This is a genomic window from Streptomyces sp. CB01881 (assembly GCF_002953255.1).
Classification (GTDB): Bacteria; Actinomycetota; Actinomycetes; order Streptomycetales; family Streptomycetaceae; genus Kitasatospora.
On the sequence record NZ_CP026498.1, the window covers coordinates 8,982,361 to 9,038,344 of the forward strand.

At 73.9% G+C, this 55,984-nt stretch carries 51 protein-coding genes (2 of these 51 running past the window's edge); 20 read left to right on the forward strand and 31 right to left on the reverse strand.

Going from position 1 to position 55,984, the window contains the following annotated elements; genetic code table 11:
• Positions 1-50, reverse strand: partial view of a tyrosine-protein phosphatase gene (locus C2142_RS29325; RefSeq protein ID WP_148645724.1) — the 5' end (the start) only. It extends 688 nt beyond the left edge of the window; 50 of the gene's 738 nt are visible here — the first part of the coding sequence; it begins with the start codon at positions 48-50; its stop codon lies beyond the left edge, outside the window.
• A 253-nt stretch (positions 51-303) separates the two neighbouring features.
• Between C2142_RS29325 and C2142_RS29330 the strand changes: the two genes are divergently transcribed.
• On the forward strand, positions 304-1,155 hold the full coding sequence (locus C2142_RS29330) for an LLM class flavin-dependent oxidoreductase (protein WP_148645725.1): 852 nt from the start codon (positions 304-306) through the stop codon (positions 1,153-1,155).
• 88 nt (positions 1,156-1,243) lie between these two features.
• Positions 1,244-1,882, forward strand: a complete 639-nt coding sequence (locus C2142_RS29335) for a tetratricopeptide repeat protein (RefSeq protein WP_148645726.1) — start codon at positions 1,244-1,246, stop codon at positions 1,880-1,882.
• A gap of 85 nt (positions 1,883-1,967) precedes the next feature.
• Here C2142_RS29335 and C2142_RS29340 read toward each other — a convergent pair whose 3' ends face one another.
• Positions 1,968-2,876 (reverse strand): aminoglycoside phosphotransferase family protein, encoded by a 909-nt coding sequence (locus C2142_RS29340; RefSeq protein ID WP_148645727.1) that lies wholly within the window; start codon positions 2,874-2,876, stop codon positions 1,968-1,970.
• Positions 2,877-2,942: 66 nt separating this feature from the next.
• Between C2142_RS29340 and C2142_RS29345 the strand changes: the two genes are divergently transcribed.
• Positions 2,943-3,521: a hypothetical protein gene (locus C2142_RS29345; RefSeq protein WP_148645728.1), complete on the forward strand. Its 579-nt coding sequence runs from the start codon at positions 2,943-2,945 to the stop codon at positions 3,519-3,521.
• A 66-nt stretch (positions 3,522-3,587) separates the two neighbouring features.
• Positions 3,588-6,113, forward strand: a complete 2,526-nt coding sequence (locus tag C2142_RS29350; RefSeq protein WP_148645729.1) for a Tex family protein — start codon at positions 3,588-3,590, stop codon at positions 6,111-6,113.
• 80 nt (positions 6,114-6,193) lie between these two features.
• Here C2142_RS29350 and C2142_RS29355 read toward each other — a convergent pair whose 3' ends face one another.
• From C2142_RS29355 to C2142_RS29375, 5 genes are all read right to left on the reverse strand, one after another.
• Positions 6,194-6,643, reverse strand: coding sequence for an SHOCT domain-containing protein (locus tag C2142_RS29355; RefSeq protein WP_148645730.1), 450 nt, complete (start codon positions 6,641-6,643; stop codon positions 6,194-6,196).
• A gap of 311 nt (positions 6,644-6,954) precedes the next feature.
• Positions 6,955-7,530, reverse strand: coding sequence for an NUDIX domain-containing protein (locus tag C2142_RS29360; RefSeq protein ID WP_148645731.1), 576 nt, complete (start codon positions 7,528-7,530; stop codon positions 6,955-6,957).
• Positions 7,531-7,636: 106 nt separating this feature from the next.
• A complete protein-coding gene (locus C2142_RS29365) occupies positions 7,637-8,770 on the reverse strand; it encodes a type III polyketide synthase (RefSeq protein ID WP_148645732.1) in 1,134 nt (377 codons plus the stop codon).
• 99 nt (positions 8,771-8,869) lie between these two features.
• Entirely contained in the window at positions 8,870-10,078 is a 1,209-nt protein-coding gene (locus C2142_RS29370) for a cytochrome P450 (RefSeq protein ID WP_241002844.1), read from the reverse strand.
• A gap of 342 nt (positions 10,079-10,420) precedes the next feature.
• Positions 10,421-11,437 carry a winged helix-turn-helix domain-containing protein gene (locus C2142_RS29375; RefSeq protein ID WP_148645734.1) on the reverse strand — a complete coding sequence of 339 codons (1,017 nt, stop codon included), beginning with the start codon at positions 11,435-11,437 and terminating at the stop codon, positions 10,421-10,423.
• Between the two features lie 327 nt (positions 11,438-11,764).
• On the opposite strand from C2142_RS29375, the gene C2142_RS29380 reads away from it, so the two are divergent.
• The 3 genes from C2142_RS29380 to C2142_RS29390 all read left to right on the forward strand — a co-directional run bounded on the left by C2142_RS29380 (position 11,765) and on the right by C2142_RS29390 (position 14,369).
• Positions 11,765-12,316: a VanZ family protein gene (locus tag C2142_RS29380; protein ID WP_162002567.1), complete on the forward strand. Its 552-nt coding sequence runs from the start codon at positions 11,765-11,767 to the stop codon at positions 12,314-12,316.
• A 171-nt stretch (positions 12,317-12,487) separates the two neighbouring features.
• Complete coding sequence (locus C2142_RS29385; protein ID WP_148645736.1) at positions 12,488-13,828, forward strand: PQQ-binding-like beta-propeller repeat protein; 1,341 nt, start codon at positions 12,488-12,490, stop codon at positions 13,826-13,828.
• A gap of 28 nt (positions 13,829-13,856) precedes the next feature.
• Positions 13,857-14,369 (forward strand): hypothetical protein, encoded by a 513-nt coding sequence (locus C2142_RS29390; RefSeq protein ID WP_148645737.1) that lies wholly within the window; start codon positions 13,857-13,859, stop codon positions 14,367-14,369.
• A 219-nt stretch (positions 14,370-14,588) separates the two neighbouring features.
• On the opposite strand, the gene C2142_RS29395 is transcribed toward C2142_RS29390, so the two are convergent.
• From C2142_RS29395 to C2142_RS29410, 4 genes are all read right to left on the reverse strand, one after another.
• Entirely contained in the window at positions 14,589-15,242 is a 654-nt protein-coding gene (locus tag C2142_RS29395; protein WP_153882829.1) for a hypothetical protein, read from the reverse strand.
• A gap of 137 nt (positions 15,243-15,379) precedes the next feature.
• The gene (locus C2142_RS29400) at positions 15,380-16,117 is read right to left on the reverse strand and encodes an MBL fold metallo-hydrolase (RefSeq protein WP_148645738.1); all 738 of its coding nucleotides are present in this window, start codon (positions 16,115-16,117) and stop codon (positions 15,380-15,382) included.
• Positions 16,118-16,156: 39 nt separating this feature from the next.
• Positions 16,157-17,071, reverse strand: coding sequence for a phosphatidylinositol-specific phospholipase C (locus C2142_RS29405; RefSeq protein WP_241002845.1), 915 nt, complete (start codon positions 17,069-17,071; stop codon positions 16,157-16,159).
• Between the two features lie 124 nt (positions 17,072-17,195).
• Positions 17,196-18,605: an SDR family NAD(P)-dependent oxidoreductase gene (locus C2142_RS29410; protein ID WP_148645739.1), complete on the reverse strand. Its 1,410-nt coding sequence runs from the start codon at positions 18,603-18,605 to the stop codon at positions 17,196-17,198.
• Positions 18,606-18,837: 232 nt separating this feature from the next.
• Between C2142_RS29410 and C2142_RS29415 the strand changes: the two genes are divergently transcribed.
• Positions 18,838-19,488 (forward strand): LysE family translocator, encoded by a 651-nt coding sequence (locus C2142_RS29415; RefSeq protein WP_148646002.1) that lies wholly within the window; start codon positions 18,838-18,840, stop codon positions 19,486-19,488.
• Positions 19,489-19,522: 34 nt separating this feature from the next.
• On the opposite strand, the gene C2142_RS29420 is transcribed toward C2142_RS29415, so the two are convergent.
• Positions 19,523-21,067 carry a carbohydrate binding domain-containing protein gene (locus C2142_RS29420; protein ID WP_148645740.1) on the reverse strand — a complete coding sequence of 515 codons (1,545 nt, stop codon included), beginning with the start codon at positions 21,065-21,067 and terminating at the stop codon, positions 19,523-19,525.
• Between the two features lie 366 nt (positions 21,068-21,433).
• On the opposite strand from C2142_RS29420, the gene C2142_RS29425 reads away from it, so the two are divergent.
• Entirely contained in the window at positions 21,434-22,675 is a 1,242-nt protein-coding gene (locus C2142_RS29425; RefSeq protein ID WP_148645741.1) for a GNAT family N-acetyltransferase, read from the forward strand.
• Positions 22,676-22,820: 145 nt separating this feature from the next.
• Here the strand turns inward: C2142_RS29425 and C2142_RS29430 are convergent, their stop codons facing one another.
• Positions 22,821-23,282 (reverse strand): choice-of-anchor C family protein, encoded by a 462-nt coding sequence (locus C2142_RS29430; protein ID WP_148645742.1) that lies wholly within the window; start codon positions 23,280-23,282, stop codon positions 22,821-22,823.
• A 626-nt stretch (positions 23,283-23,908) separates the two neighbouring features.
• Between C2142_RS29430 and C2142_RS29435 the strand changes: the two genes are divergently transcribed.
• The gene (locus tag C2142_RS29435; protein ID WP_148645743.1) at positions 23,909-24,535 is read left to right on the forward strand and encodes a GDSL-type esterase/lipase family protein; all 627 of its coding nucleotides are present in this window, start codon (positions 23,909-23,911) and stop codon (positions 24,533-24,535) included.
• A 64-nt stretch (positions 24,536-24,599) separates the two neighbouring features.
• The gene (locus C2142_RS29440; RefSeq protein WP_148645744.1) at positions 24,600-25,556 is read left to right on the forward strand and encodes an aldo/keto reductase; all 957 of its coding nucleotides are present in this window, start codon (positions 24,600-24,602) and stop codon (positions 25,554-25,556) included.
• 62 nt (positions 25,557-25,618) lie between these two features.
• Here C2142_RS29440 and C2142_RS29445 read toward each other — a convergent pair whose 3' ends face one another.
• The 4 genes from C2142_RS29445 to C2142_RS29460 all read right to left on the reverse strand — a co-directional run bounded on the left by C2142_RS29445 (position 25,619) and on the right by C2142_RS29460 (position 30,104).
• On the reverse strand, positions 25,619-26,200 hold the full coding sequence (locus C2142_RS29445) for a GNAT family N-acetyltransferase (protein ID WP_162002568.1): 582 nt from the start codon (positions 26,198-26,200) through the stop codon (positions 25,619-25,621).
• Between the two features lie 75 nt (positions 26,201-26,275).
• Positions 26,276-26,962, reverse strand: a complete 687-nt coding sequence (locus tag C2142_RS29450; RefSeq protein ID WP_148645746.1) for a nitroreductase family protein — start codon at positions 26,960-26,962, stop codon at positions 26,276-26,278.
• Between the two features lie 155 nt (positions 26,963-27,117).
• Positions 27,118-28,755 (reverse strand): ABC-F family ATP-binding cassette domain-containing protein, encoded by a 1,638-nt coding sequence (locus tag C2142_RS29455; RefSeq protein ID WP_148645747.1) that lies wholly within the window; start codon positions 28,753-28,755, stop codon positions 27,118-27,120.
• A 155-nt stretch (positions 28,756-28,910) separates the two neighbouring features.
• The gene (locus C2142_RS29460) at positions 28,911-30,104 is read right to left on the reverse strand and encodes a hypothetical protein (RefSeq protein WP_162002569.1); all 1,194 of its coding nucleotides are present in this window, start codon (positions 30,102-30,104) and stop codon (positions 28,911-28,913) included.
• A 513-nt stretch (positions 30,105-30,617) separates the two neighbouring features.
• On the opposite strand from C2142_RS29460, the gene C2142_RS29465 reads away from it, so the two are divergent.
• Complete coding sequence (locus C2142_RS29465; RefSeq protein WP_148645749.1) at positions 30,618-32,225, forward strand: ABC-F family ATP-binding cassette domain-containing protein; 1,608 nt, start codon at positions 30,618-30,620, stop codon at positions 32,223-32,225.
• A gap of 51 nt (positions 32,226-32,276) precedes the next feature.
• Here the strand turns inward: C2142_RS29465 and C2142_RS29470 are convergent, their stop codons facing one another.
• Complete coding sequence (locus C2142_RS29470; protein ID WP_148645750.1) at positions 32,277-33,203, reverse strand: S41 family peptidase; 927 nt, start codon at positions 33,201-33,203, stop codon at positions 32,277-32,279.
• 153 nt (positions 33,204-33,356) lie between these two features.
• Here C2142_RS29470 and C2142_RS29475 point away from each other — a divergent pair, with 153 nt between their 5' ends.
• Positions 33,357-33,569 carry a hypothetical protein gene (locus C2142_RS29475; protein WP_148645751.1) on the forward strand — a complete coding sequence of 71 codons (213 nt, stop codon included), beginning with the start codon at positions 33,357-33,359 and terminating at the stop codon, positions 33,567-33,569.
• Positions 33,570-33,606: 37 nt separating this feature from the next.
• A complete protein-coding gene (locus C2142_RS29480; RefSeq protein WP_148645752.1) occupies positions 33,607-33,978 on the forward strand; it encodes a toxin Doc in 372 nt (123 codons plus the stop codon).
• A 22-nt stretch (positions 33,979-34,000) separates the two neighbouring features.
• Here the strand turns inward: C2142_RS29480 and C2142_RS29485 are convergent, their stop codons facing one another.
• From C2142_RS29485 to C2142_RS29515, 7 genes are all read right to left on the reverse strand, one after another.
• A complete protein-coding gene (locus C2142_RS29485; protein WP_174315767.1) occupies positions 34,001-34,696 on the reverse strand; it encodes a Pr6Pr family membrane protein in 696 nt (231 codons plus the stop codon).
• Positions 34,697-34,911: 215 nt separating this feature from the next.
• The gene (locus tag C2142_RS29490) at positions 34,912-35,616 is read right to left on the reverse strand and encodes a response regulator transcription factor (protein WP_241002846.1); all 705 of its coding nucleotides are present in this window, start codon (positions 35,614-35,616) and stop codon (positions 34,912-34,914) included.
• A 5-nt stretch (positions 35,617-35,621) separates the two neighbouring features.
• Positions 35,622-36,911: a histidine kinase gene (locus tag C2142_RS29495; protein WP_241002847.1), complete on the reverse strand. Its 1,290-nt coding sequence runs from the start codon at positions 36,909-36,911 to the stop codon at positions 35,622-35,624.
• The gene (locus tag C2142_RS29500) at positions 36,908-38,014 is read right to left on the reverse strand and encodes a hypothetical protein (RefSeq protein ID WP_148645754.1); all 1,107 of its coding nucleotides are present in this window, start codon (positions 38,012-38,014) and stop codon (positions 36,908-36,910) included. The genes C2142_RS29495 and C2142_RS29500 overlap by 4 nt, the downstream gene beginning before the upstream one ends.
• A gap of 199 nt (positions 38,015-38,213) precedes the next feature.
• A complete protein-coding gene (locus C2142_RS29505) occupies positions 38,214-39,329 on the reverse strand; it encodes a hypothetical protein (RefSeq protein WP_148645755.1) in 1,116 nt (371 codons plus the stop codon).
• A 5-nt stretch (positions 39,330-39,334) separates the two neighbouring features.
• On the reverse strand, positions 39,335-39,652 hold the full coding sequence (locus tag C2142_RS29510; RefSeq protein WP_148645756.1) for a hypothetical protein: 318 nt from the start codon (positions 39,650-39,652) through the stop codon (positions 39,335-39,337).
• Between the two features lie 19 nt (positions 39,653-39,671).
• Complete coding sequence (locus C2142_RS29515) at positions 39,672-40,139, reverse strand: hypothetical protein (RefSeq protein WP_153882830.1); 468 nt, start codon at positions 40,137-40,139, stop codon at positions 39,672-39,674.
• 339 nt (positions 40,140-40,478) lie between these two features.
• Here C2142_RS29515 and C2142_RS29520 point away from each other — a divergent pair, with 339 nt between their 5' ends.
• From C2142_RS29520 to C2142_RS29535, 4 genes are read left to right on the forward strand one after another with little or no spacing between them, the layout of a single operon-like run.
• Complete coding sequence (locus C2142_RS29520) at positions 40,479-41,630, forward strand: CaiB/BaiF CoA-transferase family protein (RefSeq protein ID WP_194235818.1); 1,152 nt, start codon at positions 40,479-40,481, stop codon at positions 41,628-41,630.
• Between the two features lie 10 nt (positions 41,631-41,640).
• Positions 41,641-42,783, forward strand: coding sequence for an acyl-CoA dehydrogenase family protein (locus C2142_RS29525; RefSeq protein ID WP_148645757.1), 1,143 nt, complete (start codon positions 41,641-41,643; stop codon positions 42,781-42,783).
• Between the two features lie 41 nt (positions 42,784-42,824).
• Complete coding sequence (locus C2142_RS29530) at positions 42,825-44,039, forward strand: acetyl-CoA C-acetyltransferase (RefSeq protein WP_148645758.1); 1,215 nt, start codon at positions 42,825-42,827, stop codon at positions 44,037-44,039.
• 42 nt (positions 44,040-44,081) lie between these two features.
• Positions 44,082-46,253, forward strand: coding sequence for a 3-hydroxyacyl-CoA dehydrogenase NAD-binding domain-containing protein (locus C2142_RS29535; RefSeq protein WP_148645759.1), 2,172 nt, complete (start codon positions 44,082-44,084; stop codon positions 46,251-46,253).
• A gap of 187 nt (positions 46,254-46,440) precedes the next feature.
• Here C2142_RS29535 and C2142_RS29540 read toward each other — a convergent pair whose 3' ends face one another.
• From C2142_RS29540 to C2142_RS29555, 4 genes are all read right to left on the reverse strand, one after another.
• A complete protein-coding gene (locus C2142_RS29540) occupies positions 46,441-47,187 on the reverse strand; it encodes a MerR family transcriptional regulator (protein ID WP_148645760.1) in 747 nt (248 codons plus the stop codon).
• 293 nt (positions 47,188-47,480) lie between these two features.
• Positions 47,481-48,638, reverse strand: a complete 1,158-nt coding sequence (locus C2142_RS29545) for a 2-oxoglutarate and iron-dependent oxygenase domain-containing protein (protein ID WP_148645761.1) — start codon at positions 48,636-48,638, stop codon at positions 47,481-47,483.
• A gap of 306 nt (positions 48,639-48,944) precedes the next feature.
• Positions 48,945-49,679: a response regulator transcription factor gene (locus C2142_RS29550; protein ID WP_148645762.1), complete on the reverse strand. Its 735-nt coding sequence runs from the start codon at positions 49,677-49,679 to the stop codon at positions 48,945-48,947.
• Positions 49,631-51,097: a histidine kinase gene (locus C2142_RS29555; RefSeq protein ID WP_241002848.1), complete on the reverse strand. Its 1,467-nt coding sequence runs from the start codon at positions 51,095-51,097 to the stop codon at positions 49,631-49,633. Before C2142_RS29555 ends, C2142_RS29550 begins: the two co-directional genes overlap by 49 nt.
• A gap of 399 nt (positions 51,098-51,496) precedes the next feature.
• On the opposite strand from C2142_RS29555, the gene C2142_RS29560 reads away from it, so the two are divergent.
• Together C2142_RS29560 and C2142_RS29565 are read left to right on the forward strand one after the other, a co-directional pair.
• The gene (locus C2142_RS29560) at positions 51,497-52,201 is read left to right on the forward strand and encodes an ABC transporter ATP-binding protein (protein ID WP_241002849.1); all 705 of its coding nucleotides are present in this window, start codon (positions 51,497-51,499) and stop codon (positions 52,199-52,201) included.
• Complete coding sequence (locus C2142_RS29565; RefSeq protein ID WP_148645764.1) at positions 52,198-54,564, forward strand: ABC transporter permease; 2,367 nt, start codon at positions 52,198-52,200, stop codon at positions 54,562-54,564. Before C2142_RS29560 ends, C2142_RS29565 begins: the two co-directional genes overlap by 4 nt.
• A 212-nt stretch (positions 54,565-54,776) precedes the next feature.
• Here the strand turns inward: C2142_RS29565 and C2142_RS29570 are convergent, their stop codons facing one another.
• Positions 54,777-55,538 (reverse strand): MerR family transcriptional regulator, encoded by a 762-nt coding sequence (locus tag C2142_RS29570; RefSeq protein WP_148645765.1) that lies wholly within the window; start codon positions 55,536-55,538, stop codon positions 54,777-54,779.
• Positions 55,539-55,726: 188 nt separating this feature from the next.
• Positions 55,727-55,984: the end of a DUF2332 domain-containing protein gene (locus tag C2142_RS29575; RefSeq protein WP_148645766.1), read on the reverse strand. 735 nt of this gene lie beyond the right edge of the window; the window shows 258 of its 993 coding nt (coding positions 736-993); its start codon lies off the right edge, out of view; the stop codon is at positions 55,727-55,729.

The window sequence follows — 55,984 nt, forward strand, 5'->3', positions numbered from 1 at the left end:
CCCAGGTCACGGAAGTTGCAGAGAGCGTCGAAGGCGATGTGGCGTGTCATGCCCGCACCCTATCGAGCACACCCGGCGGCGGCCCCCGGCATGGTCGTCGGACCCGCGCAGGCGTCACGCCGGCTCCCCGCTCCGGAAAAGGCGTTGCCCGGCGCCGGCCAACATGCGTACGGTGGAAGCACTCTGACGAGACGAACGCTCTCTGGAACGAAAGCCGCAGAACGGGAGCGGGCCCGCGCACAGTGCGCGGTGCCACGGAGGGGCGGCACGCGAATTCGGCATGCCCTCCGGAGGTTTCACCCCATGAAGATCGGCCTTGGCCTTCCCGTCGACGACCCCGCCCAGCTCCTGACCTGGGCCCGGCGGGCCGACGCGGGCCCGTTCAGTACGGTCGGCCTGCTCGACCGGCTAGTGTACGACAACCCCGAGCCGCTGGTCGCGCTCGCCACGCTGGCCGGAGCGACGTCCCGCATCCGGGTCCAGACGGAGGTGTTGATCGCGCCGCACCACAACACCGCCCTGCTCGCCAAGCAGACCGCGACCCTCGACCGGCTCTCCGGCGGGCGGTTCACGCTCGGCATCGGCATCGGCGGACGCGAGGACGACTGCCTGGCCGCCGGCATCGACCTCAGCCGCCGCGGCCGCAGGCTCGACGAGCAGATGGAGCTGCTGCGCCGGGCCTGGTCCGGAGCGCCGTACGGCGAGGGGGTCGGCCCGATCGGACCCGCTCCCGCGACGCCGGGCGGCCCCGAGGTGCTGTTCGGCGGGTTCGCGCCGGCGGCGATCGAGCGGGTCGGCCGGTTCGGGGACGGCTTCCTCGGTGCGGCGCTGCCGCCGCAGACCATGGACGGCCTGTACCGGCAGGTCGAGGCGGCCTGGGAGCGGCACGAACGTCCCGGCCGGCCGCGGCTGGTCGCCCAGGCGTCGGTGGCGCTCGGCCCGGAGGCCACCGTCGGGAGCGCCCGCCGCAACCTCCTCGACTACTACGCCTTCACCGGCCGCGCCGCCTACATGGCGAACGGTCTGCTCACCACGCCGGAGGCGGTCCGGGCTGTGGTGGAGGGCTACCGCGGGATCGGGGCCGACGAGGTGGTGCTGTACTGCTGGGCCTCGGACGCGGCCCAGGTGGACCGGCTCGCCGACGCACTGTTCTGACGGTCGGCGCCACCCGGGCGGTGCGCTCCCTGCGCGCCGCCCGGGTGGCGCGGCCCGCCGTCGTGCTCGGCGGCGTAGGCTCAGGGCCATGGACGAGCGAATCGAACGGGCCCAACTGCTCTGCGACCGTGCCACCTTCGGCGGCGAGACGGAGGCCCTTCCGGCCGCCGGGCGTGAGTTGGACGCCGCCGAGGCGGACCTTTCGCTCGCCCGGGGCCGTGTTCTCCACGCCCGCTACCTCCAGGAAGGCGCCGCCGACACGGACGAGTTGGTGTTCTTCGAGCGGGCCGCCCGGCTCTACCACGCCCTCGGTGACCAACCGGGCGAGGCCGAGGCCGAGTTCTGGACCGGCGTCTACCACCAGGTGGTCCAGGGCGACCACGGATCCGCCCTCCCCGCCCTCCGCCGTTCGCGCGAGCTCGCGACCGCGACGGGCGAGAGCCGCACGCTCTCCTACGCCCTGCGCCACCTCGGCATCGCCGCCCACATGGCCGGCGAACTGGCCGACGCCCGAGCCCTGTTGGAGGAGTCCACCCGGCTGCGGCGCGAACTCGGCTTCGCCGCGGGCGTCGCCGCCAACCTGGTCGGGCTCGCGTACCTCACCGCCGCCGAGGGACGTCCCGGTGACGCGCTCGCGCTGCTGGACGAGGCGGCCGCCCTCGCCGCAGGAGCCGGTGCGAAGGCCGCCCTGCGGTCGGTGGACGAGGCGCGCGCGGCCGTGGGGTGAGGGGCGGTCGCCGGTCAGGCGGCCAGGACGCGGTCCAGTGCCTCCCGCCCCGCCTGTCCCCGGTGCGGCTGCCCGCCGGCGACCCTCAGACGCTGCGGTCGGCCAGCACCTCGCGGATGACGTGGCGGGAGTTGGCGGCCAGGGAAGGGTTGGTGCTGCGGTAGTAGGGGAGCTGGATCAGGGCGATGGAGAGCGCCCAGGCGCGGCCGCGCTCCCAGGTGGCGTCGTCGACGGCGAGCGCGGAGCGGAAGACGGGTCGGCCACTGGCGGGGAGGAGGTTCCAGGCGACGATGAGGTCCACGGTCGGGTCGCCGACACCCATCAGGCCGAAGTCGATGACGGAGACGAGGTGTTGGTCGGCCAGCAGGACGTTGCCGGGGGAGAGGTCGCCGTGCATCCAGGCGGGCCGGGCGGTGGGTTCGGGGAGCTGAAGGGCCTTGTCCCAGAGGGTGGTTGCCGCTCTGGTGTCGATCGTCCCGGTCAGCCGGCCGATCGCGGCCCGGGTGGCGGCGTCCCGGGTGGCGAGCGGGACGCCGCGGGAGGACGACGGGGCGCCGGCCGGGTCGGCCGCACGCAGCGCGCTGACGAACGCCGCGAGGTCCTGGGCGAGTCGCAGGGGTGCGGTGACCGAGCCGACGACCGGGTTGGCGCCGCCGCGCCAGCGCAGCACCGACCACTCCCAGGGGTAGCCGGAGGACGGCCGGCCGTGGGCGATCGGTTCGGGGATCGGCTGCGGCAGGTGTGGGGCCAGCCTCGGCAGCCACTGTTGTTCACGGGCGACGCTGTCGGCGGCCCAGCTCACCCGGGGTAGCCGGACGGCGAGTTCGGGCCCGAGGCGGAACATGGCGTTGTCCGTCCCGGAGGAGGACACCCGTTCGAGCGTCAGCCCCCTCCACTGCGGGAACTGGGCGGCGAGCAGCCGCCGGACCAGGGCGGCGTCGATGTCCGGTTCGTCGTCGTACGGGCGGTTGTGCATCCGAGCGGCAGCGCACATGCCCGGCACTGTACCCCCGGGTGGAGCGGCGAGTTGGGTGAATTTCGAACATGATTGAGTGGTGACATGACGATCGGATGGGACCGTTGGGTCATGTGGGGGGCGCTCGGGGGGTCGGCCGCGCTGGCCGGTGCCGCCGTGGCGGGCCGGGTGAACGCACGCTCGGGCGGGCTGCTGGTCCTGCGCGAGTGGCTCGACGATCCCCTGCTGTTCGGCACGTCGGCACTGGTGCTGCTCTTCGTGGCGCTGGTCCTCGGGCGTTCGCACGGCTGGTTCCGCAGTGCGCTCGGTGCCGTGGTGCTCACGCTGATCGTGGGGAGCGTGCCGCTCTGGCTCCTCGCCGGCGTCTTCTCGGACGACCCCAGGACGACCCGCACCGAGGCGGCGCCGGGCCGGCCGGACCGCCGTCTGGTGGTCAAGGAGGGGACGGCCGGGTTCGGACCGGACCCGTACTCCTACGTTTACGTCGACGACGGCTCGGGCCTCGGCGTCCGCCGCTGGCAGGTCGCGGACATCGACCGCCACGGCATCAAGGAGCTCGCCTGGGACGGGCCGGACCAACTGCGCCTGGTGACCGGCCTCGGCCGGACCCACCTGATCCGGATCGCCGCCGACGGCCGCCCGTCACCGACCGTCGACGAGTGAACGGCGGCCCGCGCCACGCCCGGCGGGCACGGGCGCGGCCGGGAGCCGTCACCGGGCAGTGCCAGAATGCAGGGACGTACGGGGACAGCAACTCTGGAGAAGGTGACCGGCTCAGTGACCACGCCAGTCGAACAGGCGGCCAAGCAGGCCCAGCAGGCGATCGAGCGGAAGATCGCCGAGGAGCTGGGCGTTCGCGACGGGCAGGTGAAGGCGGCGGTCGAGCTGCTGGACGGCGGGGCGACCGTGCCGTTCGTGGCCCGGTACCGCAAGGAGGTCACCGGCTCGCTCGACGACACGCAGCTGCGCACGCTGGAGGAGCGGCTGCGCTACCTGCGCGAGTTGGAGGAGCGCCGCACCGCCGTCCTGGAGTCGATCGAGTCGCAGGGCAAGCTGGACGACGCGCTGCGCACGCAGATCCTGGCCGCCGACTCGAAGGCGCGGCTGGAGGACATCTACCTGCCGTACAAGCCGAAGCGGCGCACCAAGGCGCAGATCGCCCGTGAGGCCGGCTTGGAGCCACTGGCCGACACGCTCCTCGCCGACCCGGCGCAGGACCCGGCCGCGCTCGCCGCGACGTACCTGAACGAGTCGGTGGCGGACGCGGCCGCCGCGCTGGAGGGGGCCCGGTCGATCCTGGTCGAGCGGTTCGGCGAGGACGCCGACCTGGTGGGCTCGCTGCGCGAGCGGATGTGGACGCGGGGCCGGCTGGTCGCCACCGTCCGGGACGGCAAGGAGCAGGACGGTGCCAAGTTCGCCGACTACTTCGACTTCGCCGAGCCCTACACCAGGCTCCCCTCGCACCGGATCCTGGCGATGCTGCGCGGCGAGAAGGAGGAGGTGCTGGACCTCGACCTCTCCCCGTACGACGGTGAGGAGGCCGGTGACCTCCCGGGCGGGAGCGACTACGAGCAGCGGATCGCGGCGCGCTTCGGCGTCGCCGACCACGGCCGCCCGGCCGACAAGTGGCTCGGCGACACCGTGCGCTGGGCGTGGCGGACACGGATCCTGGTCCGGCTCGGCATCGACCTGCGCGGCCGGCTGCGCCAGGAGGCCGAGGACGAGGCGGTGCGCGTCTTCGCAGCCAACCTGCGCGACCTGCTGCTGGCCGCCCCGGCCGGCACCCGGGCCACGATGGGCCTGGACCCGGGCTTCCGGACGGGCGTGAAGGTCGCGATCGTGGACGCCACCGGCAAGGTCGTCGCGTACGACACGATCTACCCGCACCAGCCGGCCAACAAGTGGGACGCCTCGATCGCCACCCTGGCGGCGCTGGCGAAGAAGCACGCCGTCGACCTGGTGGCGATCGGCAACGGCACCGCCTCCCGGGAGACCGACAAGCTCGCCGAGGACCTCATCAAGCGCCACCCGGAGCTGAAGCTGACCAAGGCGATGGTCAGCGAGGCCGGCGCCTCGGTCTACTCGGCCTCCGCGTTCGCCTCGCAGGAGCTGCCGGAGCTGGACGTGTCGATCCGCGGTGCGGTCTCGATCGCCCGCCGCCTCCAGGACCCGCTGGCCGAGCTGGTCAAGATCGACCCCAAGTCGATCGGGGTCGGCCAGTACCAGCACGACCTGAGCGAGGTGAAGCTCTCCCGCTCGCTGGACGCCGTGGTCGAGGACTGCGTGAACGCGGTCGGGGTGGACGTCAACACCGCCTCCGCGCCGCTGCTGACCCGGGTCTCCGGCATCACCGGGACGCTCGCCGACAACATCGTCTCGCACCGGGACGCCAACGGCCCGTTCCGCACCCGCAGGGCGCTCAAGGACGTCGCCCGACTCGGCCCGAAGGCCTTCGAGCAGTGCGCGGGCTTCCTGCGCATCCCGGACGGCGACGACCCGCTGGACGCGTCCAGCGTGCACCCGGAGGCGTACCCGGTGGTGCGGCGGATCCTGGCCGCGACCGGCGGGGAGCTGCGCGGGCTGATCGGCAACGGCGCCGCGCTGCGGGCGCTGCGGCCGGGTGACTTCGCCGACGACACCTTCGGCATCCCGACCGTCACCGACATCCTCGGCGAGCTGGACAAGCCGGGCCGCGACCCGCGCCCGGCGTTCCGCACCGCGACCTTCAAGGAGGGCGTCGACAAGATCGGCGACCTGGAGGTGGGCATGGTGCTGGAGGGTGTGGTCACCAACGTCGCGGCCTTCGGCGCCTTCGTGGACGTGGGCGTCCACCAGGACGGGCTGGTGCACGTCTCGGCGCTGTCGAGGAACTTCGTCAAGGACCCGCGTGAGGTGGTCAAGCCCGGCGACATCGTCACGGTCCGGGTGACCACGGTGGACGTGCCGCGCAAGCGGATCGGGCTGACCCTGCGGCTGGACGACGAGGTCGGGCGCGAGCGGGGCGGCGACCGCGGCGGACCGCGGGGGAACGACCGGGGCGACCGCGGGAACGACCGCGGCGGCGACCGGGGTGCCCGGCAGGGGCGCCCGCCGCGCCAGGACCGCCGCGGGCAGGGCGGAGGCTCGGGCGGCGGCTCCGCCGCGGGCGGCCAGGCCGCGCCGGCCAACAGCGCCATGGCCGACGCGCTGCGCCGGGCCGGGCTGACCGGCGGCGGCTCCGGCTCCGAGGGCGGCCGCCGCTCCGGGCGGCGCTGAGCCCGCGGACGTACGGACGGCGGCGGGCCGGTGGACTGCACGTCCACCGGCCCGCCGCCGTCCGTCACGCCCGGAACGCGTCAGACCAGGAGTTTCTCCTTGGCCTTCTGGTACTCCTCCTCGCTGATGGCGCCGCTGGCCTTGAGGTCGGCCAGCTTGGCCAGGTCGTCCACGTGGCTGCGGCCGCCGCCCCCCGCGCCGCCGGCTCCGGTGCCGCCGGCTCCGGTGCCGCCGGCCCCCGGCGTGTCGGTGGCGGCGTCACGGATGTACGCCTTGAACGCGGCCTCGCTCTTCTGTGCCTGGGCGAAGTCCCGCTCGCCCATCGACCTGCCGCGTGCGATCACGTAGACGAGCACGCCGAGGAACGGCAGGAGGATCACCAGGATCAGCCAGCCGGCCTTGCCCCAGCCGCCGAGGTCCTCGCTGCGGAAGATGTCGGTGATGATCTTGAACAGCAGGAAGAACCAGAGGATCCAGAGGAACAGTTCCAGCATCGTCCAGAAGATGTTGAGAAGCGGATAGTTGTCCATGACGCTCCCGTCGGTGCAGACCCGAGTTCAAAAGAGTCATATCACCGCATATCGGACAATGCTCCGCGCTGTTCGGCCATCCCGGTGATCTTCGGCCCCTACGGGTGTGCCCTCGGCCCTGAGAAGTCGCCCTGAGGGGCGTGGTGCCGTGAGGGGTGCGCCGCCGTGAGGGGTGCGCCGCCTTGAGGGGTGCGCCGCCTTGAGGGGCGTGCGCCGTGAGTGGTGCGCGTCTTCGGCCGGTGGCGGCCGGGCTCGTGCGTGGCCCGTGGCGGCGGGGCGCACGCGCGGCTCGTGGCGGCCGGGGTGCGGGCTCAGCCCGCGGCGGCCCGCCCCCGCAGCTCGACCGCGAGGCCGACCAGCTCGCCCCACCAGGCCTCGTGGCTGCGGACCAGCAGCCGTTGTGCCTCGGCCGGCTCGACCGCCCGCACCTCGACCACCTGCTCGCCGTCGTCCGGATTGGTCGGCACGGAGTCCACCGCGACCTCGGCCCAGCCCCAGAGCCAGGCCTTCTCGGGGTGCGGCTGCCACGGCCGGTACGGCTCGGGGCTGTCGGTCACGCAGCGGTGCGCGCCCAGCCAGACCGGGTCGCCGAGCAGGCGGGCGCCTGCCTCCTCCTTCAGTTCCCGGACGAGGCAGGACGCGATCGACTCGCCGCTCTCCCGGGTGCCGCCGGGCAGGAACCAGTGGTCGCGGTCGTCCCGGCAGAGCACGATGCGTCCGGCGGTGAACCCCACCAGGTGGATGTTGGTGACGAGCTCGTCCGGCGGCAGCGCGGTGGAGAACCGGGCGTCGAACCGCCCCCAGGCCCAGTACTGCGGCGCGTGCAACTTCGGGAACCGGGCGGGCAGGTCGGTCAGTCCGCCGGCTCTTTCGGTGGTGTCCGTCATCTGCCGATCATAGTCCGCCCGGGCCTCGCCGGCCCGTCCCGAAGACCGTTCCGCAGGCCCGTTCCGCAGGCCCGGCGACCGGTTCGCCGACCGGTCCGGCGGGTCGTCAGGTCACGGCCGGGACACCGAACTTCGGCTGCCGGTCGACGGTGTCGAGGACCCGCGGGCGGTGCGGGATGGCCGCCTCGATCGGGGCGCCGGCCCAACTGCCCAGCGAGATCTCGGCGGTGATGCCCGGGCCGAAGCCGGCGATCAGACCGTGGGTGCCGTCGGCGACGTTCCCCTCCGCGAAGAGGCGGGCGAGCGCGTCGAAGACCACCGCGCTGGCGATGTTGCCGCGTTCGGTCAGCGTGGCCCGGCTGAACCGGAACGCGGCGGGCTCCAGGTCCAGGAAGTGGCAGAGGTCGTCCAGGATGCGCGGGCCGCCGGCGTGCACGATGTAGAACCCGAGCCCGGAGACGTCCCAGTCGTGCTCGGTGGCGAGCGTGCGCAGGGCCGGGGCCAGCATCTCCATGGTGCCGGGGACGCGCTTGTCGAGCTGGAAGTGGAAGCCGGTGTCCTTCACGCCGTAGGAGATCCAGTCCTCGGTGTGCGGGACGAGGTGCGAGCCGTTGCGCTCGACGTGCACGCCGGTGCCGCCGCGGCCGCGCATCACCGCGGCGGCGATCGCGTCCCCGAAGAGGCCGTTGGAGAGCAGCGAGCCGACGCCGAGGTCGGTCGGCTGGTAGCAGAGCGAGCAGAACTCGCAGGCCACGATCAGGACGTTGGCGCCGGGGTAGGCGCGGCAGAAGTCGTGCGCGCGGTTGACCGCGGCGCCGCCGGCCGCGCAGCCGAGCTGGGCGATCGGCACCTGGCGGGTGTCGGAGCGGAAGCCCATGGTGTTGATCAGCCAGGCGGTCAGCGAGGGCATCATGAAGCCGGTGCAGGACACGTAGACGATCAGGTCGATGTCCCGGGCGGACAACTCGGCGTGGCCGAGGGCGCGTTCGACCACCTCGGGGACGCGGTGCTTGGCCTCGCGCTCGTAGACCGCGTTGCGGGTGGTGAAGCCGGGGTGCCGCAGGGTCTCGTCGATCGGCTGGACCAGGTGCCGGGTCCGCACCCCGGTGTTCTCGATCAGCCGGAGCGCGAGGGGGAGTTGAGGGTGGCCGGCGTGCAGGGAGCGGGCCAGGTCGAGGGTCTGGTCGAGGGTGATGACGTGTTCGGGTACGGCGATGGCGGGACGGCAGAGTGTTGCCATGGGTGTGAGGTCTCCCCTGGTGACCCGCGTGGCCGGCGGCCGCGCGGGCAGTGGCCTACGGGTGCGGTGGACGGGCGCCGGTGCGGTGCGGCGGGGAGGTCACCAGGCGACCGGCAGGGTGTGCGGGTAGCGCCAGATCGAGCCCGTTCGCCAGTCCAGCTCCGCGGCCGGGACGGCCAGCCGCAGCCCGGGGAAGCGGCGCAGCAGCGTGCCGATGGCGACCTGGAGCTCCATCCGGGCCAGGTGGGCGCCCGCGCAGTGGTGGGTGCCGTAGCCGAAGGTCATGTGGTTCGCCGTGCCGCGGTCGAGGTCCAGCTCGTCGGGCCGCTCGAACACCGCCGGGTCGCGGTTGGCCGCCAGGTAGGAGACGTGCACGGCCTCGCCGGCCCTGATCAGGACGCCGCCCAGCTCGACGTCCTCGGTGGCGACCCGGGCGATGCCGACGCCCTGGCGGAACGGGATGAAGCGCAGCAGCTCCTCCAGGGCGCGCGGCAGCGTCTCCGGCTGGGCGCGGAGCTTGGCGAGCTGCTCGGGGCGGGTGAGCAGCGTGTAGGTGATGTTGCTGAGCTGGTAGGTGCTGGTGTCGTGGCCGGTGACCAGCAGGACCATGGCCATCACGGCGAGCTCCTGGTCGTCCAGGAGCTCCTCGTCGTCGCGCGCGGTGGCGAGCGCGCTGATCAGGTCCTCGCCCGGGTCGCGGCGGCGGGCGGCGGTCAGCTCGGAGAAGTAGGCGCGCAGCGCCGCCTTGGCGCGCTCCTGGCCGTCGCCGCTGCCGGGGCCCATGGTCATCATCGCGACGGCGTGCCCGCGCAGCCCGGCGCGGTCCTGCTCGGGGATGTCGAGCATCTCGCAGATGGTGGTCATGGGGAGCCGGCCGGAGAGGTGGCGGACCAGGTCGGCGGGGGAGCCGTGCTCCTCCATGTCGTCCAGGTACCCGTCGACGATCCGCTGCGTCTTCGGGCGCATCCGCTCGACCTGGCGGTTGGTGAAGCCCTTGGCGACGAGCCGGCGCAGCCGGTTGTGGGCGGGCGGGTCCATCAGGTTGATCGCCTCGGCCTGGGCGATCGGGGCGGGGGTCATCCGGGGGAGGTCCCGGCCGATTCCGGCCGCGCGGCTGAACCGCCGGTCGGTGGTGACGACGCGGACGTCCTCGTACCGGGTGGCCAGCCAGGCCTCGCCCTCACCGTGCGGCAGCCGGATTCTGGCGATCCGCTCCTCGGCGAGCAGCAGTTGCTTGAGGAGGGGGTCGAACTCCAGGCCTTCGGTGTGGTTGAAGGGGCAGTCCCACACGGGGGCGGAGGTAGTCACGGGCTGATCCAAGTGGCCGGATTCGGTACCGCCCGGACGTTGGTTCGTTCGGGCGCGGACGTGCTGATGTTCCCCCATCCGGTGGCGGAAATTCGGATGCACCACATTGTTCGCTCGATCGAGCGAGATAGCCGATTGTCATGCGATATGTGCTGTGGGGAAAGAGAGTTGGGACGGGGGAAAGGGAGTTGTCCCCCGGGCCCGGCCCCGGGGGCGGGCAGGCCCGGGAGCCGGCCGGCCGGCGGGGGCGCGGCCGAACCGCGGGGTGGGGGCACCGGGCACGCTGCCGGTACGGGAGGCCGTGGCGCCTCGCCGGGCGGCGCGCCTCCCCGGCGGAGCCCGCTACACCGGGGCGGCCCGCTCCGGAGCGCGGGCGGTGGTGGTGCGGTTGAGCAGATCGATGCCGAGCGGAGTGATGGTGTGCAGGACGGCGCCGCCGCGGCGTTGGGTGGTGATGAGGTTCGCGTTGCGCAGCACGGTGGCGTGCTGGCTGGCGGAGGCGGGCGAGACGTTGAGCCGCAGGGCCAGCTCGGTGGTGGTGCAGCCCGCCGAGACCGCGTCCAGGGCGGCGGCCCTGGTCCGGCCGAGCAGGGCGTTGAGCGAGTGGCGTCCGGAGCCGTTCCCCTCCTCGCTCCACAGGGCGGCGGCGGTCAGGACGTCGCGGACGGCCGGGACGGCGAGGGTGGGCGGCGCCTGCGGGTCCTGGCCGTCGGTGAGCAGCACGGGAGGGTCGGGGAGGAAGACCACCGGGGCCAGGACCAGCCCCCGGCCTTCGAGGTGGACCTCGGTGTCCCTGGGGTAGTCGACCTCCAGGACCGGGGCCCGCCAGCGGATGCGCTGCGGGTGGGCGGTGGCCAGCAGCTGCTCGACGCCGCCGTCCACCAGGGTGCGCCCGTACTCGGCCCGGACCGCGTCCAGCCGGGCGCGCAGCCGGCCCCAGTGCGGGCCGACGGTGAGGTCGTGGCAGGCCGCCAGCGAGTCCGCCAGCAGGCGGCGGGCGGGCAGGTCGCCCTGCTGGAGGGCGGTGTGCCAGCGGGGATCGGTGCGGGCGGTGGCGATGTGGGCGACCTCCAGCCGGAACGTCCGGTCGGGGGTGCCGAGCAGGTGGTCGAGCCCGCCCTCGACGGTGGTGTCCCGCTTGGTGAGCGTGCCGATGTCCAGATGGGGGCTGAGCAAGGTCAGTGGCCGGAGCCCGTCGCCGAGCGTCCGGGAGAACAGCCGGCGCCAGGGCCGGAACTGCGGGCAGCCACTCCGGCCGGTGAGCTGGTGCAGGCCGAGGAAGGCCTCGGCCAGGGGGCCGAGGGTCGGAGCGACCCGGACCCGGGCGAGATCGTCGGCGGTGAAGTGGATACGGAGCAACGGCCCTCCCCAGCAGTTCCGTTGAGTCTCCCGCAGGGTGCGCACGGCGTCCAGCAGGGGGTTTAGGCGAGGGCCGAAACCCTTGGCCGGGGGCCCGGTCCGGCGGCCAGGATGGGTCCGACGCCGGTGCCCGGTACGGGGGTCCGGGCACCGGCCCGGAACGGTCGGCGCGGCCGGCGGGCGGTGGCGGGGATTGCGGCCGGCGTCGAGGCGGCGGGGCGTACGGCCGACGGGTGGTGGCGGGGCGTGTTGCCGGCGTCGAGGCGGCCCCGCGTCCTTTCCGCCGGGACGGAGAACCGGGCGGGTGTCCGACGCGTCCGTTCTGGCGTGATCACAGCTGTCCTCGGCACGATGCCGATGTTCTGGCCCGGGCTGCTCTGCTCGCTGGTGCCGGCCGCCCTGCTGAACCGGCCGGTGGGGCGGCTGCTGCGGGCCCACTGGGCGGTGGCGTTCGTGCTGCTGCTCGCACTGGGCGGGGTGGTGACGTTCTCGCTGCTCCCCGACACGCAGGGACCGTTCTGGGAGTACTCCCGGTTCGCCGTCCGGCACTGCACCCTGACCGGCGCGCGGCTGCGCCCGCCGGGCGAGTGGATGACGTCGCGCCAGGCCGACCTGAACATCCTGGTGTTCCTGCCGATCGGCCTCGCCGCCGCCCTCGCCGGCACCAAGCCCCGGGTGGCGGCCGTCCTGGCGGTCGCGGTCGTGCTGCCGTTCGCGGTGGAGTTCGCCCAGTACGCGGTGCCCGCCATCGGCCGGGCCTGCGACATGCAGGACGTCGCGGACAACCTGCTCGGCCTCGCCCTCGGCGCGGCGCTCGGCCTGCTGGCCGGCCCGTTCGCCCGGGCGGGCGCGCGTTCGCTGCGCGCGGGCGGGGCGTAGCGGGGGCGGGGCGTAACGGGGGCGGGGCGCCGAGGGGGCATCCGCCTGTCGGCTCGGGTTCTGGGGGCCGGGGGCGACGGCCGGCGAAGCCGCGGCCCGGGAACGGAAACCCCTTCACGGCAGGCACTGTTGCGGCCGTAGCATGACGACCGCCGAGCATCAGGGAGGACCATGCCGTCGGACCGCATCGCGGACACCAGGAGCACCGCACGTACCGCGGACACCGGGGACGCCGGGGACAGCGCCGCGCCCGGGGCGGACACCCGGGCGGAGTTCCGGACGGAGACCGGGGCCGCCCGCGCCGGCGACGCGGTCCGCGCGCTTCGCCGGCGGCGGTTCCGTCGGTCGAAGCCGGCCTGGGAGGCACCGGGACGGCCCGGTAAGCGGCGTGACGCGCTGGGCAGTTGGTGCGTACACGGTCTGGTGGTCCGGGGCACCCTGGAGGGGCTGCACACCTTCGAGGCCGAGACCGGGCGGCCCGGTTGGAGCTGGACGGTCCCGCGCCGGGGCGTGTTGGCGGCGATGAGCGAGCGCGTGGTGGACGGTGTCGGGCTCGTGGTCCACGCGGACGAGGACGACGGCCGGCTGACCGGTATCACGGTCACCGCCTTCGAGGTCCGCAGCGGTGACGCCCTGTGGTCGTTCACGCCGCAGTTCGACGACCAGCAGTACTACTCCGAGCACTCCGGACCGATGGCCGGCCTGGTCGCCGTGGTACCGGGCCGGGCAGCAGTCCTGAGCGGCCGGTACCTGGTGGCCCGCGACCTGCGCAGCGGGCAGCCGGTCTGGGCGCCGGCCCCGGCCCCCGAGGGCACGGTCGGCCGACTGGCCACCGACGGGTCCGACTTCGTCCAGGTCGTGACCGCCGGCGGCCGGGCCACCGTGCGCCGCATCGGCGCCGCCACGGGCAGCACCGGCCGGGCCGTCGGCGTTCCCTTCGACGGCCCGGCCGCCGAGGTGCACGTGGCCCACCAGGATCCGCTGGTCCTCCTGGTCGAGGGCAAGGGTCCGCGCGCTCCGGAGGCGACGCTGCTGGTCCTCGACGGCGGAGGAGAGGTCACCGCCCGGATCCCCGCCGTCGGCGGGCACGGCGAGCTGGTGCTCGGCCGGACCGGAATCGGGGCGGACCGGCTCGTCGTGGCGACGGAGGAGGTCGTCGTCGTCCCGACCCGTCCCGGCCCCGGGGCGTACGACCACCTGACGGCGTTCGCCCGGTCCGGCGGCGGTGTGCGCTGGACCTGGCGGTCCAAGGAGAGGATCACCGGCCTGTTCCGCGTCGAGGGCTCCGTCCTCGTCCTGAGCAAGTGGGTCGCCCCGTCCGGCGAGGCGGACGGCACCGTGCACCTCCACGTCCTGGACGGAGCCACCGGGCGGGTGTCGGCCGTGCGCAGGCTGACCACCTTCCAGGTCGGCACCGAGGGCCGGTTCCACCTGGACGGCGACCGCCTGCTGCGGGTGTCGGACTGGGGGCACGACACCTGGGCGCCCGTCCAGATGTTCCGGCTGCGCTGACGCGGGCCGGGGAGGAGAGGAAGACCGGATGACCCGCCACGCCGCCATGGAGGCCGAGGCCGCAACCGAGGCGGCAGACGCAGCCGAGGCCGGTTGCTCCGCCGATGAGCACGTTCGCTACGCGTACTACCTCCGGGCCTTCCGGAGCGTCCCGGCCGACGGGGAGCTCGACCTGGTCGCCACCGTCCTGCGCGACGAGGACCAGGTGATGGCGCAGGCCGCCGTCGTGCACCACGTGAACCTGCGGGCCGCGGCCCTGGGGCACGGCCCGGACTTCACCGGCTGGGTCACGGCGATGACGGAAGCCGTCGAGGGGCGTCCCTTCATCCTTCAGCGCATCCGGGAGTGGTCGCTCTCCGCGGCGATCACGCACGGCGGCCCGTGGGACGCCGACGCACTGACGTCGGCCTCGTACTGGTTGCAACGCCGCGTCGCCGAGACCACCACCTCGCCCCGCGCGCTGGCCGTCCTCTCCCAGGACGGAGGCACCCGCCGGATCCGCAACCTCGCCAAGGCCGGTCGGCTGAAGAACCGGTGCTAACGCGGGCCGGGGAGGCGCCGGCGCCGGGCGACCGCAGGCACCACGTCCGGGCCCGGCGCGCGCGGCGACACGGCATCTTTTCAGAAGCCTCACCGCGAGGTGTGGAATCCCCACAGGCGGGCTGCCTAGGCTCCGCATGCGCACGACGACGTGCGCGGAGCCGGCCGACGACCACCGGCGTGTGCCGGCCACCCCGGCAGCACGGGAAGATCACATGGACTACTGCGCACCCTGCCGCCGCCACCTGAACGGCGCCCTCGCCTGCCCCGGTTGCGGCGCCCCCGCGGGCGCCGGGGGCACAGCGACCGGCGTCACGGACACCCCGGCCGCACCGCGTCCGGCGCTCGCCGAGCCGTCGCCCCCGTTGTCCGGGCGGCCGGCCGGACGGTCCGCCCAGCGGCGCACCGCGCGCCGGTCCGGCCGGCGTCCGGGCGTGCTCGTGCTGTCGGTCGTGGGCCTGGCCGTCGCGGGCCTCGGCGTGGCGGCCCTGGCCGCGAACGGCGAGGAGACCCCGCCGCCGGCCCCGGGCGCGGGCCGGCCGGCCACGGCGGAGCCGCAGAGCGGCGCGACCCAGGCCCCCACCACGCCCCCGGCCGCACCGGCCGCGACCAGCACCCGGGCCGTGCCGACCGCCCCACGCACCAGCTCCCGCCCGGCCGGCCCCACCGCGACCACGGCCTCCGCACCGGCGGCCTCCGCCCCCGCCAAGACCGGCGCGCCGCCGGCCCCGGCGACCACCGGCGCCGCGGAACCGGCGCCCGCCCCGCCGGCCCAGCCGGTGCCGAGCACGGCCCCGACGACCACCCCGCGGCCCTCGGCCACCAGCACACCGAAGCCCACGCCGACCTGCACGCCGTTCCTGTTCTGGTGCACGTAGAAGTCCGGCGTACGTGGGGGCCTGGTGCGCGTGGGGTCCGGCGTACGTGGGGGCCCGGCGTACGTGGGGTTCGCCGAAACGCCCCTCGCGGGCCGGTTGCCACCCCGCCGGGAGTACGTCGGGGAGGACCCGCCTAGAGGGTGATCAGCAGCCCTTCGTCGGCGGTGACGATCTCGCCGGTGAAGGTGCCCCCGGCCTCGGCGGCTGAGCGCGCGCGGTCGCTGCCGGGCCAGAAGTGCGTGAGCAGCAGCCGCCGGGCGCCGGCCCGGGCCGCCCAGGTGCCGGCCGTCGCGGCGCTCATCAGACAGGGGTCGTCGCTCCCGGGCCCGGTGCCCTGGAGGGTGGCGCCGGCGATGAACAGGTCCGCGTCCGCCGCCAGCCGGGCGAGCGCCTCGTCCGGGCCGGCGTCGCCGCTGTAGGCGAGCGTCAGGCCGGGGGCGGCCAACCGCACGCCGGCGTGCGGGACGTGGTGCGGCAGCAGGGCCGCTTCGAGGGCGAACGGGCCCACGCGGTGGTTCCCCGGGAGCTCGTGCACGTCGAAGACCTCGTGCAGGTCCTCGGTCGGCTCCATCGCCTGGACCCGCCCGACGACCCCGGGCGGGCAGTACAACGGCACGCGGGGGCCGCGCGGCTGCGCGAAGTAGCGGGCGCGGCAGAGGGCGCTGAGGTCGGCGCAGTGGTCGGGGTGTTCATGGGTGATGACCACCGCGTCGACGTCCCCGGCGGGCGCGTGCTCCAGCAGCCGGGGGAGCGTCGCGTAGCCGAGGTCCAGTACGACGCGGAACCCGTCGTACTCCAGCAGGAAGCCGCTGGCACCCCGCCCGGCCTCCGGCCAGGCCCCGCACGTTCCCAGCACCGTCAGTCTGCGCACCAGGCGATGCTCTCACGCCGTGGGGCGGGCCCGGGAGGGTCAGGCGCCGAAGTTCAGCGCGTAGAGCGAGCGCACCGGACCGGCCGTGACGAAGTCCATCGGGACGGTGCCCAGCACCGGCCGGGCGGACCGGTCGAGGGCTCCGAGGTAGCCGCTCAGCTTGGGTGCGATGGCGTCGGCGGCCTGGCGCGGCCAGAGGCCCCAGCCGGTGCAGGAGGTGAAGGTGAGGAAGAGCCGCTGCGGGTCGGTGGCGGCGCGGGCGGCGTTCAGGTGGGCGAAAACCTCCGGCCACTTCCGGGAGTTGAGGTCGAAGATGGTGCCGATCTCGTAGTCGTCCTCGATGTCGGTGTGCGGGCCGCCCCAGCGGGGGCCGGGCAGGCCGGAGTTGTCGGCGAGCAGGACGATCCGGCCGCGGACCTCGCCCAGGCGCGGGATCCCGTCCTCGGTCCGGAGCAGGCCCGGCCAGCGGCGCAGGTAGTCGGCGAAGAGGGCGCCGAACTCGGCGTCGGAGACGGTGGAGTACTCCTGCTTGACCCGCATCACCAGGGTCTCGCCGGGGTGTGCGGCGAGGAAGGCCTGGCACTGGTTGAGGACGTCACCGAAGAAGATCTTCTGGAAGACCGGCCCGTGGTGGATCGCGAAGACGCCGTCGATGGCGCGGCACCGGATGTCGAGGAAGCGGACGCCTATGGCCAACTGGTCGGGCAGTGAGAGCGTCTGAGTCTGCGCCAGCCCTCCTCCGTGGAGCGAGCAGGAGTCGTGCGTGCCGGGGAGGGTGAGCCGCGCGAGGGAGGTCTGCGGGTCGACGGCGCCCATCCAGTCCGACCCGGCCGGGACGGTGGCCGCCGAGGCGTGCGGCATGCCCGTGCCCAGCCCGGCGGCGGCGAGGGCGCCCAGCAGGGCGGTGCGGCCGAGGGTGCGCCTGCTTATCGGCGTACGGGTGTTCAAGGACATGGTTCGGTACCCCCGTTGGGTGTGAAGAGTGGGACGGGAGGAGCTTATGACATGCCCATTGTTGGGACGTCGGCCCGCTCTGCCCGGGGGTGCGGTCAGCAGGGCCGCATGTGAGGTGCGGGGCTCACCAGGCCGCCTCGCGGTAGTCCTTGAGGAAGACACCCGACACCGGTGCGCCGGCCTCGCCGCGGACGATCGGGTCGTAGACGCGGGCGGCGCCGTCGACGATGTCGAGCGGGGTCCGGAAGCCGTCGGCGCAGAGGCGGGCCTTCTTGGGGGCCGGGTTCTCGTCGGTGATCCAGCCGGTGTCGACGGCGCACATGTGGACGCCCTGGACGGCGAGTTCCTCGGCGCTGGTGCGGGTGAGCATGTTGAGAGCGGCCTTGGCCATGTTGGTGTGCGGGTGGCCGGCGGTCTTGTTGCGGACGGTGAACCGGCCCTCCACCGCGGTGACGTTGACGATGTAGCGGCGCGGGTTGGGGGAGGCCAGCAGCAGCGGGAGCAGCCGGTCGCAGAGCAGGGCAGGGGCGAGGGCGTTGACCAGCTGGGTCTCCAGCACCTCGCCGGGGTCGAGGCGGCCGAGCCGGACGGACCAGGAGTTGGCGGGAGCGAGGTCGGGCAGCAGCCCGGCCTCGTCGGCGGTGTCGGGCAACACCTCGGCCGTCAACGCGGCCGGTGAGGCGTCGAGTTCGGCGGCCGGCCAGGCCGGGGCGAGGACCGGCATCGGCCGGAACCCGGGTGCGTGCGTCACCGCGGCGGCCGAGGCGGCCGGCAGGGCGGACCGCTCGCCGGCGGCCAGCAGCGCGTACGACCCGGGCGGGCGGCGCAGGGTCTGCGCGGCGTTGTTGACCAGGATGTCCAACGGGCGCCCGTCGGCCCGCAGATGATCGGTGAGGCCGAGCACCTGGCGCGGGTCGCGCAGGTCGATGCCGACCACCGTGAGGCGGCTCCACCAGTCGGCGGAGCCCGGTGCGGCGCGGAACCGGCGGACGGTGTCGTGCGGGAACCGGCTGGTGACGATCAGTTCGGCGCCGTCGCGCAGCATCATCAGGGCGAGCTGGAAGCCGATCTTGACCCGGCCGCCGGTGAGCAGCGCACGGCGTCCGCGCAGGTCGGTGGTGAGGGCGCGGCGGGCGGTGTTGTCGGCGGCGCAGACCGGGCAGAGCGAGTGGTAGAAGGCGTCCACCTGGCGGTAGGGCTGTTTGCAGACGTAGCACCGGCGGCCGAGCCGGAGTTCGCCGAGCGGGGCGCCGGCCGGGCGCCCGACCAGCGGCGCGTCCTCGCGCCGGTCGCGGGCCCCGGTGGCGGTGGCGGCGATCAGCTCGGCGTCGGTCTGCCGGGCCTCGTCCTTGGCGCTCTGGCGGCGGCGCTTGCGGCTCTCGCGGACGAAGGACTCCAACTGCCGTTCGGCGTGCAGCCGGACGCGGTCGCCGGCGGGGAGGGAGCGCAGGCGTCCGAGCGTGCGGCTGAAGGCGGCCAGTTCCTCTGTGGTGACCACGTCGGCCGATGGGTTCCCGTCGCTCCGGAGCGCCATGTCCGTCCCCCTGTGCTGTGCTGCGCCGTGCTGTGGCGGCTCGGTGGCCCCGCCGGACGCGAACCGGCGTGTCCGCCCGAGCGGGGCGGCGCGCCTGCCTCTGTGCGACGCCCGGGCGGTGGGGAGGACTGTACCGGCCGCGCCACAGGAGTGTGATCACATTATTCGTAGGATGAGGGCCTTGATCGCGGAGTGACGTGCCGCGGCCAGAACGGGGAACGGGGAGAGCATGATGGTGAGTCTCAGCGCGGTGGCCGGCATCGCGATGGTGTCCACGGGGATGGTGCTGACCCCGGGGCCGAACATGATCTACCTGGTCTCGCGCTCGGTCGCCCAGGGCCGCCGGGCCGGGCTGATCTCGCTGGCGGGCGTCGTCGTCGGCTTCCTGGTCTACCTGTTCGCGGCGACGGCCGGCATCGCGACGGTGTTCGCACTGGTGCCGGAGATCTACCTGGCGATGAAGTTCGCCGGCGCCGGCTACCTGCTCTGGCTGGCGTGGAAGGCCGTCCGTCCGGGCGGCAGTTCGGCCTTCGCGCCGGAGGCGCTGGCCGCCGACCGGCCGGGCCGGCTTTTCGGCATGGGCCTGCTGACCTGCCTGCTGAACCCCAAGATCGCGATCCTCTACGTCTCGCTGCTGCCGCAGTTCGTGAGGCCCGAGCGCGGTCATGTTGCGGTGCAGAGCCTGCTGCTGGGCCTGACGCAGATCGCGGTCGGCGTCGCCGGCAACGCGATGTTCGTGCTGACGGCCGGTTCGGTGTCCTCGTTCTTCGCCCGCCGTCCGCTCTGGCAGCGGGTGCACCGCTACCTGATGGGCACCGCGTTGGCGGGCTTCGCGGTGCGGATCGCGGCCGACCGCTCGCGGGCGGTGCTGGCGGCCCCCTGACCCTTCGACGGGCGGGGGCCGCCGGTACCGCGGCTCAGCCGCCGTACTGGGCGAAGATCTTCGCGAACTCGTACGGCTGCTGCGGGATGTTGGTGCACTTGAACAGCGCCCCGGTGCAGGCGTTGGCGTCCCGGGTGGCGTCCCAGAAGGCCAGCTCGCCGAGGTGGTGCTGCTTGGCGAAGGCGACCAGCTGCTGGGCGTCCGCCTGGTTGTAGACCTGGTGGTCGTCGTTCTCGCCGATCATCGGCGTGACGCCGACCGTGGCCCAGAGCTGCGCGTCGCTCTTCGCCGGGTAGAGCGTCCTGAGCTGGCCGTACAGCGACTGCGCCGCCTCGACCGCCGCGTCGCCGTAGTCGGCGCCGCTGCGGTAGTAGTCCATCGCCATGATGTTCACCAGGTCGACGGTCACGCCGGCGTCCCGGGCGGACTTCACGATCGCGACGCCCTCGGTGGTCAGGCCCTCGGGCAGCACCGGCAGCGTGAACGAGACCTTCAGGCCCGGGTTGGCCTTCTGCAGCTTGGCGAGCGCGGCCGAGCGGCGGTCGTTGGCGGCGGTGTCGGCGATCGCCGCGCCCTCGATGTCGAAGTCGACGTAGCGCAGGTTGTACGCCTTGACCACGGCGTCGTACTCGGCGAACAGCGAGTCCACCGTGGTGCAGGCGGCGGCGAGTTCGGTGCCGCTGGCGCCGCCGAAGGAGACCTTGACGTCGCCCCCGGCCGCCCGCAGTGCGGCCACCTGGTCCTTGGCCCAACCGGTGCGCGGGTCATAGGCGTTGAACCAGCTGGCCTTGCAGCCGACGCCGGTGACGAAGCCCATGGTGAAGGACTTCAGGTTGCCGGCCGTGGCCATCGCGGGCAGGGACGGCGTGGGCCACGCGCCCATGTCGATGTACGGGGCCACCGGGACGGCGACGTTCGGCGGCGGGGTGGTGGGCGTCCCCGTGCCGGTGGGTGTGCCGGTGGGCGTCGGCGTGCCCGAAGTCGGCGGCGGGGTGGACGGGTTGCCGCCGGGACCGGTGAGCGTGACGTCGTCGGCCAGGTAGGCGCCCTGCCCGTACCAGCCGTGCAGGTAGACGGTGACGCTGGTGGTGGCCGGGCCGGTCGTGAAGGTGGTGGAGAGCTGCTGCCAGGCGGCGCCGCCGGGCGTCCAGACGGCCGGGTCGGTGACCCCGCTGCCGGTGGCGCCGAGGTAGACGTACTGGCCCTGGACCCAGGCGCTCAGCGTGTACTTGGTGTTGGGCTGCACGGCGACGCTCTGGCCGCACTGCGCGGTGTCGCTGCTGCCGGCGGCACCCTTCAGCGCGTAGGAGCCGCTGTGCGCACCCGAGTTGACGACCGAGCCGGTGCCGCCGGAACAGCTCCACGGGGCGGGCGAGCCGCTCTCGAAGCCGGCGTTGGCGAGCAGGTTGCCGTCGGCCGCGCCGGCGCTCCCGGCAAGGGTGGCGAGCCCGCCGGCGGCCAGTGCGGTGGCGGCGGCGAGGCTGAGCAGCTTGACCCGGCCCGCAGGGCGGCGCTGCCGGGCGGGGGCGCCGGCCGCGGCGGTGTCGGGCGCGGGGGTGTCGTGGGGCGCGCGTGGCATGTGGGGTGCCTCTCGGGACGGCCGGCCACGGCCTCGCGAGGGGGCGCGGGCGGCGGCGGGCGGGGGTGTGGTCCGGTGCGGGGAGCTGCGCGGTGCAGCTTCAACGTGGACTAGACCAGCTGTGCACGTCAAGCACCTACGGCACATCAGAGGCGGCTGCTGGGAAGGTTTTAGGAACGGTTTAAGGGTCCGGCCGTCGGTCCTCCGGCCGTTGGTGTGCCGTGTGCCGTGTGCCGTGTGCCGTGTGCCGTGTGCGGGGCGGTGTGCGGGGCCGACCGTTATTCGGTTGACCCGGCGACGGGCCTGGGCTGCACTGTGGCGGGACCACGGCCGTGGTGCAGGCATCCCGAGGAGGCAAGGGCAGCGATGGAGATCCGTCCCACGACCGACCAGGACCTCGACGTCTTCGTCGGCACGCTCCACACCGCGTTCGGGCTCTTCCCGGAGACCCCGAACGAGGACGGCGGCGGGGTCTGGTGGTCGGCGTACGAGATGGAGCGCAACCTGCTGGCCGTGACGGCGGACGGTCGCCCCGTCGGCACCGCCGGTGCGTACTCCTTCGAACTCACCCTGCCCGGTGCGGTCCTCGTCCCGGTCTCCGGGGTCACCGCCGTCGGCGTCCTGCCCTCGCACCGGCGCCAGGGCGTGCTCACCGCGATGATGCGGCACCAGCTCACCGCACTGCGGGCCCGCGGGGAGTGCCTCTCCGTACTTCTGGCCTCCGAGGCCCTGATCTACCGCAGGTTCGGCTACGGACCGGCGACCTACACGGCACGCCTGACGGTGCCGCGCCACCGGGCGGCGCCCGCCCTTCCCCGGGCACGCACAGCGGCCGGCGCGCCGGCGCCCGGCCCGCACACCGGCTCGATCGAGGTGCTGCGCCGTACCGAGTGCGGCGGGATCCTGGAAGAGGTCTACGACCGCTACCGCCGCGCCCAGCCCGGCGCGCTGTCCCGGCCGCACCGCTGGTGGGCGCTGGGCGCGGGACAGCCCCCGATATCCCCCGCACCGCGCTACATCGCCCTCCACCGGGACGCCGACGGCGTCCCCGACGGGTACGCCGGCTACACGCTCGGCGAGGCCGGGGCCGGGACCCTGACCGTCGACGAGACCATCGCCGTCGACGACGCCGTCCACACGGCCCTGGCCCGCTTCCTGCTCGAACACGACCTGGTCACCCAGGTCGTGTTCAAACACGCCCCGACCGGACACCCGCTGCGCTGGCAGTTCGAGGACTTCCGCGCCGGCGAGGTGACCGGCGACACCGACTGGCTCTGGCTGCGGCTGCTGGACGTCCCGCGTGCGCTCGCCGCGCGCGGCTGGTCCACGGACGGCGAGCTCGTCCTCGACGTCGACGACCCGTTCCTCGGCGAGCACGGCCGCTACCTCCTCACCGTCCGCGACGGCAAGGCCGACTGCGCCCCGACGGACCGGGAACCCGACCTCTCCCTGGACATCAGCGACCTCGGCTCGGTCTACCTCGGCGGCACCACCCCGAGCACGCTCGTACGCGCCGGACACATCCGCGCCCACCACCCCGGCGCCGCCACCCTCGCCGACACCCTCTTCCGCGCCGAACGCCCCCCGCACTGCCTCCACTGGTTCTGACCGGGCGCTCGCCGGCCGTGCGCGGATTCCCTCAGCGCGGTCGGCCGCCGGGCGGTGGCGTGGTGCGCCGCCCGCAGCCGCGGGTCCGGGAACGCCGGCGGGCCGGCGGTGGGGAACCGTCGGCCCGCCGGGGTGTGGGGTCGGGTCAGCAGGTGGGGCAGGGCTTGCACTGCTGGACCTGGACGTTGTCGAGCACCGGGCCGGCGTTGCCGGCGGTGGTGCCGGCGAACGCCAGCGTGGTGGAGGCGTTGGTCGCCACGAAGGTGAACTGGCGGGTCACGTAGCCCATGTTGGCGGCGGACTTGCCGGTGGTGTCGAAGGAGAAGTCCTGGAAGTCCTGGCCGTCGACAAGCGCCCGCCCGGTCTTGACCACGGGCCCGTTGTTGGGGTTCCCGGCGATGGAGTAGCTCACGGTGTAGGTGGCGCCCGGCGTGGTGGTGAAGGTCTGGGCGACGGCGCCCGCGCCGGTGCCGGTCAGGTCGACCGACTGGTCGCCCTCGGCGGCCTGCCAGTACCCGGCGCCGATCAGGTCGACGGAGCCGGCGGTGACCCGCCACGGGCCGATGGTCTGCCCGGCGGCGAGGGTGACGAAGGTGTTCGCGGCCACCTTCGGGGTTTCGAAGCTGCCGTCGTCGAAGCGGCTGAGGGCCCGGGTCCGGGCCGCCGCGCGGTCGGCGGTGGTGGCCGGCCTGGGCGGGCACCGCCGTCGCGGCGAGGCCGGCGAGGAGCAGGGCGGTGACGGCGGCGGTGCGGGTGCGCGGGACCGACATGGGGACCTCCCGGGTGGAAGCGGTGGAAGTGGCGCAAGCGGTGCTTACGGCGGAGGGGCCTGACGCGGGCTCAACAACGCTCATGGTCGGGAACCGTGGTGGCATATGCCTAGGCCGGGGCGTCAGTGCCTGGTGGTGCGGGGCGAGATTCGTGGGCTTTCACGCGCCGGTTTGGCACGGCGACGCTCACCGCCGACCGGGAATCCGCCTGCGGCCAGGCGTCCGAACAGGTCCTTCGCCCGTCGGGCCGCACCGGTGGGCCGTGCCGGGGCGGTGCCGGGGCGGTGCCCGGGCGTCCCGGTGCCGGACGGCCCCGCCGGGCCGCCGTTGCACACGACCGATCCGCACGTCTCGGCCACGCTTCGTACGCCCCCGGTGGGCCGTGCGGTCCGCGGCCGGGCGGGGGACGTCCGCCCTGTGAAATGCTCCGCGCCGCGGCCGGTTGCCTCCCTACGGTGACCCGATGATCAAGGACTTGCGCGTCTGTTTCATCGGGGACTCCTTCACCCAGGGCGTCGGCGACCCGGAGTTCCGGGGCTGGGTCGGTCGGGTGCTCCAGGCGACCGCGGCGGCCGCAGGGCCGCCCGAGGACCTCACGGCCTTCAACCTGGGCATCCGGCGCAACACCTCGGCCGACGTGCTGCGCCGGATCTGGCCGGAGGCCGACGCGCGGACCCTGCCCGGGGCCGACAACCGGCTGGTGGTCTCGGTCGGCGCCAACGACACCACCCTGGAGGATGGCCGGCCTCGGGTGGCGCCGGACCGCTGCCTGGAGAACCTGGCCGCGCTGCTGGACGGCGCCCGCGAGCGCGGCCTCGGCGTCCTGGTGGTCGGGCCGCCCCCGGTGGTCGGTTGGGGCGCCGAACACCTGGGCCGGCTGCTGACCCTGGCCGCGGGGACGGCGGCGCTCTGTGCCGCACGCGGCGTGCCGTTCGTCGACGTGACGGCCGCGCTCGCCGCGGATCCGGTCTGGGTCGCCGAGGCGGGCGGCGGCGACGGCGCCCACCCGGGGGCGGGCGGCTACCGGTTGCTCGCCGACCTCGTGCTGGCCGGCGGCTGGCGGGAGTGGCTCGCCGGGGAGGCGGCTTGACCTAGAGCGCACTCGAAGAGAGAGGGTGAAGCCGTTGATCCGCGACATGAAGGAGCACCGGAAGATGCGTACCTCCACACTTGGTCAGCAGGGTCCCGAGGTCGGCGTGGTCGGCCTCGGCTGCATGGGCATGACCTGGGCCTACGACCTGCAGAACCGCGACGACGAGACCTCGGTGCGGGTGATCCGGGAGGCGCTGGACCTCGGCGTCACCCTGATCGACACCGCCGACGTCTACGGCCCGTACAGCAACGAGGAGGTCGTCGGCGCCGCGCTGGCCGGCCCGTACCGGGAGCGCGCGGTGCTGGCCACCAAGGTCGGCCTGGTGGCCGGCACCGGCGACAAGCGGGTGGAGAACAACGGCCGGCCCGAGCACGTGCGGCGCTCGATCGACGAGAGCCTGCGCCGGCTCGGCACCGACCACGTCGACCTCTACCAGCTGCACCGGGTGGACCCGCAGGTGCCGATCGAGGAGACCTGGGGTGCGTTCGCCGAGGTCGTCGCGGCCGGAAAGGCGCGTCTGATCGGGCTCTCCGAGGTGAGCGTCGAGGAGATCAAGCGGGCGCAGGCGGTGCACCCGGTGGCGTCGGTGCAGTCCGAACTGTCGCTCTGGACGCGGGACGCGCTGGCCGAGGTGGTGCCGTACACCGAGGCGGAGGGCATCGCCTTCCTGCCGTTCTCGCCGCTCGGCCGGGGCTTCCTCACCGGCAGCATCTCCTCCGCCGACCAGCTGCCGGCGGACGACTTCCGCCGCTCGCTGCCGCGGTTCCAGAAGGACGCGCTGGCGGCCAACCTGGCACTGGTGGAGAAGGTGAAGGAGGTCGCCGCGCGGGTCGGTGCGACGCCGGCGCAGGTGGCGCTGGCCTGGGTGCTGGCGCAGGGCCGCTACGTCCTGCCGATCCCGGGCACGAAGACGCCGAAGTACCTGGTGGACAACGCGGGCGCGGCCGACGTGGTGCTCCCGGCGGCGGACCTCGCCGAGCTGGACGCGCTCCAGGCCCCGACCGGCGGGCGGTACTGAGCGCCCCGGTGGTACCGGGTCCCCGGGGCGGGCCGTCGGAACACCCGGCGGGCCGCCCCGGCTCACCGCTCCTTGACCCAGACCAGCTGCCGCCCCGTCTCGCCCGGCGCCCGGACCGCCGCGTCGGCGATCCGGGCGAGCCGGTAGCCGAGCTTGCGCGGCACGGCGGCGCTGGCCGCGTTGGCCTGGTCGCAGTGGATCTCCACCCGCCCGACGCCGGGCAGGGCGAGCGCGGCCCCGGTGAGCGCCTCGGCGGCGGTGGTGGCGATGCCCCGGCCGACGTGGTCCGCGCCCACCCAGTAGCCGATCTCCAGTGCGCCCGGGCCGATCCGGCCGTGCAGGCCGAACGAGCCGATCACGCTGCCGGGCCGGGCGTCCAGGCCGACCAGGTAGATGAAGTCGGTGCCGGCGTCCCAGGCCGCGATCCCGGCTCTGGTGACCTCGGCGGTCTGGGCGGGGCTGGGCGCCTCGGCCGCCCACTCCAGCCAGGGCCGCAGGTGCTCCAGGTTCGCGCGGACGGCGGCGTTGAGCGCGGCCGCGTGGTCGGTCGAGCGGCGGTGCAGCGAGACGCCGCCGGCCAGCCGCAGCAGTTCCGGCGGCCGGCCGGGGGAGACCTCACAGGACCGGGGCATGACAGGACTCATGACCGCGATTATGACCATGGTCCAGACCTGCCACCACCGGGAACGCGCCGGGACGGGGCGCAGCCCGGGGGCGCGTCAGAGGCGCACCAGGACGTCGTCGAGCTCCTTGCGCCGAAGGTCGGGGACGCGCGCGCCGTCCGCGGGGTAGCCCACCGGGATCACGTACGCGGCCCGTTCCTCGGACGGCCGTTCGCACACCTCGTTGAGGAACCTCATCGGGCTCGGGGTGTGGGTGAGCGTGGCCAGCCCGGCCTGGTGCAGGGTGGCGAGCAGCAGGCCGACCGCGATGCCGACCGACTCCTTGGTGTAGTAGGGGCGCGGCGAGTGCGGGCCCTTGTGCACCTCGAACACCACGATCACGGCGGGCGCGTCCTCCAGGAAGGGCTTGCGCCAGTCGGTGCCGATCGGGGCCAGCGCGGCCAGCCACTCCTCGGAGGCCCGGTGCGCGTAGAACTCGCGTTCCTCCGCCTCGGCGGCCTCGCGCAGGGCCCGCTTGCGCTCCGGGTCGGTGATCACCACGAACCGCCACGGCTGGACGTGCGCGCCGCTGGGTGCGGTGTTCGCGGTGCGGACCGCCCACTCGACCACGCCGTCCGGGATCGGGCGGGTCGAGTAGTCGCGGACGGTCCGGCGCTGCGCCATCACGTCGTGGAAGGAACGGCTGCGCGCCTCCGCCTCGTGGGCGGGCACGGTCATCGGGGTCAGCGGGACGGTGGGGTGGGGCGTCCCGGCCGCGGTGTCGTCAACTGCACTGTCAACCATGGCCGACAGCACAGCACATGGCGGGCGGCCGGGGAAGAGGTAAGGTCCAGACCACTTCCCCGGCCGCACCGGAAACGCCGGGCCCTCGCCGGAAACGCCGGGCCCGCACCGGGCCCTCGCCGGAAACACCGGGCCCTCGCCGGGCCCGTCCGGGCTCAGCTCTCGTGGACGCGCCCGTCCCTGACCTCGATCCGCCGGTTCACCGCGACCGTGTCCAGCATCCGCCGGTCGTGCGTGACCAGCAGCAGCGTGCCGGTGTAGGAGGCGAGTGCGGACTCCAGCTGCTCGATGGCGGGCAGGTCCAGGTGGTTGGTGGGCTCGTCCAGCACCAGCAGGTTGACCCCGCGGGCCTGGAGCAGCGCCAGCGCCGCCCGGGTGCGCTCGCCGGGGGAGAGGGTGTCGGCCGCGCGCAGCACGTGGGCCGCCTTCAGGCCGAACTTGGCCAGCAGCGTGCGCACCTCCTCCGGCGTGAGCTCCGGTACGGCGGCGGCGAACGCCTCCGCCAGCGGTTCGCCGCCGAGGAACAGCCCGCGCGCCTGGTCCACCTCGCCGACCACCACGCCCGAGCCCAGCACGGCGCTGCCGCCGTCGAGTTCGAGCCGGCCGAGCAGCGCGGCCAGCAGGGTCGACTTGCCCGCGCCGTTGGCGCCGGTGATGGCGACCCGGTCGGCCCAGTCGATCTGCAGGTCCACCGGGCCGAGGGCGAAGCCGCCGCGGCGGGCGGTCGCCGCACGCAGGGTGGCGACCACCGAGCCGGAGCGCGGCGCGGTGGCGATCTCCATCCGCAGCTCCCACTCCTTGCGGGGTTCCTCGACCACGTCGAGGCGCTCGATCATCCGCTGGGTCTGCCGGGCCTTGGCGGCCTGCTTCTCGGTGGACTCGGAGCGCATGTTGCGCCCGATCTTGTCGTTGTCGCCGGCCTTGCGGCGCGCGTTGCGCACGCCGTTCTCCATCCAGCCGCGCTGCATCCGGGCCCGGGCCTCCAGGCCCGCCTTGGTGTCGGCGTACTCCTCGAACTCCTCGCGGGCGTGCCGGCGGGCCGTCGCGCGCTCCTCCAGGTAGGCCTCGTAGCCGCCGCCGTACAGGTTGACCTGCTGCTGGGCGAGGTCCAGCTCCAGCACCTTGGTGACGGTGCGGGCCAGGAACTCGCGGTCGTGGCTGATCAGCACGGTGCCCGCGCGCAGGCCCTTGACGAAGGACTCCAGCCGCTCCAGGCCGTCCAGGTCGAGGTCGTTGGTGGGCTCGTCGAGGAGGAAGACGTCGTAGCGGGAGAGCAGCAGCGACGCCAGGCCCGCCCGGGCGGCCTGGCCGCCGGAGAGCGCCGTCATCGGCAGGTCGAGCGAGACCTTGAGCCCGAGCGAGTCGGCGACCTCCTCGGCCCGCTCCTCCAGGTCGGCGCCGCCGAGGTCCAGCCAGCGGTCCAGGCTGGTCGCGTACGCGTCGTCGGCGCCGGGGCGGCTCTCGACCAGGCCCTCGGTGGCCTCGTCCAGCGCGGCCTGCGCCGCCGCGACGCCCGTGCGCCGGGCCAGGAAGTCCCGGACCGACTCGCCCTCCCGCCGCTCCGGCTCCTGCGGCAGGTGGCCGACGTTGGCGGACGCCGGGCTGAGCCGCAGCGACCCGCCCTCGGGGGTGTCCAGCCCGGCCAGCAGCCGCAGCAGCGTCGACTTGCCGGCGCCGTTCACGCCGACCAGCCCGATCACGTCCCCGGGGGCGACGACCAGGTCCAGGCCGGAGAAGAGGGTGCGGTCGCCGTGGCCGGCGCTGAGGTCCTTGACTACGAGTGTGGCGCTCATGATGTCCCCGATTCTAGAAGAGCCGGGGAACGCGCCGGGGCCCGCGGCGGGAAGGCCGCGGGCCCCGGCGGCCCGGAACACGGGTCGTCCGGGGGCGGCGCGCGTCCGGGACGCGGGCTGCCCCCGGACGCGGGCAGCTCAGGACGTGCCCTGGGTCACTTCTTCTTGGAGATGTACTCCAGCGCGTGCTGGGCGACGTCGTCCAGGTACGGGCCGGCCTCCCAGGTGTTGTCGTTGCCGCCGATGGAGGTGTCCGACACCAGGACCTGCTTGCCGTCCTTGGTGGCGAACCAGCCGCCGCCGCTGTCGCCGCCGGTGCCGTTGCAGCCGATGGTCAGCATCGCCGGGCGGCTCGGGTCGATCGTGTGGCGGACCGGCTTGCCGCTGTCGCAGTGCTCCAGCTCCATGCCGTCGAAGGGCTTGCCGGCCGGGTAGCCGTAGCTGCTGACCGCGGTGATCTGCTCGCGCGGGGCGTTGAACCAGACCGGCACCGAACCGCCGACGACCTCCTCCAGCGACTTGTTGCTGCCGTCCGGGTTGGCCACCCGGATGATGCCGAAGTCGTACTGGCTCCACGCGCCGCCGTACTCCGGGTCGGCCTCGCTCGACCAGGTCGGGGAGACGATGCCGGCGACCGCGCCCCACTCGCCGTACGGCTCGGCCTGAGCCAGCGAGCCCTGCTTGCCGCCGCTCACCGCGCCGGTGCTGTTGAACGCCGGGGCGAAGGTGATGTTGGTGTGCGACTTGCCGCCCTTGCCGCCGTGCAGGCAGTGGCTGGCGGTCCACACCAGGTTGCTCTTGCCGGGGTTGGCCGGGTCGGGGACGACGGTGCCGGAGCAGACGTACTCCTGGTTGCCGTCCTGGAAGAACAGCTTGCCGTTCACGTGGAAGTTCTTGGCGAACGGGTGCGGGACGGGCTTCTCCTCGACCAGCTTCGGCAGCGGGTCGTTGCCGCCGTCCGGCTGGGAGGTGGGCTGGCCCGAGGCCGCCCCGGTCGGCTGGGCGGTGGGTGCCGTCGTCGGCTGCGGGTTCGGCTGGCCGGGCTTGGACGGCTTGGCCTTCAGGATCTTCTGGAGGTCCCAGTAGCCCTTCACGGCCGGGGTGATCACGTTCTGCTGGGCGAACTTCTCCCAGTCGTCGTACTTCCACTTCTTCAGCTCGTCGAGGCTGGGCAGCTTGATCGGCGCCGCGCCCGGCTTGTCCGTGCTGGTGGCCGCGGTGGTGGGCGCCGCGGTCTCGGCCCCGGTCGTGTCGCTGTTGTCCGGCCCACACGCCGTCGCGACCACCATCGTCAGTGCGACCACGGAGGCGCCCAGTGCAGCACGAGTCGTCCGGGATATGTGTGACATCAGTTCAATTCCCCCTGTGGATGGACGCCGTACGTTCCGGGGACGCCCGGGACACTCGTACGGCAGGTGAGGAGTCTGCCATGCGGATAAAGGCGTCCTTACATCCGCCCCTGACCGGGACGCGGCTGTCACCGGATCGGCACGTGATCGGCACGGAAAAAAATCGGTTGCAGGTGCCTTCGGGCCTCCGTAGCGTCATCCGTGCCACCCGTCAGAACAGGAGAAGGCCGTTGCTCTACTGAGGTCCCGAGACACCGCCCCCGCCGCGATGCAGCCTGCCGATGCAGCCCGTCGACGCAGCCTCCCCGACGCAGTTCCGTCGGCGCTCGTCGATGCAGCCCTGCCGATGCAGTCCCGCTGCCCGCGGTCCGTGAGTGTGCGAGTGCGCGACCTCAGTGGTGAGCCGGTCCGCGGCCCTTGACGGCCCCCGGCCCCGCCACCTCCCTGCGTGCACTCCTGCGGTGTTTCCCGTGTTGCTCCCCAGACCGCAGGCAACCACCCGGGAGGCCACCCATGGCACAACCCATCACCTCCGTCCTCTGCACCGACCTCGGCTTCGAATGGCCCGACGGCACAACGGTCCTGGACGGCTTCCACCTCGCCGTCGGCCCCGGCCGGACGGGCCTGATCGGGCTCAACGGCGCCGGGAAGTCCACCCTGCTGCGCCTCGTCGCCGGCGAACTCACCCCCACCGCGGGCACCGTCAAGGTCGGCGGCGAGCTCGGCTACCTGCCGCAGGGCCTCACCCTCGACACCGGACTGCGGGTCGACGAGGCGCTCGGTGTCCGGGCCACCCGCGAGGCCCTGCACGCCATCGAGGCCGGCGACACCGACCAGCGCCACTTCGACGCCGTCGGCGAGGACTGGGACGTCGAGGAGCGCGCCCGCGCCACGCTCGACCGGCTCGGCCTGCACCGGCTCGGGCTCGACCGCACCACCGGCGAGCTCTCCGGCGGCGAGGCGGTGCTGCTCAGGCTCGCCGCCCTGCTGCTGCGCCGCCCCGACGTCCTGCTGCTCGACGAACCCACCAACAACCTCGACCGGGCCGCCCGCGAGCGGCTCTACGAGACGGTGGCCGGCTGGAGCGGGGTGATGCTGATCGTCAGCCACGACCGCGAGCTGCTCCAGCACGTCGACCAGATCGCCGACCTCCGGGACGGCCAGGTCACCTGGTACGGCGGGAACTTCGCCGAGTACGAGCGCACCCTCGCCGCCCAGCAGGAGACGGCCGAGCGGATGCTGCGCAACGCCGAGGCCGACGTCCAGCGCCAGAAGCGGGACTTGGCCGAGGCCCGCATCCGGCTGGAGCGCAGCGCCGGCTACGGCAAGAAGCGCTCGGTCACCCGCAACGACCCGCACATCTTCCGCGGCATGCTGAAACGCCAGGGCCAGGAGACGGCGGGCCGGCTCCAGGGCATGCACACCGAGCGGCTGGAGGAGGCCAGGCAGCGGCTCACCGCCGCCGAGGAGGCGGTGCGGGACGACGCCGAGATCCGGATCGACCTGCCCCGCACGGCGGTCCCGGCCGGCCGCACCGTGCTCACCCTGCAGAAGGTCCGGCTGCCGTACGGCACCACCGCCGACCTCGACCTCCGCGGCCCCGAGCGGATCGCACTGGTCGGCCGCAACGGCTCCGGCAAGACCACCCTGCTGCGCGCCATCGCCGGTGAACTCGCCCCGCTGGAGGGCGAGATCACCACCCCGGTGCCGGTGCGCCACCTGCCCCAGCGCCTCGACCTGCTGGACGACGGGCTCACCGTCGCCGGGAACGTCAAGCGGTTCGCGCCGAACGCGGGGGACAACGCGATCCGGGCCCGGCTGGCCCGGTTCCTGTTCCGCGGCGGCCGGGCCGACCAGCCCGCCGCCACCCTCTCCGGCGGCGAGCGGTTCCGCGCCACCCTGGCCGCCCTGCTGCTGGCCGACCCGCCGCCGCAGCTCCTGCTGCTCGACGAGCCGACCAACAACCTCGACCTGGCCAGCGTCCGCCAGCTCACCGAGGCCCTCGCCGCCTACCAGGGGGCGCTGATCGTGGTCAGCCACGACCTGCCGTTCCTGCGCGGCCTGGGGCTCACCCGCTGGCTGGAGCTGGACGGCGAACTGCGGGCGGTGGAGCCGATGTAGCGCGTACCGGGGCGCGGCCCCCACCGGCCGGCAGCGCGTACCGGGGTGCGGCTACGTGCCGGAGGCACCGCCGAGGGCCTGGCGGGCCCGGCTCAGCGCCGAGTCCTTGAGCCCGTCCAGCTCCTCGGGGGTGAACACCGGTGTGCGCACGTCCGGAGGGATGCCCGGCCCGTCGAAGGAGGAGCCGTCGGGGGTCAGGAACTTCTCGTTCGGCAGGATGACCGCGAAGGTCGGCGACAGCAGCCGGATCAGGACGTCGGAGAAGACGCCCTGGGTGTTCTCGCCGATCCGGGTGACGTGCGGGCTGCGCGCGATCAGCGCCTGGGTGAAGGTCTCGCCCGCGCTCACCGTCGAGCCGGCGGTGAGCAGGGCGACCGGCCCGGTGTAGCGCGCGCCGGCGGCCGGCCGGACGGGGATCGGCTGCGGGGTGGTGAAGCGGGTCGGGTCGCCCGGGTCGTTCCGGGCCACCTTGCGGTAGGCGAGGTACGGCCGGTCGGTGAGCCGGGCGGCGATCCGCGGCCCGAGCTCGTCCGACCCGCCGCCGTTCAGCCGTACGTCGATCACCAGTCCGCGTGGCCGGGCCGGTCCGGCCAGCACGGCGTCCAGGGCCCGGTCGAGCTCGGCGGCCTGGTCCTGGTAGCTGCCGTCGTCGACGTAGTCGTCGAAGCCGCTGACCCGCAGGTGGCCGATCCCGCCAGGGAGTTCGCCCACGCCCAGCCTGCCGCCGCCGAAGACCACCTCGGGTGCCAGGAGCTGGGACGCGACGGCCTCCGCCGACCGTTTCCTCAGCTCCTTGGTCGGCTGGGCCGTCCCGGGCCGCAGGCCCCCGAAGACCGGGGTGAGGCCCCCGCCGGCACGGGCGCGGGCCAGCCCGGTGTGCGCGTCGTGCAGCGGCTCGATCATCTCGACGAAGATCTGCTGGAGCCGGTCGTCGGTGGTCTGCGGGCCGACCTGCGGCCGGTAGCGGTCCCCGGCCACGGGCTGGTGGGGATGAACGTCCTGGTGGCCGAAGGCCTGGTGCTCGGGCGAATCGGCGCGTCGTAGCGGGCGGGCGCCCGAGGCGGTGTGCGGCGGACCGGAGCGGTGCCGGTCCGGTACCCAACTCCCTTGCCCTCCAGTACCATCGGCGCCATGCCAGCGCTCAACATCGAGTACACGGAGCACGAACTCGCCGCCATCCGCGAGGCCGCCGCAGCCGACGGCAAGAGCGTCAGGGCGTACGTCCACGATCTCAGCGTGCGGGAGCAGCAGCGGCGGGTCTTCGTCGACCACGCGGTGGCGTTCTGGAAGGAGCACCGGGAGGAGTTCGACGAGGCCTTCCCGGAGGACGCGCCCGCGGCGTGAGCACGGCGGTCCGGAGCAGCGGAGAGGGGCGGCGGTGATGCTGCTCCACGTCGACCTGCGCTGGCTGCTCGACGTCCAGGAGCAGGCGTCGCCGGAGGACCTGAGCGTCCGGGACTACTCGGCGTTGCAGGCGGCCGTCGCCCGCCACCGGGTCAACACCGCGCAGCTCGGTCACGACGCCGACCCGGCCTGGTGCGCGGCCACCCTGATGCACACCATCGTGCTGCTGCGGCCGCTGCCGGTGCGCAACAACCTGTACGCCTGCATGACCACGGCCGCGTACATGCACGCCGCGAAGGAGGGCATCGACCCGCCCTACGGCGCCCTGGTCGAGCTGGCCCGGGACGTCGCCGCAGGCCGCTCCGACGTGTTCGCGGCGGCCGACCGGATCCGCTCCTGGCGGATCTGAACGGCCGCCGCGGCCGTCCGGATCAGACCTCGGCGGCCTCGGAGGCGGCTTCGGAGGCGGGCTCGGACGCGGTGCCGGCTCCCGGCCGGAGCTTGCCCGCGACCAGGGTGCCCAGCCGGTCCAGGCCGATCACGGTGGCCGCGAGGACGACGAACTCCACGGTCAGCAGGGCGATCTGGCCCCACACGTAGCCGTAGCCCTTGGTCGTCGGGTCGAAGAAGAAGTACGGGTACGGCATCGGGTAGTTGGAGAACAGCGCGTTGCGGGTCAGCACGATCGCCGCGTAGCCGAGCGGGAACGCGAGCCAGAGCGGGACGTCCCGCCAGGCGGAGGCGTTCCGCGGCTTCAGCGTCAGCCAGTCGGTGATCACCATCACCGGGGTGACGTAGTGCAGGAAGAACGACGACCAGTGCTGGAGCTTGTCCGGCCCGTCGAAGAGCCCGGGCAGCGGGTTGGCGCCGTGCTCCAGCAGGACGTGCGAGACCAGCCCGGTGATCAGGATGTAGAGCGTCGCGGCACCGCGCAGCCGGGGCGCGGGCGCGTCCACCGTGCCGCGCTTGAGCATCCAGTACACGGCGCCGATGAAGTAGCCGAGCACGATCACGTTGCTCTGGATGGTGAAGTAGACCAGCGGCGCGGTCTGGAGGGTCAGGCCGAGGCCCGCCGAGAGCACGATGCCCATGCGCCACCAGAGCGCGGGACGGGTCCGGACTGACATGCGGCCACCAGTTCGTTTCAGGCGATACGGGAGGTATCGGGTGGTAGAGGGAGGGAAGGCCGCACTCTACTCGCTGGTAGGGCCGGGACGGAAGAAACGTTGCAGCGGGTGCTCCCCGGCCCGCCGTCCGCCGTCCGCCGTCCCCGGCGACCGTCCCCGGCCACCGCTCGCCGGCCCGCCGTCCGCCGCCCCGGCCAGCCCCTCGCCGTCCTGCGCTACCCCGGCAGCACGAAGCCCGACTCGTACGCGGCGATCACCGCCTGGGTGCGGTCCCGGGCGCCCAGCTTGGCGAGCACGCTGCCGACGTGCGTCTTGACCGTCTCCTGGCTGACCACCAGCCGTCCGGCGATCTCACCGTTGTTCAGCCCGGCCGCCATCAGCCGCAGCACCTGGCCCTCCCGCTCGGTGAGCCGCCCGATCGGCCCCTGCGCGGGCGCGCGCCGTCCGACGGGGGCGTGGCGCAGGGCCAGGTCGCGCACCGCGGCCGGGAAGAGCAGGGAGTCCCCGCGCGCGACCAGCCGCACCGCCTGGACCATCTCCTCCGCACTGGCCCGCTTCAGCAGGAACCCGGCGGCCCCGGCCCGCAGCGCGTCGTACACGTGGTCGTCGTGCTCGAAGGTGGTGACCACCATGATCCTGGGCGGGTCGGCCATCCCGCCGACCAGCTGTTCGGTGGCCCGGATGCCGTCGATGCCGGGCATCCGCACGTCCATCAGCACCACGTCCGGGCGCAGTTCGCGGACCAGCGGCACCACCTCGGCCCCGTCGGCGGCCTCGCCGACCACGGTGAGGTCCGGTTCGGCGTCGATCACCACCCGCAGGCCCGTCCGGACCAGGCGCTCGTCGTCCGCGATCACCACCCGGACCGGCCCGTCGTCCCCGTCCGTCGTCCCCGCCGTCCCGTTCACGGCACCCCGCATCCCCGTCATCGTGTCCCTCCCACCGGCAGCCAGACCGCCAGCCGCCACGTCGTCCCGTCCTCCGCCGGCCCGGCCTCGCAGCCGCCGTGCAGCACCGCGGCCCGCTCGCCGATCCCGCGCAGCCCGCGGCCGCCACCGGGGCGGCTGGGGCGGGCCGGGCCCAGCGGGTTGGTCAGCTCGATCTCCAGCCGGCCCGCGGCCAGCCCCACCCGGAGCCCGGCGGGCGCGGTCGGCCCGGCGTGCCGCAGCACGTTGGTCAGGCCCTCCTGGACGATCCGGTACGCCTCGCGCGAGAGGGCGCCCGGCAGCCGTTCCAGGCCGGGCGGCAGCCCGGCGTCGACCTTCAGCCCGGTCCGGGCGAGCTGGCGCAGCAGGTCGTCCAGCCCGGCCAGGGTCGGCCCGGAGGGCTCGGCGTCGGCCCGGTCCTCCTCGCGCAGCAGGCCGAGCACGGCGTCCAGCTCGGCGACGGCGGCCCGCGCCGTCTCGCCGATCGCCTGGAGCGCCTCCGCGGCGAAGTCCGGGTCGGTCCGCAGCACCCGGGCGGCCGCCGAGGCCTGGATGCCGACCGCGCTGAGCGCGTGGCCGACCGAGTCGTGCAGCTCGCGCGCCAGCCGGTTGCGCTGGGCGAGCACGGTGGCCCGCCGTTCGGCCGCGGCCACCCGCTCCTCCGGGGTCGGGCCGAGCAGGACGGGCGCCCAGCGGGCCAGCAGGGCTCCCAGGCCGGCGCTGGTGGAGAGGATCAGCAGCATCAGCGCGAGGCCCGTGACCGGCCCGGGCAGCCAGGACGGGGACCCGCGGTCCTGCCAGAACCGCACCAGATCGCCCAGCGACGGCCCGACCAGCGGCGAGATCACCAGCATGACCGCGAACGGCGTCCCGGCCAGCGTCATCCCGCTGACCACGCCGCCGAACAGCAGGTGCAGCACGTACCAGGCGGCGGTCTGCCGCCGGGCCGCCCAGGACCGGCCCGGGCCGGTGGCGACCTCGTCCGGCCGGTTCGGTGCACAGAGGGCCCGCGCGGCCGCCCCCTCCAGGCCACGCACGGTCGGCACCAGCGCGGTAACGGCGGCCATCGGCAGGGACATACCGAGTGCGGCGAAGTAGAGGAGCAGTTGGACCACCGGACCGTGCTCCGGGTTGAGCGCCCCGATCGCCACGGTCGACAGCATCCAGTACGGCATCAGCAGCGCGCCGCCGAGGACCAGGTACACCCAGCGCAGCCGGGCCCGCCGTCCGAACAGCGCGCTCGCGGCACGCCGCAGCCCCCGCCGTTCCGTGCCCGCCCCCGTGTTCACCCGGCCGACTCTACGGCAGCGGTCGTCCGAGCGGCGGTGCTCTGCGCGGCGGTCGTCCGAGCGGCGGGCGCTCCGCGGGTGCTCAAGCGTGCCGCGGTGGCCGCCGCGTCGCCGGCCGTCCCGTCGGTGGCCGCGTGCGCGGCCGCCCGTTCGACCAGCGCGATCGCGCCGACCACCAGCACCAGCAGACCGGTCAGCAGCTGTGCGGTCTCCACCAGGGGCATCAGCCCCGGCACGGCCTTCCGGGGATCGGTCACCTCGGTGACCGTTCCGAACACCACCAGCTGCCAGGAGCCCCAGCCGAACAGGGAGCCGGCCGCCGTCCACGCCACCACCAGGGGCACCCGCAGCCGACGCTCCGGCCGGGCGCGGAACACCAGGGCCAGCAGCGCGGTCACGGCGGCCACCGCCATGACCGCGATCACGCCGTCCAGCACGGCCACGGACCGGCTGCGCTCCTCGGCGAACAGCACCGGCAGCCCCGTCGCGCCGCCCGCCGCCCAGTACCCCCGGGCCGCCGCCACGCCGAGTGCGAGCACCGCGGCGACGCCGGCGAGGGCGCGTTGGAGGGTGAGCGTGGGGGAGTCGGGCAGATCGCCGATCCGGCTGCGCAGCAGGCCCGCCCAGCGCCGCCCCGCGTAGAGCAGGAAGGCGGTGATCAGCGCGAGGCCCTGGACCGAGAAGCCGCCGTAGACGACGACGAACACCCAGTCGTCGAGCCCGCCCGGGCCCTGGTTGCCGGAGCCGCCGCCCGGGGCCTTCTCGGCGCCGAACAGCAGGGTGGCGAGCGTGCTGAGCGGCAGTGCCACCAGGATGGTGCCGAGCAGCCCGGTCGCCACCCACATCGGGAAGGCGAGCAGCCCGGCCGGTGCCCGCCGCCCCCACGGGCGGACGAACGAGAGCGCCAGCAGCACCGCGATCGCGTCCATGCCAAAGGTCAGCAGGTTCACCAGCCAGAGCTTGTCCATCTCGGCCGGGTCGTTGACGCCGACCTGGTGGCCGGTCAGCCAGAGCAGCTTGAGCGTCAGGTACGGCACCGTGGCGGCGACGGCGGTCCAGGCGGCCGCGCCGCGCACCCGGTCGGCCGGGGTCTTCGTGGTCATGCCCCCACACTCCCGGCCCGGCGTCGTGCGGGACGTCCTCCCGGCACACGATCCGCCTCCCCCGCCGGGGGGATCCGCCGCTCCGGGTCTCCTGCCGGAGACCTGCGGGCCACCGGAGACCTGTGGGCCACCGGGAACCCGGCTGCCACCGGAGACCTGTGGGCTACCGGGAACCCGGCTGCCACCGGAGACCTGTGGGCTACCGGGAACCCGGCTGCCACCGGGAACCCGCGGGCCCGTCCGGGCGGTGTGCTCGGACGGGCCCGGGGCCCGGGGCGCATGGTGTTACGGGAGGATCGGCTCGCAGCCGACGGCCTTGCCGCCGGCGGCGAGGAACCGCGTCCACAGCTCCCTGTCGTCGGGGAAGAGCGTCCGCGCCGAGCAGTCGCAGCTTGAAGTAGGTGGGCCTGCCCTGACAGGTCACGACGACCTCGTCGTTGCTCGGGAACGAGAGGCCCATGGTCCAGTGCGACCGGCCGAACGCCTCCGGAGTGTCCTTGTCGGCGTCCGGCACCCTGAGCCGGGGGTCGGTCCCGATGGCGAAGGCCGCGGCCGTACTGCCCATCCCGACCTCGCAGGACCAGAGCGGGTCCAACGCGGTGGTGGCCCGCTGCCGGTACCCGCGGGCAGCGGACGCGCCGCCGGGGACCGTCAGACCGGGCAGGCCGCAGACGTTGCCGCTGTCCAGATCCTGCTTCGCACCGGGGGCCGACAGGTTTCCGGGCGCCGGGAGCTTCGGTGCCGTGCAGTTCCGTCGCGTCGCGAGTCCGTTGGCGGCCGCCACCGCGAACCGTGCGAGGTCGCCGTCGTCGACGGAACCCCCCTTGGTCGCGTCCACCCTCGCACGCAGTCCTCCGGTGCCGCAGCCTTCCGGCAGCAGGGCCCACGCCACGGGGCCCGTGACGCCGCCGGCCGAACCCCCGTTGGCCTGGGCGGCGAACAGGCGTGCGCCGGCATCGGCCTCGGACACCGCGGTGTCCCGGTCCGAGCGGACCCCCACCAGGACCGATCTGTGCCCGCCGAACACCCCGGTGCTCACCACCGCGGTGCACGAGGACCCGCTGTCGTGCAGCGGCGCCGGCTCGCCGTTGTCCTGCTCGCTGATCCGCCCGGGTCCCAGGGCGTCGTGCAGGGCGTCGGCGCTCACCACGCCGTTGCACACGGTGTCCGGACCGAGCACGTCGGTCAGGTTGTACAGCAGCACCCCCGAGACGCCCGCCGTGATCGCAGCGATCACGGCCGCCGCCCGCAGGCGCAGCCGCCGGGTGGTGAAGCCGCGCCGGGTGAGGGCCTGGTCGAGGTTCCCCGTCGTCATGCGGGTCACGGGTTGCCGAGCGCGTTGTGGTAGGCCCGGTCGATGGACGAGCGGTAGTGCACCCCGGCGCTGTCGGCCAGCTGCTTCGTCACGCTGCCGGTCGCGTCGATGTCCTGGTCCGAGACGCCCGACCGGCGGGCCTTCTCCTGGATCATGGTCATCAGCTGGGACTCGCCGGCCGTGTAGTTCTTGCTCACGTCGCCCTGGGCCCTGACGTCGAGTTCGACGTTGGCCTTGTTCGCCCAGTCGGAGGTGCCGATGTCGACCAGCCGCTGGGCGACGTCGCCCAGGGGGAACCAGGAGGCACCCGGGACCTTCAGCATGTTCGCCGCGGTGCGGGTCTCAGGCGCCGAAACCGGCGGCGGTGGCGTGCTCGTTGCCGTGGTAGTTGCGCTGGGTGCTGTCGAGCTTCTCGGCGGTGCCGGTCAGCTTGTCGTGCAGCGTCCTGCACTGCTGCAGCCAGCGCTCGGTGGAGGCGGTGAGCGCGCCGCCGAAGGAGAAGCCGCGGATCCTGGTGGCCGCCGTGCTCGCGTGCTCGGCGAGGTTGTTGCCGCCCTTGCCGTTGGCGCTGTCGAGATCGGTGGCGATCTGCCGGGCGATCCCGGCCGAGGCGTTGAGCTCGTGCGGGTTGTCGAGCCGGGTGGTGGGCGCGGTCGGGGCCGGGCCCGGGGAGGGGCTCGGCGTGGGAGCCGCGAAGGGGGAGGTGCCGGGCGCGGAGATCGGGACGACGGTGCCCGGCGCCGGGTTGATCGGCGCGCCCGGCGGGGACGCCGGTGCGACCGGTCCGGTGGTGAATCCTGGGTTACCCATGTGCGTCTGCTCTCTTTCCTCCGGCTGGGGCCGGAACCCCTCCGAGCAAGCAGGACGGCCCTGTTGGTCCCTCCGTCGGTGTACCGACGCACCCTTCGTGGTCGCGGTTGCACGGAGCGCGTCAAGGATCCGCGAAGGAGGGGAAGGGCCGGGGCGGGAGCGGCGGACGGCGGGGTGCGGGGGTGACGGAGAGCCGGGTGCCGGGGCGGCGGACGGGCCGGGGGCGGGGTGCCGGACGGGCCGGGTGTCGGGGGCCGAAGGTCTTGTTACCGGCGGGTCGCTTCCCTATCATCGCGAGTGTGACAGCTTTACTGTCAAACCCCGAAAGGGCTGTAGCCAGTGCATGACTCCAGCAGTCCCGGCCCGCTGGCCGGCGTCCGGGTGGTCGAGCTCGCGGGGATCGGGCCCGGCCCCTTCGCCGCCATGCTGCTGGCCGACCTCGGTGCCGACGTGGTCCGGGTGGACCGGCCCGACCCCTCACCGGTCGCCCCCGACCCCGCGTTCGACGTCACCAACCGCAACAAGCGCTCGGTGCTGGTCGACCTCAAGTCCCCCGAGGGGCCCGGCCAGGTGCTCGACCTGGTCGGGCGCGCCCACCTGCTGATCGAGGGCTACCGCCCCGGCGTCGCCGAGCGCCTCGGCGTCGGCCCGGACGCCTGCCTCGCCCGCAACCCCGCCCTGGTCTACGGCCGGATGACCGGCTGGGGCCAGCACGGCCCGCTCGCCGCCCGGGCCGGTCACGACATCGGCTACTCGGCGGTGGCCGGCGTCCTCGGCATGATCGGACCGGCCGGCGGCCCGCCCGCCATCCCCGTCAACCTGCTCGGCGACTTCGCCGGCGGCTCGCTCTACCTGGTCGTGGGCCTGCTCGCCGCACTCCACCACGCCCGCGAGACCGGCACCGGCCAGGTCGTCGACGCCGCCATCGTGGACGGCGCGGCCCATCTCACCTCCGTGTTCTGGGGCCTGCTCGCCTCCGGCCAGTGGCAGGACCGCCGGGGCGTCAACCTGCTCGACGGCGGCGCCCCCTGCTACTCCGTCTACCAGGCCAAGGACGGCGGCCACCTCGCCGTCGGCGCGCTGGAGCCGCAGTTCTACGCAGAGTTCGCCCGGCTGCTGGGGCTCGGCCCCGACGCACCCGGCCAGTGGGAGACGGCCCGCTGGCCCGAACTGCGGGCCCTGATCGCCGCCCGCTTCGCCACCCGGACCAGGGCCGAGTGGGAGACCGTCTTCGCCGGCTCCGACGCCTGCGTCGAACCGGTACTGACGCTGCATCAGGCCGCCGCGTCCGAGCACCTGACGGCCCGCCGGACGTACATCGAGGCGGACGGCTTCACCCAGCCCGCCCCCGCACCCCGGTTCTCCGCCACCCCCGGCGCGCTGCGCCGCCCGCCCGCCAGGCCGGGCGCGGACACCGTCGAGGTCGCCCGGGACTGGGCCGTGCCCGGACTCCTGTCCTCCAAGAACTCCTCCGACTCCCAGGCCCGATAAGGAGCTTGCCGTGCAACGCGACATCTACACCGAGGAGCACGAGGACTTCCGGACGACCGTCAGGTCCTTCCTCGCCAAGGAGGTGCTGCCGCACTACGACCGGTGGGAGCAGGCCGGCATCGTGGACCGCTCCGCCTGGCTGGCCGCCGGCCGGCAGGGCCTGCTCGGCCTCGCCGTCCCCGAGGAGTACGGCGGCGGGGGCAGCACGGACTTCCGCTACGCGGCGGTGCTGGCCGAGGAGTTCGCCCGGGCCGGCGCCTCCGGCCTGGCGCTCGGCCTGCACAACGACATCATCGGCCCGTACCTCACCTCGCTCGCCACCGACGAGCAGAAGCGCCGCTGGCTGCCAGGGTTCTGCACCGGAGAGCTGATCACCGCCATCGCGATGACCGAACCCGGCACCGGCTCCGACCTCCAGGGCATCCGCACCCACGCCGTCGACCAGGGCGACCACTACCTGCTCAACGGCGCCAAGACCTTCATCTCCAACGGCATCCTCGCCGACCTGGTGGTCGTGGTCGCCCGCACCACCCCCGAGGGCGGGGCGCACGGCCTCAGCCTGCTGGTGGTCGAGCGCGGAACGCCCGGCTTCGAGCGCGGCCGCAACCTCGACAAGATCGGCCAGAAGTCCCAGGACACCGCCGAGTTGTTCTTCGAGGACGTGCGCGTCCCGAAGGAGAACCTGCTCGGCGAGGAGAACCGGGGCTTCGTCCACCTGATGCAGAACCTCGCCCAGGAGCGGCTCGCCATCGCCGCCGCCGCGATCGCCGGCGCCGAGCACCTGGTCGAGATCACCACCGCGTACGTGAAGCAGCGCGAGGCCTTCGGCCGGCCGCTCGCCAAGCTCCAGCACGTCCGCTTCGAGATCGCCGAACTCGCCACCGAGTGCGCCGTGACCCGCGCCTTCGTGGACCGCTGCATCACCGAGCACAACCGCTACGCACTCACCCCGGCGGACGCCTCGATGGCCAAGTGGTGGGCCACCGAACTGCAGAAGCGAACCGCCGATCGCTGCCTCCAACTCCACGGCGGATACGGGTACATGAGCGAGTTCCCGGTCGCGCGCGCCTTCACCGACGGGCGCATCCAGACCATCTACGGCGGCACCACCGAGATCATGAAAGAGATCGTCGGCCGCTCCATCCTCGGCTGAGGTCCCTCTTCAACCCCCTGCCCCCGAAAGGCGTTTCCACCGTGACCACCGAAGCGTACGTCTACGACGCGATCCGCACCCCGCGCGGCCGGGGCAAGGCCACCGGCTCGCTGCACGGCACCAAGCCGATCGACCTGGTCGTCGGCCTGATCCACGAGCTGCGCCGCCGCTTCCCCGACCTGGACCCGGCCGCCGTCGACGACATCGTGCTCGGCGTGGTCAGCCCGATCGGCGACCAGGGATCCGACATCGCCCGGATCGCCGCCATCGCGGCAGGCCTGCCCGACACGGTGGCCGGCGTCCAGGAGAACCGGTTCTGCGCCTCCGGCCTGGAGGCCGTCAACCTGGCTGCGGCCAAGGTCCGTTCGGGCTGGGAGGACCTCATCCTGGCCGGCGGGGTCGAGTCGATGTCCCGGGTGAAGATGGGCTCCGACGGCGGCGCCTGGGCGATGGACCCGATGACCAGCTACGAGACCAACTTCGTGCCCCAGGGCATCGGCGCCGACCTGATCGCCACCATCGAGGGCCTCTCCCGGACCGACGTGGACGCCTTCGCCGCCGAGTCCCAGGCCCGCGCCGCCAAGGCCCAGGCCGACGGGCTGTTCGACCGCTCGGTCGTCCCGGTCCTCGACCGCAACGGCCTGGTCGTGCTGGAGCGCGACGAGTTCATCCGCCCCGGCACCACCGTGGAGACCCTGGCCGGCCTCAAGCCCTCCTTCGCCGCCATCGGCGACGCCGGCGGCTTCGACGCCGTCGCCCTGCAGAAGTACCACTGGGTGGAGGCGATCGACCACGTCCACCACGCCGGCAACTCCTCCGGCATCGTGGACGGCGCCGCCCTGGTCGCCATCGGCAACCGCGAGGTCGGCGAGCGGTACGGGCTGCGCCCGCGCGCCCGGATCGTCTCCGCCGCCGTCTCCGGCTCCGAGCCCACCATCATGCTCACCGGTCCGGCCCCCGCCACCCGCAAGGCACTCGCCAAGGCCGGGCTGACCGCCGCCGACATCGACCTGGTCGAGATCAACGAGGCCTTCGCGGCCGTCGCCCTGCGCTTCATCCGCGAGCTGGGCTTCCGGCACGACCAGGTGAACGTCAACGGCGGTGCGATCGCCCTCGGCCACCCGCTCGGCGCCACCGGCGCGATGCTCCTCGGCACCGTGATCGACGAACTGGAGCGGCGCGACCTGCGCTACGGCCTGGTCACCCTCTGCGTCGGCGGCGGCATGGGCATCGCCACCATCGTCGAGCGCATCTGACCCCGTCGCATCCGACCTCCTCATTTCCCCGGAGACCCGAACATGAGTGACACCACCACCATCCGCTGGGAGCAGGACCAGGACGGCGTGGTCACCCTCGTCCTCGACGACCCCACCCAGTCCGTCAACACCATGAACGAGGCCTTCACGGCCGACCTCGGCGTCACCGTCGAGCGCCTGGCCGGCCTCGGTGACGAACTGCGCGGCGTCGTCATCACCTCGGCGAAGAAGACCTTCTTCGCCGGGGGCGACCTCAAGATCCTCTCCGCCGCCCGCCCCGAGGACGCCGCCGCCGTCTTCGAGAAGTCGATGCGGATCAAGCGCGCCCTGCGCCGGCTGGAGACGCTCGGCAAGCCGGTGGTCGCCGCCGTCAACGGCAGCGCCCTCGGCGGCGGCCTGGAGCTCGCCCTGGCCTGCCACCACCGGATCGCCCTGGACACCCCCGCCAGCCGGATCGGCCTGCCCGAAGTCACCCTCGGCCTGCTCCCGGGCGGCGGCGGGATCGTCCGCACGGTCCGGCTGTTCGGCATCGCCGACGCCCTGCTGAAGGTGCTCCTCCAGGGCCGCCAGTACCGGCCGGCGCAGGCGCTCCAGCACGGACTGGTCCACGAACTGGTCGACACCCCGCAGGAGCTGGCCGCCCGGGCACGCGCCTGGATCGACGCCAACCCGACCGCCGTCCAGCCCTGGGACGTCAAGGGCTACAGGATCCCCGGCGGCACCCCCAGCACCCCCGCGCTCGCCGCCAACCTGCCCGCCTTCCCGTCCAACCTGCGCAAGCAGCTGGCCGGCGCCCCCTACCCCGCCCCGCGCAACGTGCTGGCGGCGGCGGTGGAGAGCGCCCAGGTCGACGTCGACACCGCGATGGCGATCGAGGCCCGGTACTTCACCGAGCTGGCCTGCGGGCAGACCAGCAAGAACATGATCCAGGCGCTCTTCTTCGACATGCAGGCGGTCAACTCCGGGGCCGGTCGCCCCAGCGCCTTCGAGAAGCGGACGGTCCGCAAGGTCGCCGTGCTCGGCGCCGGCATGATGGGCGCGGGCATCGCCTACACCTGCGCCAAGGCCGGCATCGAGGTGCTGCTGAAGGACGTCACCGTCGAGGCCGCCGAGCGCGGCAAGGCCTACTCCGCCGGCCTGCTGGAGAAGGCCGTCGCGCGCGGCCGCTCCACCGAGGCGCAGCGCGAGGAACTGCTCGCCCGGATCACCCCCACCGCCGATGCCGCCGACCTCGCCGACTGCGACGCGGTGATCGAGGCCGTCTTCGAGAACCCCGAGCTGAAGCACAAGGTCTTCCAGGAGATCGAGGGAGTGGTGGCGCCGGACGCGCTGCTCTGCTCCAACACCTCCACCCTGCCGATCGGACTGCTCGCCGAGGGCGTCCAGCGCACCACCGACTTCATCGGCCTGCACTTCTTCTCGCCGGTCGACAAGATGCGGCTGGTGGAGATCATCCGCGGCCCGCAGACCGGTGACGAGGCCCTGGCCCGCGCCTTCGACCTGGTCCGGCAGATCGACCGGACGCCGATCGTCGTCAACGACTCGCGCGGCTTCTTCACCTCCCGGGTGATCGGCCAGTTCATCAACGAGGGCGTCGCGATGGTCGGCGAGGGCGTCGACCCCTCCTCCGTCGAGCAGGCCGCCGCCCAGGCCGGCTACCCCGCCAAGGTGCTCTCGCTGCTCGACGAGCTCACGCTCACCCTGCCGCGCAAGATCCGCAACGAGTACCGGCGCGCGGCCGAGGCGGCCGGCGGCAGCTGGACCGCCCACCCGGCCGACGCCGTGGTGGACCGGATGGTCGACGAGTTCGGCCGCCCCGGCCGCAGCGGCGGCGCCGGCTTCTACGAGTACGGCGAGGACGGCAGGCGCGGGCGGCTCTGGCCCGGGCTGCGCGAGCACTTCACGCGCGCCGACGTCGCGGTGCCGTTCGAGGACCTCAAGGAGCGGATGCTCTTCAGCGAGGCACTGGACTCGGTCCGCTGCCTGGAGGAGGGCGTGCTGACCTCGGTCGCCGACGGCAACGTGGGCTCGATCCTCGGCATCGGCTTCCCGGCCTGGACCGGCGGCGTCTTCCAGTACATCAACGGGTACGAGGGCGGCCCGGCCGGCTTCGCGGCCCGCGCCCGCGAACTGGCCGCCGCGTACGGCGAGCGGTTCGCGCCGTCCGCCCTCCTGGAGCGGATCGCTGCGGAGGGGCGGACGTTCACGGACTGAGGTTCGGTGACTGACCTTCACCGACGGACGTTCACCGACTGACGTTCGGGCAGGTGAGGGGTCTGGGCGGTGGGGGCTTCGGGGTGCCTGAGGCCGGGTGCCTGAGGCCGGGGGCTGAGGTCGGGGGTGAGTCGGGGGTCCGGCCCCGCGGGCCCGGTGGGTCCGGCCCCGCGGGCCCGGTGCCGGGTCAGCTGGGCGAGTCCGTGGTGTTCCTCGCGGCCTCGCCCAGCTCCTCCTTGAGGGAGCGCTGGAACGCCGTCACCAGCGCCTGCGCGACCATCGGCTGGATGTGGTCGGTCAGCGCCTTCATCCGTTCCAGCTCCGCCGGCCCCGGCTCGCTCTCCCGGTACGGCTTCCACACGGTCTCGCGGAACAGCCTCTGCAGCTCGTGCGCCGTCGCCCGGCTGTGCTCCAGCACGACGGCGCGCGCGGCCAGCAGCGTCTCCAACGGGATCGGCACGTCCAGGATCCGTACGCCGAGCGGCAGCAGCCCCGGATCCACCCGGAACACCTCGGCGTCCGCCGTCCGCTCCAGCGCCCCCATCGCGCCCAGCCGGTCCAGCTGCGCCTCCGACAGCGCCTGCCCGGCCCGCCGCTCCAGCTGTGCCCGGCTGACCTCCTCCGCCGCCTCCGGCGTCCACGACGCCACCAGGGCCCGGTGGATCGCCAGGTCCAGGGAGGTGCTGTCCTGCGGCAGCCGCGCCAGGTACCGCTCGATCGCCGCCAGCGTCAGCCCCTGGCGCTGCAACTCCTCGATCAGCTCCAGCCGGTCCAGGTGCTCCGGTCCGTACAGACCCACCCGCCGTGGCCCCAGCTCCGGCGGCGGCAGCAGACCCTTCGTCCCGTAGAACCGCACGGTCCGCACCGTCACCCCCGCCCGCGCCGCGAGCTCGTCGACCGTCAGCCGCGCCTCCACGCCCTCCCGTGCCCCCATCCGCCGTCTCCACCTCTGTAGCACCAGTGCTGTGACAGCAGCAGTGTGACAGTGCTGGCCCACCCGGGTCCACCGTTGCCCCGGGGCAGCCGGGGCCTGGTGGCCGGGCCTGCGATGGGGCCTGCGGTGGGCCTGCCGGGGCCCTCTGCCAGGCCTGCGGTGGGCTCGGGCGGGGCCCGTCGGAGGGGACGGCCTGCGTCCCCTCGGGCTGGGGCGGAGGGGGTGCAGGCCGGTGGTGGGCCGGTGGTGGGCCGGTGTCGAGCCGGTTCGGGGGCAGGCGGGTGCGGGTCCGTTCAGGAGCGGGCCGGTCCTGCCGGGGTGGACTCGGCCAGCTCGGGGTGGTGGCGGCGGGTGACCTCGGGGTGGGCCCGGGTGTACCCCTTCCACTCGTTGAGGCCGAACTCGGCGAAGAGCGGGTTCGCCGGGTCCTGGGTGGCGCCGGGGGCGTGGTGCGCCAGGGGGAAGTCGAGCGGCTCTATGTGGGCGTCGAGGCGCGGGTTGTAGAAGAACGGGACGGAGAAGCGCTCCCGCGCGCCGGGCGGGCTGACCACGCGGTGACTGGTCGCCTTGAGGTAGCCGTCGGTGGCGACCTCCAACAGCTCGCCCAGGTTGACCACGAAGGCACCCTCCATCGGCGGGACCTCCAGGAAGCCGCCGTCCGGACGCTCCACCTGGAGGCCGCCCACGGTGTCCTGGAGGAGGAGGGTGATGAAGCCGTAGTCCTTGTGCGCACCGACACCCTGGCCGGCGCCGTCGGGGGCCGTCCCGGGGTAGCGGACCAGCTTCAGCCGCAGGTGCGGGTGGCCGTCGAAGGCGTAGTCGTAGAAGTCGGGCCGGGCGCCGATCGCGGTGAGCAGCTCGTGCAGTAGCCGCTTGGCGACGTCGCCGAGGCGGTCGATCCAGCCGAGCGCGGCGGTCCGCAGCTCCGGGAGCGCCGCAGGCCACTGGTTCGGACCCTCCAGCCACCAGTACGGCGGCTCGCTGCGCCCCGGGACGTGCGGGGGCAGCTCGGCGCCGATGTCCAGCTGGTCGCGCCAGTCCTGGCTGCCGCCGGTGCGCTCGTCGCCGGTGCGGGTGTAGCCGCGGTAGTGCGGGGAGTTGAGGTTGCTCACGCCGAGCCGGTCGGCCTCGGGCAGGGTGAAGAAGGCCCGCATCGCCGCGGTGAGGGCGGCCGTCTCGGCCGGGGTCACCCCGTGCCCGACGAGCTGGAAGAAGCCGACGCCGGTGGCCGCGGCCCGCAGCTCGTCGTGCAGCCGGAGGCGGTCCTCGGGGCTGCCGTCGGCGAGCGAGAGGTCGATCACCGGGAGGGCGCCTGCGGAGGCGTCGGCGGAGATGTCCGCGGGGGCATCCGCGGACGTGCCCGCGGGGGCATCCGCGGACGTGCCCGCGGGGGTGTTCGAGCGGGCGTCCGTGGATGCGGACGGGGTGGTGGAGGAGTGCTGCTGCGTCATGGGTGACATCCGCTGGGTCTCGTCCCGACCGTTCCCGGTGGTCGACCGGGGGCGCCGGGGCCACGCCTGGTGCGGCGGGTGCCCGGGGGCCGGGAAGGGGGACGCGGTCTGTTGAGGACCGCGCATGAGGGTGGGAGGCGCGAGGTTCAGCCGGAGCGTCGACAGGACATGGTCGTCACGCGGAGCAGGTCCACGTGGCGGCGGCGAACAAGGATGAGCACGTCACCAGCGTAAATGACGGTGGTAGCGGCGGGGAGACCCCGGTCCGATTCTGTTGTCGTGTACGTGTCGAGTGACGGAAGTTGGTCAGACATGGAGGCTGCCGATCCCCCTGCGGTCACTGCGGTCGTTGCGGCCACCGTGATCACCGCGGCCGTTCTGGTCCCCGTGGTCGTTGTGGTCGTTGAGGTAGGCCAGCACGGCGAGAACCCTCCGGTTGTCGTCGTCCGAGGGCAGGAGGTCCAGCCGGACGAAGATCGACGCGGTGTGTTTGGCGACCGCCCGCTCGGTGATCACCAACTGCTGGGCGATGGCCGCGTTCGACCGGCCCTCCGCCATCAGCGCGAGCACCTGCCGTTCGCGCGGGCTGAGCGACGCGACCGGGCCCGACGAGGAGTTGTGGGTGAGCAGCCGGCTGATCACCTCCGGGTCCATGGCTGTGCCGCCCTGTGCGACCCGCCGTACCGCGTCGAGGAACTGGGTGCCGTCCATGACGCGGTCCTTGAGCAGGTAGCCGATCCCGCCGCTGCCGTCCGCGAGCAGCTCGCGGGCGTAGAGCTGCTCGACGTACTGCGAGAGCACCAGGACCGGCAGCCCGGGCTGTCGCTGGCGGGCGACGAGGGCGGCCCGCAGGCCCTCGTCGGTGAACGAGGGCGGCAGCCGGACGTCCACGACGGCGATGTCCGGCCGGTCCGCGGCCACTGCCGCGAGCAGCTCGGCGCCGGTCTCGACGGCCGCGGTGACCGTCATACCGTTCGCCTCCAGCAGTCGGGTCAGGCCGTCCCGGAGGAGGAAAAGGTCTTCGGCGATGACAACGCGCACGGAATCTCCAGCTGTGCGATGGTCGGGCCGCCCGGCGGGCTGCTGACGGCGAGCACCCCGTCGAACGCGGCCAGCCGGCGCTCTGTTCCGCGCAGGCCGGTTCCCTTGGACGGGTCGGCGCCGCCGTGCCCGTCGTCGGTCACCGATATCCGCAGCAGCCCGTCGGCGTCGTGGCCGATCTCGATCCAGACCCGGCCGGCGCCGGCGTGCTTGACCACGTTGGCCAGCAGCTCGCTCACCGCGAAGTAGGCCGCGGACTCCACCGGTGCGGGAGGCCGGCCCGGCAGCCCGCCGGTGACCCGGACCGGCAGCGGCAGGTCGAGTGCCATGGCGTGCACCGCGTCGGCCAGACCGCGGTCGGCGAGTACCGGCGGGTGGATGCCCCGGACCAGGTCGCGCAACTCGCCCAGCGCCTTGGCCGAGGACGTCCGGGCCTCGGCGAGCAACGGGCGCAGAGCCTGGGGGTCGTGGTCGAGCAGCTGCTCGGCCACGCTCAGCAGCATCCCCAGCGCCACCAGCCGGGCCTGTGCTCCGTCGTGAAGGTCCCGCTCGATCCGGCGTAGTTCGGCCGCTCCGGCGTCGATGGTGTCGGCCCGCGTTCGGGTCAGATGGCTGACCTGGAGTGCCAGCTCGGTCCGGCGGGAGGACCCCAACAGGGCACGGGCGGCCCGCTCGTGCAGCGTCAGCACGGGCCGGGCGGCCCACAGCGCGACAGGCGGTGCCAGCCAGAGCGCCATCGTGTAGAGCATCAGCAGCGAGATGAACCGGTTGCCCCGGCCGAACACCTGGACCAGCGCCGGGACCATGAGTAGTGCCACGGCAGTGAGCAGGACGGCGCAGCCGGACAGCACCGCCCAAGCCGTGTCGCGCCACATCGCCGGATCACCCGGCCAGCTCCCGGCCTGACGCCACAGCCTCCGCCAGCGCGGTCCCCTGGTGGCCGTCGGCCGGTACGGCGGCGCTATCGCCGTGCCGCTCCAGAGGCCGACCAGCCGCCTCGTCTCCGCCGCCACCCAGCGCGCGGCGAGCATCCCGATCACGAGCATCGGAAGTGCCAGCAGCAGTGCCCCGGAGCGGCCGCTCGGCGGCGCGCCTCCGTAGATCACCGTGGCCGTCACCGCCAGCAGTCCCGGTGCGAGCAGTGCGGCCCCCGCCGCCCGTCCGGCCGCCCCGGTGGCCCAGCTCAGCGCCCAGACGACGACAGGCAGCGTCGCCAGGAACATCGCGGTCAGCGCACGGAACCGGTTGGGCGCGGACGAGTCGTCAGGGCCCAGCAGGGCGGCGAGCACCAGGACGGGAGCTGCCAGCACGGCAGCCGCTCCTGCCACCGCCAGGGTGACCGCGTACAGCGCGCGCACGCTGTCCCTGAGCGCTTGACCCACCCGTGCGACCGCCCTGGCCACCACCATCGTGCTCATCACGCACCTCCCGCCTGTTGCAGCGTCGTTCGGCATCGTTCCCGGCTGAGCCCGGACCGGGCCCGTCGATCAATGCGGTGGCCAGTCTGCCGGGCGGTCCACCGGCGGCGCACGGCGTCTGAACCCCGAATCCGAGGTGTACCTGAGTACACCCCAAGGAGGCCGTCCAGCCGTCTGTCGAGGCCTTGCCATCGGTTCGTAGCGTCGTTCCCGTCAGCCGACCCGGGGCCTTCCGAGGTCGGATCCGCCTCTGCCCGCAGTCCGGGCCGTTCTGCTCCGGCCGGGGCCAGAACCCGTCCCCGCTCCGTCATCCGTCCCCTGCCCGGTCCCGCCCCGTCCTTGAACGCGCCCCGTATCCCCGTTTCCGAACCGCCCCTGTTCCCGTCCTCTGGAGGGCCCGTGACCGCGCCGATCATCCAGCTTCGCGATGTCAGCAAGACCTACGACACGTCCGGTACCGCCCGCCCGGCGCTCGCTGGGCTGGACTTGGAGGTCCGGGCCGGCGAGGCGCTGGCCGTGCTCGGCCGCTCCGGCAGCGGCAAGTCCACCCTGCTCAACCTGATCGCCGGCCTCGACCGTCCCAGCACGGGCAGCGTGACGGTGGACGGGGTCGCCGTCCACCAACTGGGCGAGGCCGCGCTGGCGGGGTACCGGCGGGCCCGGATCGGCATGGTGTTCCAGTTCTTCAACCTGCTGGACGACCTCAGCGTCGAGGACAACGTGCTGCTCCCCGCCCAGCTCTCCGGGGTCAGCCGCGCCCGGGCCCGGGGCCGGGCCGCCGAGCTGCTGGACCGGCTCGGCATGGCCCGGCACGCCCGGACGTTTCCCGGCCTACTCTCCGGCGGCGAACGCCAGCGCGTCGCGGTGGCCCGGGCCCTGATGAACCGGCCTCCGCTGTTGCTCGCCGACGAGCCGACCGGTGCCCTGGACACCGCCTCCGCCGCCGATGTCCGGTCACTGCTCAGCGAGTTGAACGCGGAGGGCCAGACGATCCTGCTGGTCACCCACGACACCGCCCTCGCCGGGGCCTGTGCCACCCGGACGATCGAGCTCCTCGACGGCGTCCTGCACCGCGACACACCCCGTGCGGGGGCCGCCCGATGAGCGCGCTCGGCAAGGTGGTCCGGGCCGGCGTCGGCCGAAAGCGGGTGCAGACGCTGGTCATGGTGCTCACCACGATGATGGCCGTCACGGCCTGCGTCCTCGCCGCCGGGCTGCTGGCCGCGGCCCAGGGGCCGTTCGACCAGGCTTTCGTCCAGCAGCGTGGTGCTCACCTCAATGTCCTTGTGGACCAGGCGAAGGCCACCCCGACGCAGCTCGCCGCCACCGCCCACGCCCCGGGGGTGACGGCCCTGGCAGGCCCGTATCCGGCGCTGCCGCTGCGGCCGCACGTGGGTGAGAACACCAGCGTGCTCCCGGTGGGCGGCGCACTGCCCCCGGTGACCCTCGTCGCCCGTACCCTCGACGAGCCGCTGGACGGCCTGCGGGTGACGCTCGGCCGGTGGCTCGCAGGGCCGGGTGAGGTCGTCCTCCCGGACGGCCGCTCCCCGCTGGCCCTCGGTGACCGGATGACCTTCCCCGACCTGCCCGGCAGCCCGACGCTGACCGTGGTCGGGTTGGCCGCCTCGGTCTCCTGGAGCGCGGACGGCTGGGTCGCCCCCGCGCAGGCCGCCGCGCTCACCGCACCCGGCAGTACGGAGCAGGTCCAGCTGCTCTACCGCTTCGCCCACGCCGGCACCGATACCGAGGTGGACGCCGACCGTGCGGCGCTCGCCGCCGCCCTGCCGCCGGGCGCGCTGACCGGAGCCACCTCGTACCTCCCGGCCAAGCGGAGCGCCGACCGGACGGCGGAGACCTTCGTCCCGTTCGTCGTCGCCTTCGGCCTGCTCGGCCTCGCGATGTCCGTGCTGACCATCGGGGTGGTGGTCAGCGGTGCGGTCACCGCCGCCACCCGGCGGATCGGCATCCTGAAGTCACTGGGATTCACCCCTGCGCAGGTCGCCCGCGCCTATGTGGGGCAGGCGCTCGTCCCGGCATCGGTCGGGACGGCCCTCGGCGTCCTCGGGGGGAACGCGCTGGCGGTTCCCGTCCTCGGCCTGGCGGACAAGGCGCTGCGCAGCGGCCTGCTCGGCATTCCGCTCTGGGTCGACCTGGTCGTCCCGGCACTGGCGCTCGCGGCGGTCGCCGGGACGGCACTGGTGCCCGCACTCCGGGCCGGCCGGTTGCGCACCGTCGAAGCGCTCGCCGTGGGGCGGACAGCGCCGGGGACCCGACCCGGGGCCTCCCGGACCGTCGCGGCGACCCAGCGGCTGCTGGCACGGATGCCGGTGCCGCGCGCGCTGAGCCTGGGCCTGGCCGGCCCGCTCACCCGGCCGGTGCGCACGGCCACCACCACGGCGGCGGTGCTGCTCGGAACGGTCGGGGTGACGCTCGGCGTGGGCCTGGCAGTCTCCATGAACGGGATCCAGGACGGGCTCAACGCCGACCATGCCGGCGCGGTCGTCGCGGCTCCTCCGATGGACCGTCCGGCCGAAGGCGTCGACCGCCTGGACGAGGCCGCCGTCGCGGCCGCGATCACCGCCCGCCCGGGCACCGGGGCCTGGTTCAGCACCGTTCTCGCCCCGGTCACCGTGGCCGACCACACCGGGCGGGCCGACGTGGTTGCCTACGGGGGAGATTCCTCCCGGAGCGGGTACCGGATGATCTCCGGCCGGTGGTTCCACGGCGGGGGAGAAGCGGTGGTGGGATCCGGGTTCCTGGCCACCAACCAGGTACGGGTCGGCGACACGATCACCCTCACCGACAACGGCCGCCGCAGCGCCCCGGTGCGGATCGTCGGTGAGGCGCTCTCCACGACCGACGTGCTCCTGACCGACCGATCGACCCTGACCCCGCTCGGCACCTCCGTGCTGCCGGCGTCCATACGGTTCCACATTGACCTCGTGCCCGGCGTCGACCGGCAGGCCTACGCGGACGCGCTTGGCGATGCGCTGCGGCCGCTCGGCCTTGAGGCGGAGCCGGGCGGGACGCAGCTGAACATCACCGTCCTTGCGATGAACTCGCTGGCCGCCGTACTCACCTTGCTGTTGGTCGCGGTGGCCGGTCTCGGGGTGCTCAACACCGTCCTGCTGGATACCCGGGAGCGGGTCCACGACCTCGGGGTGCTCAAGGCGCTCGGGATGTTGCCCCGGCAGACCGTCGGGATGGTGCTCACCTCGGTCTGCGGCAGCGGCCTTCTCGCAGGCCTGGTCGGCGTCCCGTCCGGGGTCGCCCTGCACCACTGGATAGTCCCGGCGATGGCCCGCGCTGCGGGGACGGGCGTACCCGAGGCGGACCTCGCGGTCTTCGAACCGCGCGTCGTCCTGCCGCTGATACTCGGCGGGCTGGTGATGGCGCTGCTCGGCGCCCTGCCGCCGGCCACCTGGGCGGCCCGCACGCGGACGGTGGCGGCGCTGCGCACCGAGTGATGGCGCCCCGCCGACGGAACACCGAGTGACGGAGGCTTGAGCAGCTGCGTACCGTGCGGCGGCGCAGCAGGCCGCCCAGTGCCGGGCCGTCGCCCCGGAACCCGTCCTTCCGGGGCGACGGCCCGGCCCGAGCCGCCCGCCTCAGGCCGACAGCTCGCGCCGCCCGTCCTCGCGCCGCCCGTCCTCGCGCCGTCCGCCTCGCGCCGGCCGGCTCAGGTCAGCCGGGTGGTGGCGTACGCCTCGATGGCGTCCCGCTGGTAGGCGGCCAGGCCCGGGGTGATGGCCTCGTACGCGGCGCGCCACTGCTCGTTCTCCACGCACGAGCGGCCGATCGCGCGGTACTCCTCGGCGGAGAGCGGGCGGAGCGCGGCGACCGCCTGGTACTGCCCGTCGACCTCGGCCTGGACGGCGTCGGCGTCGGCGGGGGTGCCGGCGGCCATCAGCTCGGCCAGCCTGATCATCAGCGCGGTGCGCTCACGCTGTCCGGCTTCGATCTCGGCCTCGGTCATTGTCGCGGTCGCCCGCCCGATCTCCTCGGCCAGCTCGGGGTAGTCGCGCAGGCTGTCCTCGTACTGGGCGGGCTGGATGCCCTCGAAGAGGTTCTCCGGTCGGTTGATGCCGGTCATGGGCCTACCGTCCTTTCTGGACTGTTCCAGTTCGGTGATCGTGCGGGACACGGTGGCGGCCAGGGCGGTGAGCCGGTCGCGCTCGGCGAGCAGCTGACGGTGGTGGCCCCGCAGGGCCTCCAGCTCGTCCACCTGCGAGGCCAGGATCCGGCCGACCTCGGACAGGCTCACCCCGAGCGCCCGCAGAACGAGGACCTGCTGCAGCCTCAGCAATTCACGCTCCTCGTAGTAGCGGTGACCGTTGGAGCCGATCCACGCAGGTGGCAGCAGCTCGATCTCGTCGTAGTGCCGGAGCGTCCTGGCGGTCACACCGGACATCCGGGCCACCTCAGCGATCGACCAGGCCATCGCCGTCTCCTCCCACTGCGGGAGACCGGCGGCCATCGGGCGTGCCCCGGCCTCCGGCCACCACCGTTCTCACGTGTGCCACCGGGCCGGTCCGTCCGGCCCTGAACAGGACGGTAGAAGCTGCCGTTGCGGCAACTTCAAGTCCCGCGGTCGAGTCCCCGGCCCTCACCCGCCGCGCCGGCCCGATCTCAGCGCTGCTCGCCGAGCCAGTCCAGGGACTGCCCGTGCGGCCCGGTGAGCGCCACCGGCCGCTCGTCGAGGGCGAGCGCGAACAGTGCGCGGTCGTCCGGCACCCGCGCGGGCGGCAGCCGTCGGCCCACGGAGGGCAGGACGGCCGGAGCCTCGTTGGAGATCCAGTGCCCGGGCAGCGTCCGCATCGTCTCCGTGAACCGCTCCACCGCCTCGGGCGGCAGGTAGCTGAGCACGGCACTGTGGAACACCGCCGG

Bases quoted from the DNA above. Each gene is read 5' to 3' on its own strand.
- C2142_RS29330 (WP_148645725.1), top strand. From the start codon at position 304: ATGAAGATCGGCCTTGGCCTTCCCGTCGACGACCCCGCCCAGCTCCTG.
- C2142_RS29335 (WP_148645726.1), top strand. From the start codon at position 1,244: ATGGACGAGCGAATCGAACGGGCCCAACTGCTCTGCGACCGTGCCACC.
- C2142_RS29340 (WP_148645727.1), bottom strand. From the start codon at position 2,876: ATGTGCGCTGCCGCTCGGATGCACAACCGCCCGTACGACGACGAACCG.
- C2142_RS29345 (WP_148645728.1), top strand. From the start codon at position 2,943: ATGACGATCGGATGGGACCGTTGGGTCATGTGGGGGGCGCTCGGGGGG.
- C2142_RS29350 (WP_148645729.1), top strand. From the start codon at position 3,588: ATGCAGGGACGTACGGGGACAGCAACTCTGGAGAAGGTGACCGGCTCA.
- C2142_RS29355 (WP_148645730.1), bottom strand. From the start codon at position 6,643: ATGGACAACTATCCGCTTCTCAACATCTTCTGGACGATGCTGGAACTG.
- C2142_RS29360 (WP_148645731.1), bottom strand. From the start codon at position 7,530: ATGACGGACACCACCGAAAGAGCCGGCGGACTGACCGACCTGCCCGCC.
- C2142_RS29365 (WP_148645732.1), bottom strand. From the start codon at position 8,770: ATGGCAACACTCTGCCGTCCCGCCATCGCCGTACCCGAACACGTCATC.
- C2142_RS29385 (WP_148645736.1), top strand. From the start codon at position 12,488: ATGCCGTCGGACCGCATCGCGGACACCAGGAGCACCGCACGTACCGCG.
- C2142_RS29390 (WP_148645737.1), top strand. From the start codon at position 13,857: ATGACCCGCCACGCCGCCATGGAGGCCGAGGCCGCAACCGAGGCGGCA.
- C2142_RS29405 (WP_241002845.1), bottom strand. From the start codon at position 17,071: ATGTCCTTGAACACCCGTACGCCGATAAGCAGGCGCACCCTCGGCCGC.
- C2142_RS29410 (WP_148645739.1), bottom strand. From the start codon at position 18,605: ATGGCGCTCCGGAGCGACGGGAACCCATCGGCCGACGTGGTCACCACA.
- C2142_RS29415 (WP_148646002.1), top strand. From the start codon at position 18,838: ATGGTGAGTCTCAGCGCGGTGGCCGGCATCGCGATGGTGTCCACGGGG.
- C2142_RS29420 (WP_148645740.1), bottom strand. From the start codon at position 21,067: ATGCCACGCGCGCCCCACGACACCCCCGCGCCCGACACCGCCGCGGCC.
- C2142_RS29425 (WP_148645741.1), top strand. From the start codon at position 21,434: ATGGAGATCCGTCCCACGACCGACCAGGACCTCGACGTCTTCGTCGGC.
- C2142_RS29435 (WP_148645743.1), top strand. From the start codon at position 23,909: ATGATCAAGGACTTGCGCGTCTGTTTCATCGGGGACTCCTTCACCCAG.
- C2142_RS29440 (WP_148645744.1), top strand. From the start codon at position 24,600: ATGCGTACCTCCACACTTGGTCAGCAGGGTCCCGAGGTCGGCGTGGTC.
- C2142_RS29445 (WP_162002568.1), bottom strand. From the start codon at position 26,200: ATGAGTCCTGTCATGCCCCGGTCCTGTGAGGTCTCCCCCGGCCGGCCG.
- C2142_RS29450 (WP_148645746.1), bottom strand. From the start codon at position 26,962: ATGGTTGACAGTGCAGTTGACGACACCGCGGCCGGGACGCCCCACCCC.
- C2142_RS29455 (WP_148645747.1), bottom strand. From the start codon at position 28,755: ATGAGCGCCACACTCGTAGTCAAGGACCTCAGCGCCGGCCACGGCGAC.
- C2142_RS29460 (WP_162002569.1), bottom strand. From the start codon at position 30,104: ATGTCACACATATCCCGGACGACTCGTGCTGCACTGGGCGCCTCCGTG.
- C2142_RS29465 (WP_148645749.1), top strand. From the start codon at position 30,618: ATGGCACAACCCATCACCTCCGTCCTCTGCACCGACCTCGGCTTCGAA.
- C2142_RS29475 (WP_148645751.1), top strand. From the start codon at position 33,357: ATGCCAGCGCTCAACATCGAGTACACGGAGCACGAACTCGCCGCCATC.
- C2142_RS29480 (WP_148645752.1), top strand. From the start codon at position 33,607: ATGCTGCTCCACGTCGACCTGCGCTGGCTGCTCGACGTCCAGGAGCAG.
- C2142_RS29485 (WP_174315767.1), bottom strand. From the start codon at position 34,696: ATGTCAGTCCGGACCCGTCCCGCGCTCTGGTGGCGCATGGGCATCGTG.
- C2142_RS29490 (WP_241002846.1), bottom strand. From the start codon at position 35,616: ATGCGGGGTGCCGTGAACGGGACGGCGGGGACGACGGACGGGGACGAC.
- C2142_RS29500 (WP_148645754.1), bottom strand. From the start codon at position 38,014: ATGACCACGAAGACCCCGGCCGACCGGGTGCGCGGCGCGGCCGCCTGG.
- C2142_RS29505 (WP_148645755.1), bottom strand. From the start codon at position 39,329: ATGACGACGGGGAACCTCGACCAGGCCCTCACCCGGCGCGGCTTCACC.
- C2142_RS29510 (WP_148645756.1), bottom strand. From the start codon at position 39,652: ATGCTGAAGGTCCCGGGTGCCTCCTGGTTCCCCCTGGGCGACGTCGCC.
- C2142_RS29515 (WP_153882830.1), bottom strand. From the start codon at position 40,139: ATGGGTAACCCAGGATTCACCACCGGACCGGTCGCACCGGCGTCCCCG.
- C2142_RS29535 (WP_148645759.1), top strand. From the start codon at position 44,082: ATGAGTGACACCACCACCATCCGCTGGGAGCAGGACCAGGACGGCGTG.
- C2142_RS29540 (WP_148645760.1), bottom strand. From the start codon at position 47,187: ATGGGGGCACGGGAGGGCGTGGAGGCGCGGCTGACGGTCGACGAGCTC.
- C2142_RS29545 (WP_148645761.1), bottom strand. From the start codon at position 48,638: ATGACGCAGCAGCACTCCTCCACCACCCCGTCCGCATCCACGGACGCC.
- C2142_RS29555 (WP_241002848.1), bottom strand. From the start codon at position 51,097: ATGAGCACGATGGTGGTGGCCAGGGCGGTCGCACGGGTGGGTCAAGCG.
- C2142_RS29565 (WP_148645764.1), top strand. From the start codon at position 52,198: ATGAGCGCGCTCGGCAAGGTGGTCCGGGCCGGCGTCGGCCGAAAGCGG.
- C2142_RS29570 (WP_148645765.1), bottom strand. From the start codon at position 55,538: ATGGCCTGGTCGATCGCTGAGGTGGCCCGGATGTCCGGTGTGACCGCC.